The 54,868-nt window shown below is 74.9% G+C and carries 58 protein-coding genes and 1 riboswitch (1 of these 59 cut by a window edge); of the genes, 31 read left to right on the top strand and 27 right to left on the bottom strand.

Translation table 11 applies throughout. The annotated features are described in order from the left end of the window. Both IF99_RS0108310 and IF99_RS0108305 read right to left on the bottom strand, forming a co-directional pair. On the bottom strand, nucleotides 1–827 hold the 5' portion of the coding sequence (locus tag IF99_RS0108310; protein ID WP_030995719.1) for a hemolysin family protein. The gene continues 508 nt to the left of window position 1, outside the view; 827 of the gene's 1,335 nt are visible here — the first part of the coding sequence; the start codon lies at nucleotides 825–827; its stop codon lies beyond the left edge, outside the window. A 397-nt stretch (nucleotides 828–1,224) separates the two neighbouring features. Then, nucleotides 1,225–1,653, bottom strand: coding sequence for a GNAT family N-acetyltransferase (locus IF99_RS0108305; RefSeq protein WP_030995718.1), 429 nt, complete (start codon nucleotides 1,651–1,653; stop codon nucleotides 1,225–1,227). Nucleotides 1,654–1,872: 219 nt separating this feature from the next. Between IF99_RS0108305 and IF99_RS0108300 the strand changes: the two genes are divergently transcribed. Beyond that, complete coding sequence (locus IF99_RS0108300) at nucleotides 1,873–2,319, top strand: ATP-binding protein (RefSeq protein WP_030995717.1); 447 nt, start codon at nucleotides 1,873–1,875, stop codon at nucleotides 2,317–2,319. Between the two features lie 131 nt (nucleotides 2,320–2,450). Here IF99_RS0108300 and IF99_RS0108295 read toward each other — a convergent pair whose 3' ends face one another. From IF99_RS0108295 to IF99_RS0108285, 3 genes are all read right to left on the bottom strand, one after another. Beyond that, complete coding sequence (locus IF99_RS0108295; protein ID WP_030995716.1) at nucleotides 2,451–2,927, bottom strand: C40 family peptidase; 477 nt, start codon at nucleotides 2,925–2,927, stop codon at nucleotides 2,451–2,453. A 3-nt stretch (nucleotides 2,928–2,930) separates the two neighbouring features. Further along, nucleotides 2,931–3,106: riboswitch (cyclic di-AMP (ydaO/yuaA leader) on the bottom strand. Nucleotides 3,107–3,571: 465 nt separating this feature from the next. Beyond that, on the bottom strand, nucleotides 3,572–3,922 hold the full coding sequence (locus tag IF99_RS0108290) for a hypothetical protein (protein WP_030995715.1): 351 nt from the start codon (nucleotides 3,920–3,922) through the stop codon (nucleotides 3,572–3,574). A gap of 4 nt (nucleotides 3,923–3,926) precedes the next feature. Beyond that, nucleotides 3,927–4,565 carry a ClpP family protease gene (locus IF99_RS0108285; RefSeq protein WP_030995714.1) on the bottom strand — a complete coding sequence of 213 codons (639 nt, stop codon included), beginning with the start codon at nucleotides 4,563–4,565 and terminating at the stop codon, nucleotides 3,927–3,929. Between the two features lie 178 nt (nucleotides 4,566–4,743). Between IF99_RS0108285 and IF99_RS0108280 the strand changes: the two genes are divergently transcribed. From IF99_RS0108280 to IF99_RS0108250, 7 genes are all read left to right on the top strand, one after another. Continuing rightward, nucleotides 4,744–5,043, top strand: a complete 300-nt coding sequence (locus tag IF99_RS0108280; protein ID WP_030995713.1) for a type II toxin-antitoxin system Phd/YefM family antitoxin — start codon at nucleotides 4,744–4,746, stop codon at nucleotides 5,041–5,043. A gap of 207 nt (nucleotides 5,044–5,250) precedes the next feature. After that, a complete protein-coding gene (locus tag IF99_RS0108275) occupies nucleotides 5,251–5,553 on the top strand; it encodes an urease subunit gamma (protein ID WP_030995712.1) in 303 nt (100 codons plus the stop codon). Between the two features lie 74 nt (nucleotides 5,554–5,627). After that, a complete protein-coding gene (locus IF99_RS0108270) occupies nucleotides 5,628–5,999 on the top strand; it encodes an urease subunit beta (RefSeq protein WP_030995711.1) in 372 nt (123 codons plus the stop codon). Beyond that, complete coding sequence (locus IF99_RS0108265; protein WP_030995710.1) at nucleotides 5,986–7,734, top strand: urease subunit alpha; 1,749 nt, start codon at nucleotides 5,986–5,988, stop codon at nucleotides 7,732–7,734. The genes IF99_RS0108270 and IF99_RS0108265 overlap by 14 nt, the downstream gene beginning before the upstream one ends. A gap of 124 nt (nucleotides 7,735–7,858) precedes the next feature. Next, nucleotides 7,859–8,536, top strand: a complete 678-nt coding sequence (locus tag IF99_RS0108260) for an urease accessory protein UreF (RefSeq protein ID WP_030995709.1) — start codon at nucleotides 7,859–7,861, stop codon at nucleotides 8,534–8,536. Nucleotides 8,537–8,554: 18 nt separating this feature from the next. Next, on the top strand, nucleotides 8,555–9,238 hold the full coding sequence (ureG, locus tag IF99_RS0108255; protein WP_030995708.1) for an urease accessory protein UreG: 684 nt from the start codon (nucleotides 8,555–8,557) through the stop codon (nucleotides 9,236–9,238). Beyond that, nucleotides 9,235–10,011 (top strand): urease accessory protein UreD, encoded by a 777-nt coding sequence (locus IF99_RS0108250; protein WP_030995707.1) that lies wholly within the window; start codon nucleotides 9,235–9,237, stop codon nucleotides 10,009–10,011. The genes ureG and IF99_RS0108250 overlap by 4 nt, the downstream gene beginning before the upstream one ends. 16 nt (nucleotides 10,012–10,027) lie before the next feature. Here IF99_RS0108250 and IF99_RS0108245 read toward each other — a convergent pair whose 3' ends face one another. Next, nucleotides 10,028–10,285 (bottom strand): DUF4190 domain-containing protein, encoded by a 258-nt coding sequence (locus IF99_RS0108245; RefSeq protein ID WP_030995706.1) that lies wholly within the window; start codon nucleotides 10,283–10,285, stop codon nucleotides 10,028–10,030. Between the two features lie 264 nt (nucleotides 10,286–10,549). On the opposite strand from IF99_RS0108245, the gene IF99_RS0108240 reads away from it, so the two are divergent. Beyond that, a complete protein-coding gene (locus IF99_RS0108240; protein WP_030995705.1) occupies nucleotides 10,550–12,433 on the top strand; it encodes a hypothetical protein in 1,884 nt (627 codons plus the stop codon). Nucleotides 12,434–12,471: 38 nt separating this feature from the next. Further along, on the top strand, nucleotides 12,472–12,837 hold the full coding sequence (locus tag IF99_RS0108235; RefSeq protein ID WP_030995704.1) for a hypothetical protein: 366 nt from the start codon (nucleotides 12,472–12,474) through the stop codon (nucleotides 12,835–12,837). Between the two features lie 166 nt (nucleotides 12,838–13,003). Here IF99_RS0108235 and IF99_RS0108230 read toward each other — a convergent pair whose 3' ends face one another. Continuing rightward, complete coding sequence (locus IF99_RS0108230; protein ID WP_030995703.1) at nucleotides 13,004–13,447, bottom strand: hypothetical protein; 444 nt, start codon at nucleotides 13,445–13,447, stop codon at nucleotides 13,004–13,006. A gap of 293 nt (nucleotides 13,448–13,740) precedes the next feature. Here IF99_RS0108230 and IF99_RS0108225 point away from each other — a divergent pair, with 293 nt between their 5' ends. Continuing rightward, nucleotides 13,741–14,241, top strand: a complete 501-nt coding sequence (locus tag IF99_RS0108225; RefSeq protein WP_030995702.1) for an SSI family serine proteinase inhibitor — start codon at nucleotides 13,741–13,743, stop codon at nucleotides 14,239–14,241. 121 nt (nucleotides 14,242–14,362) lie between these two features. Here IF99_RS0108225 and IF99_RS33360 read toward each other — a convergent pair whose 3' ends face one another. From IF99_RS33360 to IF99_RS0108200, 5 genes are all read right to left on the bottom strand, one after another. Beyond that, a complete protein-coding gene (locus IF99_RS33360; protein ID WP_037826608.1) occupies nucleotides 14,363–14,518 on the bottom strand; it encodes a hypothetical protein in 156 nt (51 codons plus the stop codon). Nucleotides 14,519–14,642: 124 nt separating this feature from the next. Continuing rightward, nucleotides 14,643–15,590: a cytochrome c oxidase assembly protein gene (locus IF99_RS0108215; RefSeq protein WP_030995701.1), complete on the bottom strand. Its 948-nt coding sequence runs from the start codon at nucleotides 15,588–15,590 to the stop codon at nucleotides 14,643–14,645. Nucleotides 15,591–15,707: 117 nt separating this feature from the next. Further along, nucleotides 15,708–16,730 carry a 6-phosphofructokinase gene (locus tag IF99_RS0108210; RefSeq protein WP_030995700.1) on the bottom strand — a complete coding sequence of 341 codons (1,023 nt, stop codon included), beginning with the start codon at nucleotides 16,728–16,730 and terminating at the stop codon, nucleotides 15,708–15,710. A gap of 201 nt (nucleotides 16,731–16,931) precedes the next feature. After that, nucleotides 16,932–17,660, bottom strand: a complete 729-nt coding sequence (locus IF99_RS0108205) for a type 1 glutamine amidotransferase (protein WP_030995699.1) — start codon at nucleotides 17,658–17,660, stop codon at nucleotides 16,932–16,934. A 26-nt stretch (nucleotides 17,661–17,686) separates the two neighbouring features. After that, entirely contained in the window at nucleotides 17,687–18,925 is a 1,239-nt protein-coding gene (locus IF99_RS0108200; RefSeq protein WP_030995698.1) for a MurT ligase domain-containing protein, read from the bottom strand. 213 nt (nucleotides 18,926–19,138) lie between these two features. On the opposite strand from IF99_RS0108200, the gene def reads away from it, so the two are divergent. Beyond that, nucleotides 19,139–19,690 carry a peptide deformylase gene (gene def, locus IF99_RS0108195; protein WP_030995697.1) on the top strand — a complete coding sequence of 184 codons (552 nt, stop codon included), beginning with the start codon at nucleotides 19,139–19,141 and terminating at the stop codon, nucleotides 19,688–19,690. Nucleotides 19,691–19,921: 231 nt separating this feature from the next. Here def and IF99_RS0108190 read toward each other — a convergent pair whose 3' ends face one another. After that, a complete protein-coding gene (locus IF99_RS0108190; RefSeq protein ID WP_030995696.1) occupies nucleotides 19,922–20,599 on the bottom strand; it encodes a TetR family transcriptional regulator in 678 nt (225 codons plus the stop codon). 198 nt (nucleotides 20,600–20,797) lie between these two features. On the opposite strand from IF99_RS0108190, the gene IF99_RS0108185 reads away from it, so the two are divergent. From IF99_RS0108185 to IF99_RS0108140, 10 genes are all read left to right on the top strand, one after another. Next, complete coding sequence (locus IF99_RS0108185) at nucleotides 20,798–22,027, top strand: acyl-CoA dehydrogenase family protein (RefSeq protein WP_030995695.1); 1,230 nt, start codon at nucleotides 20,798–20,800, stop codon at nucleotides 22,025–22,027. A gap of 1,224 nt (nucleotides 22,028–23,251) precedes the next feature. After that, nucleotides 23,252–23,761 carry a DUF5709 domain-containing protein gene (locus tag IF99_RS0108180; RefSeq protein ID WP_030995694.1) on the top strand — a complete coding sequence of 170 codons (510 nt, stop codon included), beginning with the start codon at nucleotides 23,252–23,254 and terminating at the stop codon, nucleotides 23,759–23,761. 108 nt (nucleotides 23,762–23,869) lie between these two features. Then, nucleotides 23,870–24,130, top strand: a complete 261-nt coding sequence (locus IF99_RS0108175; RefSeq protein ID WP_030995693.1) for a type B 50S ribosomal protein L31 — start codon at nucleotides 23,870–23,872, stop codon at nucleotides 24,128–24,130. A 266-nt stretch (nucleotides 24,131–24,396) separates the two neighbouring features. Beyond that, complete coding sequence (locus tag IF99_RS0108170) at nucleotides 24,397–25,410, top strand: zinc-dependent alcohol dehydrogenase (protein WP_030995692.1); 1,014 nt, start codon at nucleotides 24,397–24,399, stop codon at nucleotides 25,408–25,410. 187 nt (nucleotides 25,411–25,597) lie between these two features. Continuing rightward, nucleotides 25,598–26,455, top strand: a complete 858-nt coding sequence (locus tag IF99_RS0108165) for a hypothetical protein (protein WP_030995691.1) — start codon at nucleotides 25,598–25,600, stop codon at nucleotides 26,453–26,455. Nucleotides 26,456–26,669: 214 nt separating this feature from the next. Then, entirely contained in the window at nucleotides 26,670–27,755 is a 1,086-nt protein-coding gene (locus IF99_RS0108160) for an NAD-dependent epimerase/dehydratase family protein (protein ID WP_030995690.1), read from the top strand. Between the two features lie 179 nt (nucleotides 27,756–27,934). Next, nucleotides 27,935–28,657: a glycosyltransferase family 2 protein gene (locus IF99_RS0108155; RefSeq protein ID WP_030995689.1), complete on the top strand. Its 723-nt coding sequence runs from the start codon at nucleotides 27,935–27,937 to the stop codon at nucleotides 28,655–28,657. After that, complete coding sequence (locus IF99_RS33900) at nucleotides 28,654–29,370, top strand: TIGR04282 family arsenosugar biosynthesis glycosyltransferase (protein ID WP_030995688.1); 717 nt, start codon at nucleotides 28,654–28,656, stop codon at nucleotides 29,368–29,370. The genes IF99_RS0108155 and IF99_RS33900 overlap by 4 nt, the downstream gene beginning before the upstream one ends. Continuing rightward, nucleotides 29,367–30,095 carry a class I SAM-dependent methyltransferase gene (locus tag IF99_RS33895; RefSeq protein WP_030995687.1) on the top strand — a complete coding sequence of 243 codons (729 nt, stop codon included), beginning with the start codon at nucleotides 29,367–29,369 and terminating at the stop codon, nucleotides 30,093–30,095. The genes IF99_RS33900 and IF99_RS33895 overlap by 4 nt, the downstream gene beginning before the upstream one ends. 289 nt (nucleotides 30,096–30,384) lie before the next feature. After that, complete coding sequence (locus tag IF99_RS0108140) at nucleotides 30,385–30,687, top strand: YciI family protein (protein ID WP_030995686.1); 303 nt, start codon at nucleotides 30,385–30,387, stop codon at nucleotides 30,685–30,687. 142 nt (nucleotides 30,688–30,829) lie between these two features. On the opposite strand, the gene IF99_RS0108135 is transcribed toward IF99_RS0108140, so the two are convergent. From IF99_RS0108135 to IF99_RS0108125, 3 genes are all read right to left on the bottom strand, one after another. Beyond that, nucleotides 30,830–32,398 carry an MFS transporter gene (locus IF99_RS0108135; RefSeq protein WP_030995685.1) on the bottom strand — a complete coding sequence of 523 codons (1,569 nt, stop codon included), beginning with the start codon at nucleotides 32,396–32,398 and terminating at the stop codon, nucleotides 30,830–30,832. Between the two features lie 302 nt (nucleotides 32,399–32,700). After that, the gene (locus IF99_RS0108130) at nucleotides 32,701–33,270 is read right to left on the bottom strand and encodes a DNA-3-methyladenine glycosylase I (protein ID WP_037826617.1); all 570 of its coding nucleotides are present in this window, start codon (nucleotides 33,268–33,270) and stop codon (nucleotides 32,701–32,703) included. 5 nt (nucleotides 33,271–33,275) lie between these two features. Beyond that, on the bottom strand, nucleotides 33,276–33,497 hold the full coding sequence (locus IF99_RS0108125; protein ID WP_030995683.1) for a hypothetical protein: 222 nt from the start codon (nucleotides 33,495–33,497) through the stop codon (nucleotides 33,276–33,278). A 277-nt stretch (nucleotides 33,498–33,774) separates the two neighbouring features. Between IF99_RS0108125 and IF99_RS0108120 the strand changes: the two genes are divergently transcribed. Then, nucleotides 33,775–34,653, top strand: coding sequence for an NAD(P)-dependent oxidoreductase (locus IF99_RS0108120; RefSeq protein ID WP_030995682.1), 879 nt, complete (start codon nucleotides 33,775–33,777; stop codon nucleotides 34,651–34,653). Between the two features lie 80 nt (nucleotides 34,654–34,733). Here IF99_RS0108120 and IF99_RS0108115 read toward each other — a convergent pair whose 3' ends face one another. Both IF99_RS0108115 and IF99_RS0108110 read right to left on the bottom strand, forming a co-directional pair. Then, nucleotides 34,734–34,925 (bottom strand): hypothetical protein, encoded by a 192-nt coding sequence (locus IF99_RS0108115; RefSeq protein WP_030995681.1) that lies wholly within the window; start codon nucleotides 34,923–34,925, stop codon nucleotides 34,734–34,736. 214 nt (nucleotides 34,926–35,139) lie between these two features. Beyond that, nucleotides 35,140–36,195, bottom strand: coding sequence for a hypothetical protein (locus IF99_RS0108110; protein WP_030995680.1), 1,056 nt, complete (start codon nucleotides 36,193–36,195; stop codon nucleotides 35,140–35,142). 178 nt (nucleotides 36,196–36,373) lie between these two features. On the opposite strand from IF99_RS0108110, the gene IF99_RS0108105 reads away from it, so the two are divergent. Both IF99_RS0108105 and IF99_RS0108100 read left to right on the top strand, forming a co-directional pair. Then, nucleotides 36,374–37,459 carry an S-(hydroxymethyl)mycothiol dehydrogenase gene (locus IF99_RS0108105; protein WP_030995679.1) on the top strand — a complete coding sequence of 362 codons (1,086 nt, stop codon included), beginning with the start codon at nucleotides 36,374–36,376 and terminating at the stop codon, nucleotides 37,457–37,459. Next, complete coding sequence (locus tag IF99_RS0108100; RefSeq protein ID WP_030995678.1) at nucleotides 37,459–38,088, top strand: MBL fold metallo-hydrolase; 630 nt, start codon at nucleotides 37,459–37,461, stop codon at nucleotides 38,086–38,088. The genes IF99_RS0108105 and IF99_RS0108100 overlap by 1 nt, the downstream gene beginning before the upstream one ends. A gap of 12 nt (nucleotides 38,089–38,100) precedes the next feature. On the opposite strand, the gene tatA is transcribed toward IF99_RS0108100, so the two are convergent. Further along, nucleotides 38,101–38,307 carry a Sec-independent protein translocase subunit TatA gene (gene tatA, locus IF99_RS0108095; protein ID WP_030995677.1) on the bottom strand — a complete coding sequence of 69 codons (207 nt, stop codon included), beginning with the start codon at nucleotides 38,305–38,307 and terminating at the stop codon, nucleotides 38,101–38,103. A gap of 145 nt (nucleotides 38,308–38,452) precedes the next feature. On the opposite strand from tatA, the gene IF99_RS0108090 reads away from it, so the two are divergent. Further along, nucleotides 38,453–39,982 carry an LCP family protein gene (locus IF99_RS0108090; protein WP_030995676.1) on the top strand — a complete coding sequence of 510 codons (1,530 nt, stop codon included), beginning with the start codon at nucleotides 38,453–38,455 and terminating at the stop codon, nucleotides 39,980–39,982. Nucleotides 39,983–40,113: 131 nt separating this feature from the next. Here IF99_RS0108090 and IF99_RS0108085 read toward each other — a convergent pair whose 3' ends face one another. The 8 genes from IF99_RS0108085 to IF99_RS0108050 form a co-directional block, all read right to left on the bottom strand. Then, nucleotides 40,114–42,606, bottom strand: a complete 2,493-nt coding sequence (locus IF99_RS0108085; protein ID WP_030995675.1) for an HAD-IC family P-type ATPase — start codon at nucleotides 42,604–42,606, stop codon at nucleotides 40,114–40,116. Next, on the bottom strand, nucleotides 42,599–42,946 hold the full coding sequence (locus IF99_RS0108080) for an ArsR/SmtB family transcription factor (RefSeq protein ID WP_030995674.1): 348 nt from the start codon (nucleotides 42,944–42,946) through the stop codon (nucleotides 42,599–42,601). The genes IF99_RS0108085 and IF99_RS0108080 overlap by 8 nt, the downstream gene beginning before the upstream one ends. A 76-nt stretch (nucleotides 42,947–43,022) precedes the next feature. Further along, nucleotides 43,023–43,247, bottom strand: a complete 225-nt coding sequence (locus IF99_RS0108075; protein ID WP_030995673.1) for a twin-arginine translocase TatA/TatE family subunit — start codon at nucleotides 43,245–43,247, stop codon at nucleotides 43,023–43,025. 155 nt (nucleotides 43,248–43,402) lie between these two features. After that, the gene (locus tag IF99_RS0108070; protein WP_030995672.1) at nucleotides 43,403–44,431 is read right to left on the bottom strand and encodes a sporulation protein; all 1,029 of its coding nucleotides are present in this window, start codon (nucleotides 44,429–44,431) and stop codon (nucleotides 43,403–43,405) included. Between the two features lie 186 nt (nucleotides 44,432–44,617). Next, entirely contained in the window at nucleotides 44,618–45,697 is a 1,080-nt protein-coding gene (locus tag IF99_RS0108065) for a PucR family transcriptional regulator (RefSeq protein ID WP_030995671.1), read from the bottom strand. 14 nt (nucleotides 45,698–45,711) lie between these two features. Then, nucleotides 45,712–46,953: a cation:proton antiporter gene (locus IF99_RS0108060; protein WP_030995670.1), complete on the bottom strand. Its 1,242-nt coding sequence runs from the start codon at nucleotides 46,951–46,953 to the stop codon at nucleotides 45,712–45,714. A gap of 6 nt (nucleotides 46,954–46,959) precedes the next feature. Next, a complete protein-coding gene (locus IF99_RS0108055) occupies nucleotides 46,960–47,445 on the bottom strand; it encodes a cation:proton antiporter regulatory subunit (RefSeq protein ID WP_030995669.1) in 486 nt (161 codons plus the stop codon). A gap of 910 nt (nucleotides 47,446–48,355) precedes the next feature. After that, on the bottom strand, nucleotides 48,356–48,676 hold the full coding sequence (locus tag IF99_RS0108050) for a DUF3040 domain-containing protein (RefSeq protein WP_030995668.1): 321 nt from the start codon (nucleotides 48,674–48,676) through the stop codon (nucleotides 48,356–48,358). Between the two features lie 381 nt (nucleotides 48,677–49,057). Between IF99_RS0108050 and IF99_RS0108045 the strand changes: the two genes are divergently transcribed. The 5 genes from IF99_RS0108045 to IF99_RS0108025 all read left to right on the top strand — a co-directional run bounded on the left by IF99_RS0108045 (nucleotide 49,058) and on the right by IF99_RS0108025 (nucleotide 54,806). Continuing rightward, the gene (locus IF99_RS0108045; protein ID WP_037826604.1) at nucleotides 49,058–50,050 is read left to right on the top strand and encodes a HAMP domain-containing sensor histidine kinase; all 993 of its coding nucleotides are present in this window, start codon (nucleotides 49,058–49,060) and stop codon (nucleotides 50,048–50,050) included. Nucleotides 50,051–50,323: 273 nt separating this feature from the next. Continuing rightward, nucleotides 50,324–50,968, top strand: coding sequence for a response regulator (locus IF99_RS0108040; RefSeq protein ID WP_199806472.1), 645 nt, complete (start codon nucleotides 50,324–50,326; stop codon nucleotides 50,966–50,968). Between the two features lie 90 nt (nucleotides 50,969–51,058). Then, on the top strand, nucleotides 51,059–52,042 hold the full coding sequence (locus IF99_RS0108035; protein WP_030995665.1) for an MDR family oxidoreductase: 984 nt from the start codon (nucleotides 51,059–51,061) through the stop codon (nucleotides 52,040–52,042). 259 nt (nucleotides 52,043–52,301) lie between these two features. Then, complete coding sequence (locus tag IF99_RS0108030; RefSeq protein ID WP_030995664.1) at nucleotides 52,302–54,206, top strand: potassium channel family protein; 1,905 nt, start codon at nucleotides 52,302–52,304, stop codon at nucleotides 54,204–54,206. A gap of 99 nt (nucleotides 54,207–54,305) precedes the next feature. Further along, the gene (locus tag IF99_RS0108025) at nucleotides 54,306–54,806 is read left to right on the top strand and encodes a MarR family transcriptional regulator (RefSeq protein WP_030995663.1); all 501 of its coding nucleotides are present in this window, start codon (nucleotides 54,306–54,308) and stop codon (nucleotides 54,804–54,806) included. Nucleotides 54,807–54,868: the final 62 nt, after the last annotated feature.

Genomic DNA, 54,868 nt, shown 5'->3' with positions numbered 1-54,868 from the left:
GCCGGGAGGGCCAGGACGTCCTTGACGTGCACCGTGCCGCACACCTCGTCGAGCCCGTCGCCCCGGTGCACGGGGAAGCGGGAGAGGCCGGTGCGGCGGGCGGTGGTGAGCACCCGCTCGGCGGGCTCGGCCGCCGCGACGGCGACGACGTCTACGCGCGGCGTCATGACGGCGCCCGCGCTGAGCGCGCCGAGTCCGAGCGTGCGCACGAACAGCTCGGCGGTCTCCGCGGGCAGCGTACCCGCGCGGGCCGAGTGCCGGGCGAGCGCCGCGAGTTCCCTCGGCCCGCGCGCCGAGGCGATCTCCTCGGCCGGTTCCAGCCCGAGGCGGCGCACGGCGCGGTTCGCGGTCGTGTCGAGGTGCTTGATGAGGGGGCGGAGCAGGAAGGAGAAGAGGCGCAGCGGACCGGCGACGACACGCGCGACGCGTTCCGGGGCGGAGATCGCCCAGTTCTTCGGCACGAGTTCGCCGACGACCATGAGGAAGGCGGTCGACAGCGCCGTGCCGAGCACGAGCGAGAGGACCGTGACGGCCCCGGCGGACAGCCCGAGCGCGCCGAGCGGTCCGGAGAGCAGCGCGGCGACGGAGGGCTCGGCGAGCATCCCGATGACCAGGTTGGTCACGGTGATCCCGAGCTGGGCCCCGGAGAGCTGGAAGGTGAGCCGTTGCACGGCCGCGAGCGCGTGCCGGGCACCGCGCTCACCGCGCTGCGCGGCGGCCTCCAGGGCCCCGCGCTCGACGGTCGTGAGGGAGAACTCGGCCGCCACGAAGACACCGCAGACGAGGGCGAGGAGGACGGCGAGGCCGAGAAGGAGGAGCTCCGTCATCGGACCCCTCCCGGGACGGAGAGGGGGATCACGCCGGAGACGGAGGAGGAGTCCCCTCCGGAGGCGGAGGAGAGGGCCGCGACGGAGCGCGGACTGGGAGGCTCGCCCATGGGCGGACGCTCACACCTTTCGCTGGGAACCCCGCGAGAGGGCTCGCGGAGGGTCACGATTCGCGGATCGAAAAGGACCGGTCATGCAAGAGTAAAGTATGAGCAAAGCGCAAGGGAAGGGCTGCCGTCGGGGAAACGCGCGGGCCCGCCTTTTCCGGAGATCGCCTGGTCAGGGCCGCCGGGGCGGTGGGGAGGCCCGGAAGTGCGGCCCTGCCGTCCCGGGCGCCCCGCCGTGCCCGGCGCCCTGCCGTCCCCGCCGCCCCGGCGCGCAGCCGTCCACGGCCGTGTCACACCGGCTTCACCCAGCGCCGCCACCGGTCCTCCCGGATGTACCCCGCCGCGCCCCACGTCCCGTGCGCGCGCGTGTTCGCCTCCAGGACCATCGCGTCGACGCGGCGGCCGCCGAGGGCGGTGAAGCGGTCCTCCATCGCCGCGAGGAGGGCTGTCGCGATGCCCTGGCGGCGGTGCGCGGGGTGGACGGCGAGGCGGTAGGCGGAGCACCGCCAGCCGTCGAAGCCGGCGATCACCGTGCCGACGAGCGTGCCGCCGCGTTCGGCGAGGAGCAGCGCCTCGGGATCGCGGGCGAGGAGGCGGCCGACCCCGGCCGGGTCGTCGCTGATGCTCGTCCCCTCGGCGGCCTCGCGCCAGAAGGCGAGTACGGGTGCCACGTCGGCGGGCACGGCGTGGCGTATGCGCAGGTCGTCAGGTGTGCTCATGGCAGGAGCCAAGCAGGCGCCGGGGGCTCGGGGCATCCGGTTTTCGGGGCGGGCGGTGTTCCGTCCCGCCGCCCGGAATCCGCTCGGCCGTAGCAGGCTTCACCGCTTCGGGCGACAGTGGCGCACAGCCCTCGGAGCGCGCCCCCCGCTGGTGGCAGGCTGTCGCGCACCACCGACCCGGTGCGCCGTGCGGGCGCCCGGTGGAAAGGGCAGGTCGTCATGGCCGATCACCAGGAAGCCTCCGTCACGCTGCCGAGCGATGCCGCCTCGGTCCCCGAAGCACGCGCGTTCGTCGGCGCGCTCCTCGCGGAGTGGGGACTGCCCGCGCGGGACGACATGGCCGAGGCGGTGCGCCTGATCGTCTCCGAACTCGTCACCAATGCCGTCGTGCACACCGACGGGCGGTCCCCCTCCTTCACCGTCACCGTCTCGCTCGACCGCGAGGAACTCCTCCGGGTCGGGGTCACCGACTCCCACCCGCGCCCGCCGCGCCGCCTCCCCGCCGCCGTACAGCAGGACAACGGGCGCGGGCTCGCCATCATCCGCTTCCTCACGGCGGAGAACGGCGGGCGGCTCTCGGTGGTGCCGACACCGCAGGGCGGCAAGACCGTCCTGGTCGCCCTGCCCTGGCGACCGGCGCGCGCGGTCGCCGTGCCGGAGGACTGAGCCCCTGCCGCGGGCCCCGCGCCCTCGGTCCCGGACCCGCGCCCACGACTCCGCGCGCCCGACACCTGCCGGACGCGTCCGTGGGCGCCTACAGCCCGCCCCCGGCGCCTACGGCCCGCGCCCGTGGGCTCCTATCGCACGCGCCCGTACGAGACCCGCTTCGTCCAGATCCTTTCGAGCTTGACCACGTCTCCCGTCTTCGGGGCGTGCCAGATCTTGTTGCCTCCCGCGTAGATGCCCACGTGGTAGACGCCGCGGCCGGAGCGGAAGAACACCAGGTCGCCCTTGGTGCGCTTGCCGGCCGATACGTGCCGGGTCCGGTTGTACTGCGCCTGGGCGGTGCGGGGCAGGGACTTGCCCGCCTTCTTGAACGAATAGAGCGTCAGGCCTGAGCAGTCGAAGCGGCGCGGGCCCGTCGCGCCCCAGCGGTAGGGGGAGCCCTTCTTGGAGGCCGCGACCTTGAGCGCCTTCGCGGAGATCCGGACCGCGGCCGAGGCGTCCGCGGAGGCGCCGGGGACGAGGACGGTGCCGCCCACGGCGGCGAGGGTGAGGACCGATACCGCGCCGGTCCGGGAGAGCAGGACGGGAACTCGATTGCGCACCAACATGCGTAACCCTTCGTCAACCGCCTGTGAAGGGTGACCTGTCGGGTTCGGACTGGCGAAGATGCCCGGCCGCTCACGCGGCTTCACCCCAAGGGCCGACGCCCGTTACCGGGCCCGACCCGCCGTGCTCGGGTCCTCCACTCCCGCCGATCCACTCCGTGTCGACCTGGCGTCCGGGCGGCGGCGGGACTCGGCGTCCGCCCGGACCGCCCCGCCGCTGCGGCGGGGGCTTGTCGTCGGGAGCGATCTTGACGCACGACAGCGGCGTATTTCGAATGAAAACCGGCTTATGTGAGCTTAGTCACCCGTATGGCGATCGAGTGGCGAAAGAGCGTCAGATGCGGGCCGGCGTACGCGGGGCGAGCCCTCGACCAGTGCGAACGCCGTGCGGGAGAAGCGGATCGCGGACCGCCGGAGGGCAACTGGGGGCCACGGGAGGCCGACTCGGGCGTACGTCATTGGGGGGTCCTCCGTTCGGCCGCGCCGCGCGTCGCACTCCGGACACGCAAGGTCGCGGAGCGCACGCACGTGAAGGGTGACGCGCCGTCCGGCGCGGATGTCGCGCCCCGCGCGCCCACCGCGAACCGCCCACGCGGGCGTGGCTCCCGGCGCACCGGCCGCCCCTCCCGGCGCCCCCGCACGCCTGGTCAGCGTCCCCGCCCGCCGTCCTCCCCGCTCTCGCCGCCCGCTTCGGCCTCCCCGGGCGGCGGCACCGCGACCCGCCCCGCCCGGCGTTCCCCGTCCAGGACGCGCAAGGCCCGTTCCAGCGTGGCCCGGTGCAGTGCGGTCTCGCCGCGCGCGTGCATGAGTGCCAAGGAGTCCCGCAGTCGCGCCACCTCGGCGACGAGAGCCTGGGCCGCGCGCAGCGCCGCGTACGTGTCGTCGCCACGCGCGGGGTTGACCCGGCCGAGCAGCTCGGCGGCGGCGAGGTAGTGATCGACGAGTTCCCCTTCGGCGCGGGTCAGCGCGGGCAGCGGCGGGAGTTCGGGTGGCAGCACGCGCTCACCTGGCCCCGGAGCTGGGGGAGCGGCGGTCCGCGAGGGCGTCGACGATCCCGTACGTCACCGCTTCCGCCGCCGTCAGCACGAGGTCGCGTTCCATGTCGCCGTGCACCTCGTCCTCCGTCCGTCCCGTGCCGGCGGCCAGCAGCCGCTCCGTCGTCCGCCGCTCGCGCGCCAACTCCTCGGCCCAGACGGCCAGGTCGCTCGGCTGCCCACGCATCCCCTCCGGCAACTCCGGCTGCCGCAGCACGATCCGCGCTCCGGGCAGCGCCGCGCGCTTGCCGGGGGCCCCGGCGGCGAGCAGGACCGCGCCGACCGAGACGGCTTGCCCGAGGCAGTACGTCGCGACGTCGCACGACAGGTGCCGCATCGTGTCGTACACGGCGGTCAGCGCGCTGAACTCGCCGCCCGGGCAGTTGAGGTAGAGGGAGATGTCCTGGTCGGGGGCCGCGTATTCGAGGTGCATGAGCTGTACCACCAGGTCCGCCGCCGCCGTGTCGTCGAGCGGGGTGCCGAGGAACACGATCCGACCTTCCAGGAGTCGTGAGTACGGGTCAAGAGTGCGTGTGCCGTAGTTGGTGCGCTCGGTGAACTCGGGGAGCACGTGACGGGCGAGAAGGGACCGGTCGGTGGACCGCATGGCAGGACCTCCTGGGACGCGGGGCGACGTACGGACCGAACAGGGCAGTACGTTTTGTACGTCCTGTAAATTATGTACAGAACGAAGGTGAGTCTGAGTCAGATGGCGGGGTCCGCGCAACAACGACGCCCGCATTACGCCGACAGCGAGAGTGGTCGCGCGACTTAAGGTGGACGGCATGGCTTACGAGATCCCGGTGACGCGAGCGCGCGCCGAGCTGGCCGACCTGATCAACCGGGTCGTCTACGGCGAGGAGCGCGTCGTCGTCACCCGTCACGGCAAACCGCTCGCGGCACTCGTCTCGGCGGCCGACCTCGAACGCCTCGCGGCCCTCGACGCCGCCGAGGCGGCGGAGGCCGCCGAACCGACCCCCTCGCTCGGCAGTGTCACCGCCCTGCCCGAGTCCGCCCCGCCGGCCGAACCGTTCCGCCCCCGCTTCGGTATCGCGGCGGAACACCGCCCCCCGGGGCAGCATTGACAGCCCGCCACGGCCGGCTCCGGAGGGCGGGCGCGACCGCCCGTACGTATACGGGTGCGGCTCCCCGCGCCGCGACCGCGCACCTCGCGCCCCCTGTGCCCGCCCGGCCGCTTAACGCGCCTGAAACCGTTCGGGACTAGCCTCGGCTTCGCCTCGCCGTGACATCCGGGCCGACGGGGTGTGGGACGAGTGGAAGGTGGTACGCGCGTGCACCTCACCCCGCACGAGCAGGAACGGCTGCTGATCCATGTGGCGGCCGACGTGGCGCGCAGGCGACGGGAACGGGGGCTCAGGCTCAACCATCCCGAGGCGGTCGCCCTCATCACCGCGCACCTGCTGGAAGGGGCGCGCGACGGCCGGTCGGTCGCCGAACTCATGGCCTCGGGGCGGGAAGTGCTCACCCGCGCCGACGTCATGGACGGCATCCCCGAGCTGATCTACGAGGTGCAGGTCGAGGCCACCTTTCCCGACGGCACCAAGCTCGTCACCGTCCACGAGCCCATCGTCTGACGCCACCGTCCGCGTCCCGCGCCGGTGCCCGCCCGGGCCCGTCGCCGGAACCCGTCGACCGGGGGGGAGATCGCGTGATTCCCGGGGAGATCCTGTACGCCGAGGAGCCCGTCGCCTATAACGAGGGCCGCGAGGTCACCGTGGTGACCGTCCTCAACCGCGCCGACCGGCCGGTCCAGGTCGGCTCGCACTACCACTTCGCCGAGGCCAACCCGGGCCTCGACTTCGACCGCGAGGCCGCGCACGGCAAGCGGCTCCACATCCCGGCGGGGACGGCCGTCCGCTTCGAGCCCGGCATCCCCGCCGAGGTCGCGCTCGTCCCCCTCGCCGGCGCCCGCGTCGTCGCGGGCCTGCGCGGCGAGACGGCGGGCCCGCTCGACCCGCCGCCCCCCGCCCGCACCGCCCCCACCGCACCGGACGAGGGAGCCCCCCGTGACCACGCCTGAGCAGGCACCCCCCCGCCACACCCTCGCGCGCCCCGCGTACGCCGATCTCTACGGGCCCACCACCGGGGACCGCATCCGGCTCGCCGACACCGATCTGCTCCTCGAGATCGAGGAGGACCGCTGCGGCGGCCCCGGGCGCGCGGGCGAGGAAGCGGTCTTCGGCGGCGGCAAGGTCATCCGCGAGTCGATGGGCCAGTCCCGCGCGAGCCGCGCCGAGGGCACCCCGGACACCGTCGTCACCGGCGCCGTGATCCTCGACCACTGGGGCGTCGTCAAGGCCGACGTCGGCATCCGCGACGGGCGCGTCGTCGCCCTCGGCAAGGCCGGCAACCCCGACACGATGGACGGCGTGCACCCGGACCTCGTCATCGGCCCCGAGACGGAGATCATCGCGGGCAACGGGAAGATCCTCACCGCCGGCGGCATCGACACGCACGTGCACTTCATCTCGCCCGGCCTCGTGGACGAGGCGATCGGTTCGGGCATCACGACGATGGTCGGCGGGGGTACGGGACCGGCCGAGGGCACGAAGGCCACCACCATCACCCCGGGTTCCTGGCACCTGGCTCGCATGTTCGAGGCCCTGGAGAACAGCCCCGTCAACCTCGGCTTCCTCGGCAAGGGGAACACCACCTCGTACGCCTCGATGCGCGCGCAACTGCGCGCGGGCGCCGTCGGCTTCAAGATCCACGAGGACTGGGGAGCCACCCCCGCGGTCATCGACGCCTGCCTCGACGTGTGCGAGGAATCCGGCGCGCAACTCGCCATCCACACCGACACGCTGAACGAGGCCGGTTTCGTCGGCGACACCTTCGCCGCCGTCCGCGGGCGCACCCTGCACGCCTTCCACGTCGAGGGCGCGGGCGGCGGTCACGCGCCCGACATGATCACGGCCGTCTCGCTCCCGCACATCCTGCCCAGCTCCACCAATCCGACCCGCCCGCACACCGTCAACACCGTCGAGGAACACCTCGACATGCTGATGGTGTGCCATCACCTCAACCCGGCCGTCCCCGAGGACCTCGCCTTCGCCGAGTCCCGCATCAGGCCGTCGACGATCGCCGCCGAGGACATCCTCCACGACCTCGGCGCCATCTCGATCATGTCCTCGGACTCCCAGGCGATGGGCCGCGTCGGCGAGGTCGTCCTGCGCACCTGGCAGACCGCGCACGTCATGAAGCGGCGGCGCGGCAGCCTGCCCGGCGACGGGCGCGCCGACAACCTGCGCGCACGGCGGTACGTGGCGAAGTACACGATCAACGCGGCGCTCGCGCAGGGCCTCGACGCCGAGATCGGCTCCGTGGAACCGGGCAAGCTCGCCGACCTCGTGCTGTGGGACCCGGCGTTCTTCGGCGTGAAGCCCCAACTCGTCCTCAAGGGCGGGCAGATCGCCTGGGCGCAGACGGGCGACGCCAACGCGTCCATCCCCACGCCCCAACCCGTCCTGCCCCGGCCGATGTTCGGCGCCATGGGCGCCGCGCCCGCCGGGCTCTCGCTCAACTTCGTCACCCAGGCGGCACTCGACGACGGGCTGCCCGAACGCCTCGGTCTGCGCCGCACGTTCACCGCGATCCGCTCGACCCGCGGGCTCGGCAAGGCGGACATGCGGCTCAACGACGCGCTGCCCCGCGTCGAGGTCGCCCCCGACAGCTTCGCGGTGACGATCGACGGGGAGCTCGTCGAACCCGAACCGGTGACGGAACTGCCCATGGCGCAGCGGTACTTCCTTTTCTGACCGCCTCCGCGCCCCCTCTCCTCTCCGGACCCCCGTACTCCTCGCCCCGCCCTCCGACCCGTCCGCGACCGTCTTCCGCGCCGACCCCCCGCGCTCGGTGCGCCCGAAGGAAAGGAGCCCCACCGTGCCTGTGCCCTCCGCCCTGCTCGTCCTCGCCGACGGCAGGTTCCCGGCCGGGGGCCACGCGCACTCCGGAGGCGCCGAGGAGGCCGTCGCCGACGGGCGGATCAGCGGTCCCGCCGAGCTGTACGCCTACTGCCTCGGCCGCGCGCACACCACCGGCCTCGTCGCCGCCTCGCTCGCCGCCGCCGCTGCCGAAGGGCTCGACCCGCTCGCGCTCGACCGCGCCGCCGACGCCCGCACCCCGTCCCCGGCCCTGCGCGCGGCGGCCCGCAGGCTCGGCCGCCAGCTCCTGCGCGCGGCGCGCGCCGCCTGGCCGGACCCCGCGCTCGACGCGGTGGCCGCCCGGTACCCGCGCGGCCTCCACCAGCCCGTCGTCCTCGGCCTCGCCGCGCGCGCCGCCGGGCTCGGCCCCGCCGACGCGGCCGCCGCGAGCCTCTACGAGAGCGTCGGAGGGCCCGCGAGCGCGACCGTCCGGCTGCTCAGCCTCGACCCGCTCGACGCGACCCGGGTACTCGCCCGCCTCGCCCCCGTGCTCGACACACTGGCCGCCGAGGCCCTCGCCCACGCGGCCCGCGCCCGCGCCGAGGGCCCCGACGCCCTCCCCGCCCGCGCGGCACCCCTGCTCGACCTCGCCGCCGAGCACCACGCCCGCCGCCCGCACAAGCTGTTCACCACTTAGCACCGCTGGAGCCGCCCCGTGCACCTCGACCACTCCCACGACGCACCGCCCGCGCTCGGCGCCGACGCGCACCTGCCCGACGGCCGCCGCCGCGCGCTGCGGCTCGGCCTCGGCGGCCCGGTCGGCTCGGGCAAGACCGCGACCGTCGCCGCGCTGTGCCGCACCCTGCGCGCCGAACTGTCCCTCGCGGTCGTCACCAATGACATCTACACCCGCGAGGACGCCGAATTCCTTCTCAAGGAAGGCGTGTTGCCGCCCGAGCGGATCACCGCCGTCGAGACGGGCGCCTGCCCGCACACCGCGATCAGGGACGACATCTCGGCGAACCTGGAGGCGGTCGAGGAACTGGAGGCGGCGACGGGACCGCTCGACGTGATCCTCGTCGAGTCCGGCGGCGACAACCTCACGGCGACCTTCTCGCGCGGTCTCGTGGACGCGCAGATCTTCGTCATCGACGTCGCGGGCGGTGACGACATCCCGCGCAAGGGCGGTCCTGGCGTCACCACGGCGGACCTCCTCATCGTCAACAAGACGGACCTGGCCCCCTACGTCGGCTCCGACCTCGACCGGATGGCGCGGGACGCGGCCCAGGCCCGCGGCGAACTCCCCGTCCTCCTCCAGTCCTTGCGCGGGCCCGAGGGCGTCGGCCCGGTCGCCGAGTGGGTGCGGGCGCGGCACCGCGCGTGGCGGGCGCGCGGATGACGACGGCCGCCGCCGGGGCCCGCGCGCGGGTACGGATCGAGGCGCGCGCCGACGGGCGCGGCGGTACCGCGCTCCCGGTGCTGAGCGGGGAGGGTCCGCTCGCGGTGCGCCGCACGCGGGGCGTCCCGGGGGCCGCGCACGTCGTGCTCGTCGGCGCGATGGGCGGCCCGCTCGGCGGGGACGCGTACGCGGTACGGGCCCACGCGGGCCCGGGGGCGCGGCTGCGCGTCGGCTCCGTCGCCGCGACGCTCGCCCTGCCGGGTCAGTCCACGCCCCGCTCCACGTACACCGTGGACCTGGAGGCGGAAGGGGACGGGCACCTGGAGTGGCTGCCCGAACCCGTGGTCGCGGTCGCGGGCGGAGATCTCGCGCAGCACACGCGCGTCGCGCTCGCCGACGGCGCGCGGCTCGCGCTGCGCGAGGAGCAAGTGCTCGGCCGCAGCGGCGAGGCACCCGGACGCATCACCTCGCGCCTCACGGTCCGCCTCGCCGGGCGCCCGCTCCTGGACCAGGAGACCTGCCTCGGCACGGGCGCCCGGCCGGGCTGGGACGGCCCCGCCGGCACGGCGGGACTCACAGCGGTCGGCCAGTTGCTCCTCGTGGCACCGGAGTTGAGGGGGTACGAGGCCGACGCCCTCTCCCTCGCGCCCGGCGTCGCGCTGCTGCCGCTCGACGGTCCTGCCGTTCTCGTGAGCGCGCTCGCCCCCGACGCACTGCGCCTGCGCCGCCTCCTGGACGAGGCGGCGCAGGCGCTGGGCCGAACCGGCGTGTGAGGGCACACGCCCCGGGTCAGGCCCCCACGTAGAGCCCGAAACCGTTGGTCGCCACGAGGACGATGCCGAGGATCAGGTCGATCGCCCCGAGGACGAGACCGGCCTTGGCCATCGCGGGCCGCCCCGTGCCGCGCAGCGCGATGTACCCGAAGACGAGGGCCAGCAGACCCAGGAGGATGGACAAGAAGAAGAGTCCCACGATGCCGAGGACGAGCGACGCTATCGCCAGGCCGCCCGTCGTCCCGCGCGTCCGTCCCGCTCCGTACCCGCTCATGCGTACCCCTTCTCGTAGGAGGCCCCGCCGGGTGCGGGCCGCCGTCAGCGCACGGGTTGCCCGGAACGGGCCGGTCATGCCTGGCCGTTCGCGCGGGTCGCGAAGGCGCCGTCGCGAAGGGGCCCAGGCGGTGCGAAAGCGCACAAGCGGTACCAGGCCCGGGTGTTCACGGCCGGGCGCACGGTGGTAAACCTTGCGTAGGCGTCCGGCGTCGCCCCGGGGGGTCGGGACACGGGTGCCGCGTACGCACCACAGGGGGAGTACATGACTGGTCCTCAGCAGGGCGCGCCCGAGGAGCCGGAGGACGCCAGAGCCGAGGGGGGCGGTGGCCAGGGGCCCGCGTCCGGTGGCGGATTCGGCCCGCCGCCCGAAGGCTTCGGTCCGCCGGGAGACGCGGGGAGTCCGCCGCAGGACACTCCACCGCCCGCCCCGACCGGCGCACCGCGGGCCGGTGGCCTCGGGCCCGCACCGGCGTACCGGCCCACCGGCGCCCCGCCCGCCGGGCCGGGGGTCCCCGCCCAGGCCGCCGCCCCCGCGCACGTCCCCCCGCCGCCCGCCTACCCGCCCGGCCCGCCCACCGCGGTGGTCCCGCCCCCCGGCCCGCCTTCCGCCCCGGAGGGGCCGCGCGATGTCCCGCGCGCCCTCGCCCTCGCCCTGCTCGACCTGAGCGGGCTCGGCATCGGGCACGCCCTGCTGCGCTCCTGGGGCGGCTTCGCCGTGGCCCTTGTGAGCACCGGCGTCCTCGCTCTCGTGGCCCTGCCCGCCGATCCTGACGGCGTGCCGCTCGTCCTCGTCGTCGGCTGGCTCGTGATCCTCGTCCTCCTCGCCGCCCACGCGGCGGCGCGCGGACTGCGCACCACGCGCCCCGTGCCGACCGTGCCCGTGCTCGGCCTCGCCCTCGTCCTGCTCGCCGCGCCCGTCTTCGCGGGCTTCCAGTACGACGCGGCGCGCGCTCGCGCCCAGCACGCGCGCCTGGAGAAGCAGTTGCTCGACCGGCTCGGCACGGCCGACCGCACCGTCGCCCGCTACAGGGCCTCCGGGTACGCGGGCCACGAGTCGGCCTTCTCCACGGCGCTCACGGCGTACCGCGACCTGAGCCGCGAGCACCCCGACTCGGCGGCGGCGCACAAGGTCCCGGCCCGGCTGCACACGTACTACCGCACGGTTGGCGCGCCCTTCGGCAAGGGCGACTACTGCGAGGCCGTCGACCCCCTGCGCCACCTGCTCACCGTGCCGCAGACGATGGGCACGGGCCGCGTCCCGAAGGATCTCCTCACCTGGCCCGGCCCCCGCCTGGCCACCTCGCTCTACGGCTGCGGCATCGGCGGTCTCGGCACCGCGGACTCCACGACCGCCGCGTACCACCTCACCGCCCTCCTGGAGGATTACCCCGACAGCCCGGAGGCGGGCCAGGTCGTCCCCGAGGTCGAGAAGCACGTGAGCTTCTCCCTGAAGGACAAGGGCGGCGAGTCGCCGTGCGACGCGGCCGCGTCCCTCAAGGCCCTCGCGGACCAGGCCACCTCCGTCGCCAAGGCGGACGGCGCGCCCACGGCGACGGTGACGGCCCTCGGCCGCCAGGCGGACCGGGCGAAGCGCGGGCTGCCCACCAAGACGTGGAACTGCGCGCTCGCCGCCTACCGCGCCAAGGACTACGCGGCGACGCAGACGCGGATGCGGGACTTCACGGCCCACTACGCCAAGGACGGCCGCGTGCCGCTCGCACGCAAGTACGTCATCGCCGCGCAGGTCGCCGACAGGCTCCCCGCCGCGGGCAAGGTCAAGCCGACGACCTCCTCCGGGGGCTCGATCACGGTGACGGTCCGCAACGACAGCCCCCAGGTCGTGGAGGTGCTCTACACCGGCCCGGTCACCGGCAGCTTCACGCTCGACGGCTGCAAGAGCTGCAAGCGCTACGACTGGGCCGACACCCTCAACCCCTCCTTCAAGCCCTGCCCGGCCGGAAAGAAGTACCCGAGCAGGACCCTGCGGCTGCCCGCGGGCACCACGTACTTCCTGCACAAGCCGAAGAGCGACAGCACGCTCAGCGGTTCCCCCGCCACCGACACCGTGAAGGTGCGCGGCGGGTACACGTACACGGAGTGCGCCTACACGGCGAAGGGATTCGGACTGGGCGGCGCCGACGGCTGACCGTTTGCGCCTGCGGGTGGGCGTAATACGGTACGAGAATGAGCGAAACGCCACAGGGGGGACGCGGTTCCTCCGATGCCGACCTCGCCCGCGAGGCCGTCGACGTCCACCTCTCGCGCCGGCTCTCGGAGTGGGAGGGACAGCTGAGCGCCGCCACCGAGGGCACGCACGAGTACGAGGAGACGCTCGGCTACCGCAACGCCGAGGACACGCGGCTGCGTGCCTGGCGGGAGACGGGCCACCTCGACGCCGACCTTGCCCTCGCCGTCGACCAGCGCGCCCGCGCGGACCTCAAGATGGACGCCATCGACGAAGCCCGCAGGGAAGCCATCCACCGCGGCCTCATCGCCCTCGGCTGGGACCCGGAAGGCGGCGGGGGAGAGGCCCGGGTGACCGGGCTCTGAGGTACGCGGGCCCGAGAGGGGCGGGGGTCTGAGACAGGCGCGAGGTCCGTGGCAGCGAGGGTTCGGGACGGCGGCGAGGGTCCCGGGCGGGCCGGGGCTGAGGCACCCGCCGTTCACCCCGTTCACCCCCCGGCCCGCTCGCGCCACCGCTCACCCCCCCTCCCGCTCAGCCCGCGAGGAGCGCTCGCCCCACGAGCAGTGCGCCCACCCCCGTGCACAGCCCGCACAGCACCAGGCCGAGCACGACGGGCACCGGGTCCGCGCTCTCGCCCGGCGGTGGGCACACCGCGCGCTCCGGCTCGCCCGGCGGGTGCCGCACCACCACCAGATCCCCCGTGAGCCGCAGCTCTCCCGAGGTGTCCCGCAGCCGCACGAGCCGCCCCTCCGGCGTACGGAACTCCAGGAGCGCCTGCCGCTCGGGGCCCGTCTGCCAGGACCCCGCCGGAGGCCCGACGAGCAGCGTGTCCACCACCCGCGCCAGTGCCCGGCCCCCGGGCAGCCGCCGCTGCCGCACCGCGGCGCGCACGGCCGCCGCGGTGCCGAGCAGCCCCCCGCTCAGCAACAGCACCCCCGTCACCGCGCGCAGCGGCCAGAACCCGCCGTCGTCCATGCCTTGCCTTCCTCGCCGCTCCCGTGCTCCGGCGGCCCTCGGACCCGCCCGCGCACGCTCCGCCACCTTCCACCCACAGAGAGGGGCAACCGGGCCACGGGGTTGCCCGGCGGACGGAGCGCGCCGAGGTCGCCCGCCGCGCCGCCGCACGCTCCGCCGTACGGCCGCGCGCCCTCACCCGTGCGCGTGCCGGACCCGGGAGCCGCGCCGCCCGTGCCCGGCGACCGGGGAGGGGTGAGCCGGGCGCCCGCCCGCGCGGGCGCGGAACCCCAGTCCCGCACGAGGAGTCCTCCATGCGTCTCGTCACCAGCTTCGCGGTGGCGCTCCTGGCCGGTACGGCACTGCTGCCGACCGCCCAGGCCGCGCCGCCACCGCCCCCGGCCGACCGTCCCACGCTGCAACGCCCCGCCCCGGGCAGCGCCGCGTCCGCCGAGCGCGACACCCCGGCGCCCGGCGACCCCGGGGCCCGCCTCACCGAGGACGGGCCCGCGCGCGGCCTCTTCCTGACCGTCGCCGCCGACGACGCCACCCGGCTCAAGGGCGCCACGCTCGACTGCGCCACGCACCCCGCGAGCGGCACCCACCCGCACGCCGCCGGGGCCTGCGCCGCCCTCGCCTCCGTCGGCGGCCGCCTCGACCAGCTCCGCGGCACGCCCCGCAACTGCGTCAAGCGGTACGAGCCGGTCACGGTGAGCGTCACGGGCAGCTATCTCGGCCGCCCCACGGCCTGGCACCGCACCTACCCGAACCCCTGCGTGCTGGGCGAGGAGACGGGGGACGTCTTCCGCTTCTGAGCGGAACACGATGCCACGGCGCCCGGCCCGTGCCGGTGGACGGGCGCGGACACGAGCGGAGGGGCGGTCCCGGACCGGGAACCGCCCCTCACCTCTCCTGAAGCGCCGTACGCGTCGGGTCTCAGTCCTGGGTCAGCGTCATCGCGAGCGTGAGGAGACCGAGGACGACCCAGCCGAACCACAGCCAGCCGTTGCTGCCGAGGGCCACGGTGTACGCGGTGACCACCACCAGCCCGCCGATGGTGAACACGCCCATGGTCTTCGTGGTGCCAGGCATACCGAGTCCGCCTCTCCGGCCACCGGGCCCCGGGACGAGACCCGTCCCCCCCATCCTCACCCGAACAGCCGCACCGGCGCCAGCGAAGAACGGCCCCCGTCCGAAAGGAACGCGGCCCGTGCCGTCAGCTCCGGCCCTGCAACGACGCCAGGTAGTCGTTGTACGCGTTCAGCTCCGCGTCGCCGTCGCGGTCCGCCGCGCGGTCCTTGCGGCGGGCCTGGCGCTGTTCGGAGCGGTACCACTGCACGAGGAGGACGAGCAGGACGACGACCGAGGGGACCTCGCTGAACGCCCAGGCGATGCCGCCCGCCGCGGTCTGGTCGGAGAGCGCGTCGACGCCGAGCGAGGCGGGCGGGTCCTCGAAGGTGCCGACCATCGTCGTGGACGCCATCATGAGCGCGATCCCGAAGAAGGCGTGGAAGGGCATCCCCGCGAAGAGCTCCAGCATCCGCATCAGGTAGCCCGGCCGGTGCGGGCCCGGGTCCACGCCCATGATCGGCCAGAAGAAGACGACGCCGACCGCGAGGAAGTGCACCATCATCGCGATGTGCCCGGCGCTCGACTCCATGAGGAAGTCGAAGAGCGGCGTGAAGTAGAGCGCGTAGAGGCTCGCGATGAAGAGCGGGATGGTGAAGACGGGGTGCGTGATGACCCGCATGTACCGGCTGTGCAGGAGCCACAGCAGCCACTCGCGCGGCCCTGTGCGGCCCCGCCCCGCGACGGGCAGCGCGCGCAGCGCGAGCGTCGTGGGCGCGCCCAGCAGGACCAGGATCGGCGACAGCATGCTGATCACCATGTGCTGCACCATGTGCACGCTGAACATGACCATGCCGTAGTCGTTCAGCTTCGTGCACATCACGAGCATGATGCTCAGCACCCCGAGCACGAACGGGATCGTCCGCCCCCAGGACCAGGAGTCGCCGCGCCGCCGCAGCCGCACCACGCCCCAGCCGTAGAGGCCGAGCCCCAGCAGGCAGGCGACGAGGAAGAACACGTCGGGGGAGGGTTCGAGCCCCCGCCCCAGCGTGAACGGCGGCAGATCGGACATCATGCCGTGCCCGCTGTGATCCATCCGCAGACTCCTGATTTCGTACCGGTTGTCCGCACAAGACTAGGACGGGCGGCCCAGGCCCCCGCGCGCGGGTCGTCCACCCCGGCCGGGGACTCGCCGGTACGGCTCAGGGCGGGCTCAGACCACGGTCTCGCACTCCTCGTACCGCGCCGCGGGCACCGTCTTGAGCGTCGCGACCGCGTCGGCGAGCGGCACCATCACGATCTCCGTGCCGCGCAGCGCCGTCATCCGCCCGAACTCGCCCCGGTGCACGGCCTCGACCGCCTCGCGCCCGAAGCGCGTGGCGAGGACCCTGTCATACGCGGTCGGGGTCCCGCCGCGCTGCACGTGCCCGAGTATCACCGGACGGGCCTCCTTGCCGAGCCGGTCCTCCAGCTCCAGGGAGAGCTGGCGGGCGACGCCTGAGAAGCGCTCGTGCCCGTAGACGTCGCGCTCGCCCTCCTCGTACTTCATCGTGCCCGGCAGTGGCTTGGCGCCCTCGGCGACGACGACGATCGCGAAGCGCTTGCCCGCGTCGAAGCGCGCCCCGACCCGCTCGGCCACCTCGGCGACGTCGAAGGGCCGCTCGGGCACGAGCACGGCGTGCGCGCCCGCCGCCATCCCGGAGTGCAGGGCTATCCAGCCGGTGTGCCGGCCCATCACCTCGACGATGAGGACCCGCTGGTGCGACTCGGCGGTCGTCTTGAGCCGGTCGAGGGCGTCGGTCGCGACCCCGACCGCCGTGTCGAAGCCGAAGGTGACGTCGGTCGCCGCGATGTCGTTGTCGATCGTCTTGGGCACGCCGACGAGGGGGAGTCCCGCGTCGGAGAGCAGCTTCGCGGCCTGGAGCGTGCCCTCGCCGCCGATCGGCACGACCGCGTCGAGACCGAGGTCCGCGAGGTGCGTCCGCGCCCGCTCCACACCGTCGCGCAGGTGCGCGGGCCGCACCCGCGAGGAACCGAGCACGGTCCCGCCCTGCGCGAGGATGCCGACGACGGCGTCGTGGTCGAGGGGCCGCCAGTCGCACTCCAGGAGCCCGCGCCAGCCGTCGTGGAATCCGATCACCTCGTCCCCGAGGGCTTCCGCCCGGTGAACGACGGAGCGGATGACCGCGTTGAGTCCCGGGCAGTCCCCACCGGACGTCAGCACGCCAATGCGCATGGGCCTGAAACACCTTCGCAAGCTGGTAACGACACCGGACCACGCCGTCCGGTCGGTGGCAGCACCCTAATCCCGCCGCTCCACCTCGCCTCTTCCGGTCCGTGTGGTGGACAACGGCGGCGCGCGGGGAAAGAAAAGCGGTTCCGGCGGGGAGGAGCGGGGGCCCCGGGCGCGGCCCCGGACCCCCGCCCGCACGAGGAACTACTCGGGCCGGGTGGCCGCCGCGATCCGCTCCTCCCGGAGCGCCTCGTACCACTGGTCGTTGACCGGCGGCAGCGCGTTGACGTCCAGCGCCAGCTTGAGCAGCAGGTCCGCGATCTGCGGGTTCCGCGCCATCACCGGCCCGTGCATGTACGTCCCGAACACCGTGTCGTTGAACGCGCCCTCGGTCCCGTCCCCGGTCCCGTTGCCCTTGCCGAGCCGGGTCCGCGCGAAGGGACGCGCGGTCGGGCCGAGGTGGGTCACGCCCTGGTGGTTCTCGAAGCCGGTCAGCGGCGGCAGGCCCAGCCGGGGGTCGATGTCGGCGAGCACGTCGCCGACGCACCGCTCGCCCTCGCCCCGTACCGACACCACGTCGAGCAGCCCGAGACCCGGCTCCCGCTGCCCGAGGTCGTTGACGAACTCGTGCCCGAGGATCTGGTAGCCGGCGCACACCGAGAAGACGATCGCCCCGTTGCCCACCGCGCGCTGGAGCCCGCCGTCGCGGCGCAGCCGCTCGGCCGCGAGCCGCTGCGGACGGTCCTCACCGCCGCCGATGAGATAGATGTCGCCCGAGGTCGGCACCGGCTGGTCACTGCGCACGTCGACGCGCGTGACGCCGAGACCGCGCTGCCGCGCCCGCCGCTCGACGACGAGGGCGTTGCCCTGGTCCCCGTACGTGCTCAGCAGGTCCGGGTAGATCCAGACCAGACGAAGACTGTTGTCGCTCATATCCCTGTCCCTTCTCACTGGTCCGGTCAATTCCCCACGCGTCGGCGCAAGTCCTGGAACGCCGTGTAGTTGGCGATCGCCTCGATACGGCCCGGCGGGGCCATGCCCACCGCCTCGTCCACGGTCTCGCAGACCCGGAAGTCGAGATTGGCCACTTCGAGACGGACCGCGAGGTCGAGCTTGCGGTCCCCGATGACGAAGAGGGGATGCCCGGCGAGCCGCGTGTAGTCCACGTCCCAGAGCCAGGAGGTGTCGGTGCCGTCCGCGCCGCGCGCGTTGACCGACAGCAGCACAGGGGTGGGGGGCGGGTCGATGAGCGAGAAGGTCTCCAGCCACCCGGCCGGGTTCTTCGCGAGCAGCAGTCGCAGGTCACGACCCTGGAACTGCACCGTGTCGTAGCGCCCGGCGACCGCCTGCACCTGCCACATGCGCTCCAGGGCGACCTGCGGCGGCACCCCGAAGACGGCGGCGACGGCCGCGGAGGTCGCGGCGTTGGCGCGGTTGGCGCGCCCCGGGAGCTGGAGGTGGATCGGCCAGGCCGAGCCGTGCGGGTCGAGGACGTGCTCGCCGGAGAGCGCCCAGCTCGCGGCGGGGCGCCGGAAGCCGCACTCGCCGCAGAACCAGTCGTCGCCCGGGCGCTGCATGACGCCGCCGCAGGAGGGGCACGACCAGGCGTCGTCCTTCCACTCCTGCCCGGCCGCCACCCAGATGACGTGCGGTGAGGAGGAGGCCGCCCACACGACGAGCGGGTCGTCCGCGTTGGCGACGATGACGGCCTTGCTGCCCGCGAGGCCCTCGCGCCAGCGCTCGGCGAGCATCCGCGTCTCGGCGGCGCGGTCGAGCTGGTCGCGCGAGAGGTTGAGCAGCGCGATCGCCTTGGGCCCGACGTCCCGCGCGACACCCGCGAGGTACTTCTCGTCGACCTCGATCACGCCGTAGCGGGCGTCGGAGCCCCCGGCGAGCGCGGAGGTGATCCCCGCGGGCATGTTGGCGCCGAGCGCGTTGGAGACCACGGGTCCCGCCGCGCGCAGGGCCTCGGCGATGAGCCGGGTCGTGGTGGTCTTGCCGTTGGTCGCGGAGACCAGTACGACGTCGAGGTGCGTCGCGAGCCGGGCGAGCAGGTCCGGCTCAAGCCGGAGAGCCACCTTGCCGCCGATCACCGACCCGCTTCCGCGCCCCGCCGCTCGGGACACCGCCGCGGCGGCCTTGCCCGCCGTCACGGCCAGTTTGGCCCGTGCCGACAGCGGCTCCGAGTTGGCTGTCATCGTCCTCGCTCCTCCTTCACTTCCGCCGCGTCCGGCGCCCGCGACCGTCCCCGGGCCACTCCGGCCCGCGCCGTGGTGCGGTGCTCCTCCCGCGCGCCGCACACTGGCGGGGAGGCTGTTCGTCAGGTGCAGCCTACCGAGATCCCTCGCGCGCCCTGAACCGCACACCGTGCCGTGCCTGGGGAAAAGCGCGGGACCGTAGGCTGTCCGGTCATGCGACGACGTCCCATCCCGGGCAGTTCCGGACAGGTCCGGCCCCTCAGCCTCTACGGCGCCCCCGTGCTCACCACCCCCGCGCGCGAGACCGGGGAGTTCGGCCCGTGGCTGGACCGGCTCGTCGAGGACCTCTTCGCGACGATGTACGCCGCGCGGGGAGTGGGCCTGGCGGCCCCGCAGATCGGCCGGGACGTACGGGTCTTCGTGTACGACTGCCCCGACGACGAGGACCGCCGCCACCTCGGACACCTCGTCAACCCCCGCCTCGTCGAGGTCGATGGACCGGTGGTGCGCGGCCCCGAGGGCTGCCTGTCCCTGCCCGGTCTCGAAGCGGGGACGCCGCGCTTCGACCGCGCGGTCGTCGAGGGCCGTACGGCCGACGGAGCCCGCCGCCGCGTCGAGGGCACGGGCTTCTTCGCCCGCTGCCTCCAGCACGAGTACGACCACCTGGAAGGCGGCCTCTACGTGGACCGCCTCGACCGGCGTCGCCACCGCAAGGTCCTCCGCGAGGCGGGCCGCACGGCGTGGGGGAAGGCGGCGGGCCTGTAGGGCCGAAGGACGGAGAGCCCACCGACCGGAGGTCGTGACGGCGTGTCGCCCAGGCGAGCGGTCCCCCGTACGGGCGCGCCGCCCTGTGGCCCGGAGGCGGCACGGGGTGGGTGCGAGACGGCCGTACGGGGGCTCGGAGGCGTGCGCTGCCGGGTGGCGGGAGCGGGAGCGATGCCGCCGTGAGAGGGGCGAGGCACCCGCCGGGAGCCGCCTCAGAAGCGCGGGCCGTCCTCAGAAGCGCGGGCCGTCCTCGCCCCGGTCGGGGACCTCGCCGAGCATCCCCCACAGCAGTTCTGTCAGATCCTCCACCAACTCCTCGCGCGCGCACGGGCGTTCGGCGAGCCACCAGTCGCCCGCCGCGTGCATCATGCCGACGATGCCGTGGCCCCAGACGCGGGCCCTGCGGGTGCCGCCGGGGCCCGGGTCGACGCGCTCGGCGATGACCGCGGCCAGTTCCTCGCCGAGGCGGCGCAGGAGCGGGGCGGAGTGGCGGCCGATGTCGAAGCCGGTGCCCTCGGGCGTGGGGGCGTCCTCGGCGGGGTGCATGAGGAAGCGGTAGACCTGCGGTCGGGCCTCGATCGCCGCGAGGTAGGTGTCCAGCGTGCGGCGCACACGCTCCCGGCGCGTCGCGGCCGGCGCGTCGAGCGCCTGGCGCAGCGCGGCGAGCAGGGCGTCGGTGTGCCGGGTCGCGAGCGCCCGGTACAGGCCGCCCTTGTCGCCGAAGTGCCGGTAGAGGATCGGCTTGGTGATCCCCGCCTCGGCGGCGATCGCGTTCATCGAGGCGCCGGGCCCGTCGCGCAGCACCACGCGGTCGGCCGCTTCCAGGAGTTCACGCCGGCGCAGCGCCGCCGTCCGCTGCTGTGCCGTACGCTGCCGCGCGGCACGGCCCTTCGTGCCCGTGCTCTCCACAACGAATCTCCCCGCCTGTGCCGTCTCCGTGCCGTCTTCGCCCGCCGGACCAGGCGTGACGGCCCCGCGCACCGCGCAACGTAACACCCGCGTGCGGGGCCCGTCGGGGGCGAGGCGGGCGGTTGACATGCTCTACCAGCCGGTAACAGACTCGGGTTACTTGAGGTAACAGCATTCGTCACGCGGGAGGGGCCGGTCATGGCCGAGTTCACGATGGATCTCAACGAGGAGCAGCGGGAGATCCGCGACTGGCTGCACGGCTTCGCCGCCGACGTCATCCGGCCCGCGGCGGCCGAGTGGGACGAGCGCGAGGAGACGCCCTGGCCGGTGATCCAGGAGGCGGCCAAACTCGGCATCTACTCGCTGGACTTCTACGCCCAGCAGTTCTTCGACCCGACCGGGCTCGGCATCCCGATGACGATGGAGGAACTGTTCTGGGGGGACGCGGGCATCGCTCTGTCGATCGTCGGCACGGGCCTCGCGGCGGTCGGCGTGCTCGCCAACGGCACCGAGGAGCAGATCGGCACCTGGGTGCCGCAGATGTACGGGACCCCCGACGACGTCAAGGTCGCGGCCTTCTGCTCCTCGGAGCCGGACGCGGGCTCGGACGTCGCGGGGATGCGCACCCGCGCGGTCTACGACGAGGCGAAGGACGAGTGGGTGCTCAACGGCACCAAGACGTGGGCGACGAACGGCGGGATCGCCAACGTCCACGTCGTGGTCGCGGTCGTGGACCCCGAGCTGGGCTCCAAGGGGCACGCCTCCTTCATCGTCCCGCCCGGCACGAAGGGCCTCTCCCAGGGCCAGAAGTTCAAGAAGCACGGCATCCGCGCCTCGCACACCGCCGAGGTCGTCCTCGAAGACGTCCGGGTGCCGGGGCACTGCCTGCTCGGCGGCAAGGAGAAGCTCGACCAGCGCCTCGCGCGGGCCCGCGAGCGGGCGAAGGCGCAGGGCGGCGAGCGGATCAAGAACGCGGCGATGGCGACCTTCGAGGCGTCCCGCCCGGCGGTCGGCGCGATGGCGGTCGGCACCGCCCGCGCCGCCTACGAGGAGGCCCTGGAGTACGCGAAGACCCGCACCCAGTTCGGCCGCCCCATCATCGACAACCAGGGCATCGCCTTCCAGCTCGCCGACATGCGCACCCGCATCGACGCCGCGCGCCTCCTCGTGTGGCGCGCCTCCTGGATGGCCACGACGGGCAAGCCCTTCACTTCGGCCGAGGGCTCGATGTCCAAGCTCTACGCGAGCGAGACGGCGAAGCAGGTCACCGCGCAGGCGATCCAGATCTTCGGCGGCAACGGCTACACGCGCGAGTACCCGGTGGAGCGGATGCACAGGGACAGTGCGATCTACACCATTTTCGAGGGCACGAGCGAGATCCAGCGGCTCGTCATCGCGCGCACGCTCGCGGGGGTGCCGATCCGCTGAGACGCCGGTCGCGGGCAGGTTCGCCGAGGTGAAGCCCGGGCCGGAAATCCGGGGGGACCGCTGACGGCAGCGCCCCGGCACGGGACGACCCGTGCCGGGGCGCTGCCGTGTCCCCGTGCGTACCGGCCGGGGTCCTCGCGCACCAGATCCCGGCCCTTCGTCCGCGATCCGGAGCGCCGCGAGCGGGGGAGTGGTGGGCCCGCCGGGGGTGCGAACCGGGCGGACCACGTCTGCCCGGCCACCTGGCGATCAGTACCTGTTCCGGCACGGGCAAGGTGAGCGGCGGGGGCCGGGAAGGCGCCGGATCGGCCGAGATCACGCGGGTGTCGTTCGCCACACCCTGCTGCGGCACCCTCGGGCGGCGCGGGAGGCGGCCGCCGACTTCGGGAGGGCGCCCCCCGACGTCGCCGCTCTGCGGGCGTGGGTCACTGCGCCCGTGCCGCGTGCTCCGGGCAAAGGGCGGCCCCTGCCGGACGGGGGGACCGGCAGGGGCCGCGGTGGGAGGGGCAGCGAGGGGGGATTCGCGCCTCGCCTCCCACAGAGGTGAACGCTAGAGCATCGCCCTGTGTTCCCGTGTTCTTTCCGGCCTCGCACGCCGCGCGCCGTCCGCGATTCGCGGAGGACCGCTCCCCTGGCCGAGCGGCCTGATCAGTGGCGTACGCGACCGCCCGGCCTCGTACGTGTGACCCGCTCGCTGTGTCCTGTTTCCGCCGTGAATTCGTCAGAACCGTTGACCAATTGGGCCTGGAAGCCGGCACCATGTCACTCCGCGTGAGCCGTCCCCGCCGGATCGCCGCGCCCCGAGGCAGTGCGGGGGGAGCCGACGCGCGACGTCCGCGGCGCTGTCGCGCTTGTGCGTGCCCGTGCCGCCAAGAACCTCTCGGTGTGATCGAGGACACGCTCCCGACCGGGGAGAAGGGGTCATGAAGCGTCCCGGGCCGTGCTCGTCCCGCCCCCACCCCGTCGAGGTGTGCGGCGCACAAGGCCACCGGGTGCCACCTCCTCCGCCGGGTGGCGGACGCGCTGGCCGCCTCACGCTCCGTATCCGCGCGCGTGCACCACGTCCGGGGTGCGTGCGCGGCCTCGCGCGGGGTACGGGGGCTCCCGTACGAGCCGTGCGGGCTCACTCGTTCGGCCCACGCGCGGTGGCCCGCGTCCACGCGGCCCCCCACGCTGGCCGGGAGGCGCCGCTCGGCGTGCACCGATGACCGGGAGGAATCACTCGTGGACAGCGATGACACGGGCCGTGGCGACGACGTCTACCAGCCCGAGGCGACCGAGGAACCGGGCGAGGACGAGGCGGTCCAGCTCGACTACGAGGACACGCTGCTCGATCCCGACGTGGAGGACCCCCTCGACGAGGGGTACTCCCCGCCGGAGCGTCCGCTCGCGGTGGACAAGGACGGCACCACGCTCGCCGAGAGCGAGGAGCGCGAATCGCTGGACCAGCGGCTCGCCGAGGAGGTGCCCGACATCGGCGACCCGCAGGGCGACGGCCTCGGCGACGCGCTCGACACGGACGGGGAGCTGCGCGACGACGAGGTGGGCGAGGACCGTTCCGGGCGGCTCGTCGCGCCGGACGAGGGCCTCGGGCCCGACACCGAGAAGGACCTGGTCGCCTCGGACGTCGGCATCGACGGCGCCGCGGCCTCCGCCGAGGAGGCCGCCGTGCACGTCGTCGAGGACGACGAGAACGCCCTCCCCGTGGACGAGGACGTCAACGACCTTCCCTGAGACGGCCGCAGCGGACAGGCCGCCCGCACCCCGGGCGGCCTTTCGCGACCCCGACGGCCTTCCCGAAACGGCCTTCTCCACCGGCCTTCCCCGATAGGAGCCGCAGCGATGCAGAAGGACAAGCAGCCCGACTACCACCCCGTCGTCTTCCGCGACCGGGCCGCGGGGTACGCCTTCCTGACCCGCTCGACCGCGACCAGCGACGAGACGGTCGAGTGGGACGACGGCGAGACCTATCCCGTCGTCGACGTCGAGATCTCCTCCGAGAGCCACCCCTTCTACACCGGCAAGGCGCGGGTCGTCGACAGCGAGGGACAGGTCGCCAAGTTCGAGAAGCGGTACGGCGGCGAGGGCGGCGGCGCCCGCTGAGCACCGGCCGGGCGGCACCGCGCGCGGGCCCCGGCGAGCGCCGCGCGGCCCGCCGCGTGGTCCCGCACGCCGCCCGCGCGCTCGCCCTGGTCCTGCGCGCCCTCGCGCTCGCCCGGCTCGCCGTACGGCAGGCGCGGCACACGCCCCACGTGCCGCACCCTCCGTACCCCCCGCACCTGCCGCGCCTGCCGCACGCGCCCGCAGACGCCGCGTCCGCCCCGTCCCCCGGCGGCGACCCGCTCCCCCCGCAGCCCCCGGAGGCCCGCATGAAGGCAGCCGTCGTCACCGGCTTCACCGAGCCCCTCGCCATCGAGGACCGCGAGGTCCCCGAGCCCACCGGGCGCCAGGTACTCGTGCGCATGGAGACCTCCGGGCTCTGCCGCACCGACATCCACGCGGCGCACGGCGACTGGCCGGTCACGCCCTCGCCGCCCTTCGTGCCCGGCCACGAGGGCATCGGCATCGTCGAGGCCACCGGCCCCGAGGCCCGGCACCTCGCGGTCGGCGACCGCGTCGCCGTGCCCTGGCTCGCCACCGCCTGCGGGCACTGCGACCACTGCGTCTCGGGCGGGGAGACGCTCTGCTCCCGGCAGCGGAACACCGGCTACTCGACCGACGGCACGCACAGCGAGTACGCGCTCGCCGACGCCGATTACGTGGTGGCCGTCCCCGAGGGCATCGACCCCCTCGACGCCGCGCCCCTGACCTGCGCCGGAGTTACCGCGTACCGGGCGGTCACCGCCGGAGGGACGCGGCCCGGACAGCGCGTCCTCGTCTCGGGGATCGGCGGGCTGGGGCACCTCGCGCTCCAGTACGCGCGCATCTTCGGCGGCGAGACCATCGCCGTCGACCTCACCGACGAGAAGCTCGCCCTCGCCCGCGAACTCGGCGCCGACCACGTCATCGACGCCCGTGACCAGGACGTGGCCGAGGAGGTCGCGCGGCTCGGCGGCGCCGACGTCGCGCTCTCCACCGCCGTCGACCGCGACTCCTTCCGCGCCGCGTACAGCGCCCTGCGGCGCGGTGGCACCCTCGTCCTCGTCGCGCTCCCCGCCGAGGGGAGTCTCGAACTGCCCGTGTTCGAGACGGTGCTGAGCGGCAAGAGCGTGGTCGGCTCCCTCGTCGGCACCCGGCAGGACCTCGCCGAAGTCTTCCGCCTGCACCGGCTCGGCCGCACCCGTGTCCTCCGCGAGACGCGCCGCCTGGAGGACATCAACCTCGCGATCGACGAGGTGCTCTCGGGCAAGGTCACCGCGCGACTGGTCTTCGACCTGCGGTGAGGGCGGTCCCCGACGATTGTGTCAACTGCCACTGGCAACAGACGAGTTCCGGACAATCGTCCTGTCCCGGTTTACTTTCCCCGGAGCCGGTGCGCCCTTGTCCGGCGCCTCTTCCAGGGCTCAGTCTGGGACCCGGGGCCGACGGACGGCCCCAGGGCCCCGGGCGGGCCGTGGAGGGGTGGAGCGGATGTCATCGACCACTTGGGAGTTCACGGACGACCGCGGGAGCGTGGTCCGCGCGGCGCGCCGGCCCGCACGCGTCGTCGCCTACATACGCGCCGGAGCCGCGCTCCACGAGTACGGGCTCACCCCGGCCGGGATCTTCGGCTCGGGCCATGACGGCGAGCAGGCCGACCCGGTCAAAGCGGGCGGCCTCCCCGCGGACGTGCCCTACCTCGGCGCGGGCAAGACGCTCGACGAGGAGGCGCTCGGTGGCGTGGCGCCCGAACTCGTCGTCGACGTCACCTACGACGACCACTTCGCCTACGCCGTCGACGAGGGCGTCGCCGGGGCCCTCGGTGTGCCCGTCGTCGCCCTCTCGGTCGCGGGCGGCACCCCGCTGACACGCCTCGTCGCCCGCTTCGCGGAGCTGGCCGAGGCACTCGGCGCCCCGGCGGACCCGGCGGCGGGGGACGTCCTCGCGGAAGCCCGCGCGGCGGTGCGCGACGCCGCCGCCCGCTCCGGAGCCCCGCGCGTCCTCGTCCTCTCGGCGGCGGGCACCGAACAGGTGCACCTCGCGCGCCCCGGCACCTGGCCAGAACTGCGCCACCTCGCCGAGCTGGGCGTCGACCTCGTCGACCCCGGCCCCGGGCCCGGCCTCAACTGGCTCACCACCGACTGGGAGCACGCGGCCGGTCTCGGCGCCGACCTCGTCCTCGCCGACGCGCGCGGCAACGCCGTCCCCCCGGCGGCGCTCGCCGGCGTCCCCGGCTGGGCCCGCCTGACGAGCGGTCACCCGGTCATCCCCTGGAACCCGGAACTGGCCCCCGCCCCGCGAGCCACGGCCCGGTTCCTGCGCGAGGTCGCGGCGGCCCTGACGGCCTGAACGGCCGGGCCCGCGAGGCCGCTCGGGGCGGGGGGTGCAGGTGGCGGGCACCGCGCGCCGCCCGGCGCGTACGGGCCGGGGCGGGGGAGGGCGGCACCCGCGTGCCCGTCGCGCCGCGGCCCGTCACCCGGGACTCCCGCGCCCGAGTGCCGCGCCGCCCGCCCCCGGCGCGTCCCGCCCTGGCCCCGCCGGGCGGCCCCTAGGGTCCCCGCACATGCGCGTACTCGTCACCGGCGGTGCCGGATTCATCGGCCGTCACCTCGTCGCCGCTCTCGCGGACCGAGGCCACGAGGCCCTCGTCCTCGACGCCCTGCTCCCCGCCGTGCACCCCCACGGGCGTACCGTGCCGCCACCCCGCGCCGCCGGGCTCGTCCACGCCGACGTGCGCGATACCGCCGCCGTCGACGAGGCCCTGCGCGGCATCGACGCGATCAGCCACCAGGCCGCCATGGTCGGCCTCGGCAACGGCGTCGCCGACGCCGCCGACTACGTGGGCTGCAACGACCTCGGCACCGCCGTCCTCCTCGCCGCGGCGGCCCGCGCGGGCGTCCGCGCGCTCGTGCTCGCGGGCTCGATGGTCGTCTACGGCGAGGGGCGCTACACCTGCGCGGCACACGGACTCGTGCGCCCCGGCCCCCGCGCCGAGGCCGACCTGCGCGCCGGTCTCTTCGAGCCCCGCTGCCCCACGTGCGGCGCGGCCCTCGCGCCCGGCCTCGTCCCCGAGGACGCGCCCGCCGACCCCCGCAACGTCTACGCGGCGACGAAGCTCGCGCAGGAACACCTCACCGCCGCCTGGGCCCGCGCCACCGGCGGCAGCGCCCTCGCCCTGCGCTACCACAACGTCTACGGGCCCGGGATGCCTCGCGACACCCCCTACGCGGGCGTCGCCTCCTTCTTCCGCTCCGCGCTCGCGCGCGGCGAGGCACCCCGCGTCTTCGAGGACGGGGCGCAGCGGCGGGACTTCGTGCACGTACGGGACATCGCGGCGGCCAACGTCCGCGCGCTCGAAGCGCTCACCGAGTCCGCCACGCCCCCGGGCACCCTCACCGCCTACAACACGGGCAGCGGCACCCCGCGCACCCTGCTCGCCATGGCCCGTACCCTCGCCACCGCCTGCGGCGGACCCGCGCCGCGCGTCACCGGCGAGTACCGCCTCGGCGACGTACGGCACATCACGGCCGACTCCGCCCGCCTGACGCGCGAGCTGGGCTGGCGCGCCGAAGTCCCCTTCGCCGAAGGCATCGCGGAGTTCGCCAGGGAGCCGATGCGCGAGCCGACGAGCGCGGGGGCCGGGGGCTGAGGGGCGAGGGGGGCGGGGCTGGCGCTCGAGCACGGCGGAGGCTGACACGCCAGGCGGCCGAGGCGGACGAGCCGGAGACGCGCGGCGGGGGCCCCGGACAGCGCCTCACCTTCCCCCGCCCCGCGTTTCGCGAGGCCGCGCTGCCCGATTCGCGGCATTCGTCTTCGTACGGTGTGCCCATGAACCACCCCACCCCCACACCCGCGCCGCTCACCGCCCCCGAGGCCACCCCGCCCGCCCCCGTCGACCTCGTGCTCCCCTGCCTCAACGAGGCCGCCGCCCTGCCCTGGGTGCTCGGCCGCGTCCCCGAGGGCTGGCGGGCCGTCGTCGTCGACAACGGCTCCGACGACGGTTCCGCCGAGATCGCCGCCGCCCACGGGGCGCACGTCGTCACCGAGTCGTTGCGGGGCTTCGGTGCCGCGTGCCACGCCGGGCTCGAAGCGGCGACCGCGGACCTGGTCGCCTTCTGCGACTGCGACGCCTCGCTCGACCCCGCCCTCCTGCCCGCCTTCGCCGACCGCGTCTCCTCAGGCGCCGCCGATCTCGTCCTGGGCCGCCGCAGGCCCGCGCCCGGAAGCTGGCCCCTGCACGCCAGGCTCGGCAACGCCGCACTCGCCCGCAGCCTGCGCCGCCGCACCGGGCTCGGGCTCCGCGATCTCGGCCCCCTGCGCCTCGCCCGCCGCACCGCGCTGCGCGAACTCGCCCTCAGCGACCGGCGCAGCGGCTACCCGCTCCAGATGGTCGTGCGCGCCGCCGAGGCCGGCTGGCGCGTCGAGGAACGCGACGTCCCGTACCTGCCCCGCACCGGTACGTCGAAGGTCACGGGGACGTGGCGCGGAACCTGGCAGGCCGTGCACGACATGCGCCGTGTGCTCGCCGCCGCCGGAACGGAGGCCCGGTGAACGCCCCGGTACCCGCCGCCCGCCCCGTCCCCGCGGGCCTCACGCTCGCCGTCATCGCGAAGGAGCCGCTGGCGGGACGTGTCAAGACCCGGCTGTGCCCGCCCTGCACGCCGTCCCAGGCCGCCGGTCTCGCGCGCGCCGCGCTGCACGACACCCTCGCGACGCTCGCCGCGCTGCCGGCGCGCCGCCGCGTCCTCGCCCTCGACGGCCGGCCGGGGCCGTGGCTCCCGCCCGGCTTCGAGGTGATCCCGCAGGTGCCCGGCGCGCTCGACGTCCGCCTCGCCGCCGTCTTCGACGCGTGCGAGGGGCCCGTGCTCCTGCTCGGCATGGACACCCCCCAGATCGACGCCGCCGTGCTCGCCCCGGTCCTCGCCCCGCACGCCTTCGCGCACCACGAGGCGTGGCTCGGTCCCGCGAGCGACGGCGGCTTCTGGGCGCTCGGGCTCGCCGCCGCCACCGCGCTCCCCGTCCCGCGCGCCGCCCTCCTGCGCGGCGTCCCCATGTCACGCCCCGACACCGGCGCCCTCCAGCACGAGCGCCTGCGCGCCGCCGGACTGCGCACCGGCACCCTCCCCACCCTCACCGACGTCGACACCGCCCCCGACGCCCTGCGCGTCGCCGCCCTCGCCCCGCACTCCCGCTTCGCCGCGGCCGTCGCCGCCCTGCCCCACGGCCTGCTGACCTCCTGTACGACCACGGGGAGCCACCCATGAGCGCCCCGCCCCGCGTCCCGCACTCCCGCCCCGGGCCCGCCGCTGCGGAACCCGCCGCGCCGGAGGGGCACGACACGCACGAGGAGCACGCCTGGAGCCGCTGCGACCCCTGGAGCGCGGCGCTGCGCACCGGGCGCGGCCCGCTCTACCTGCACCGCGAGGACGGCACCCGGCACCCGCTCGACATCGAGCGCTGGTGCGCCGCCCCCGACGCGGCCGACCGCACCGTCATCGACCGCTGCCGCGGCACCGTCCTCGACATCGGCTGCGGCCCCGGGCGCTTCCTCGCCGCGCTCGCCGAGCGCCGCCTCACCGCGCTCGGCATCGACTCGAACCCGCACGCCGTCGCCCGCGCCGTGCGCACGGGCGGCGGGGCGCTGTGCCGCTCCGTCTTCGCGCCGCTGCCCGACACCGGCACCTGGCACACGGCGCTCCTCCTGGACGGCAACATCGGCATCGGGGGCGACCCGCCCCGGCTCCTGCGCCGCACCGCCGAACTCGTCCGCCCGGGCGGCGTCCTGCTCGCCGAGACGGCGGCCCACGCACTCGACGAACGCCTCAGCGTCCGCGTCGGCGACGGCCGCCGCGCCCACGGCAGCCCCTTCCCCTGGGCCCGCCTCGGCAGCGGCGCGCTCCTGCGCCACGCGGAGGACACGGGCGCGTGGACGGGCGCGGGGGAGTGGGAGGCCGGAGGCCGCCGCTTCGTGGCACTGCGCCGGGTCTGAGCGGTACCCCCGTTCGGGTGAGACGGGCACGGGTCCGTCCCCGGAGGGCCCGGGGCCCGACGGCGGTAAGCCGGGCGCGAGGTGGCGGGAGCGCGAGGAGGACCAGCGCTTCCTCGGCCGGGACCGCCCGCGTGCCCGGCCCGCCCCCGCCGGGTGCCCCGCGCCGCCCCGTCCCGGTGGTCGCCCCGCGCGTCCGGCGTGCGCGCGGGGCTGAAATCATGACGCGGCATCACCGCCGCGAGGCGCCGGCCGCCGCCCGGCGCACCCGAACCCGAAAGGACGTGCCCGGATGGCACTCTTCGCCGTCGTCTACGCCTACCCCGCGGGCAGCGAGGCCCCCCGCGACACCCACCGCCCCGCCCACCGCGCCTTCCTGAGCGAGCTGGCCGACCGCGGCCTCATCCTCGTCTCGGGCCCGCTCAGCAACCCGGCGGGCGAGGGCGGACTGCTCATCTTCCGCGCCGGCTCCGCCGAGGAGGCCCTCGCCCACACCGAGCAGGACCCCTTCCGGCTCCAGGGCCTCGTCGAGAACGTCACCGTGCACGAGTGGAAGGCGGCCGTCGGGCCGCTCGCGGAGAGCTTCGGGGCCTGAGCGGCATCTCCCCGCCGGTAGCGCGGAACGGGGCCGCGCGGCGCGTCTCGCCGGTGGCCCCGTACCCGCCAGGTGCGTGTTGCCGACGGCCCCGCGCCCGCCCGGCCCGTGTCGCCGACGGCCCCGCACCCCGTACGACGCCTCAGGTGGCGATCGACTGGTCACCCGTCGCCGGGCGGCCCCAGCGGTAGATCAGCCCCGTCAGGACCACGCCGAGCGCGAAGATCGCCGACGACCACCAGAAGGCGACCGTGAAGCTGTGCAACTGCGCCTGCGCGAGCACGAGCTTCGTGGGCCGTTTGCCCACCACGTAGTTCGTCGCCGCCGTCGTCGCGAGCGTGTTGAGCAGCGAGGTCCCCACCGAGCCGCCCACCTGCTGGCACGTGTTGACCATCGCGGAGGCGACCCCGGCGTCCTGCGGGCGCACGCCCGCCGTCGCCATGTTGAACGAGGGGGCGAAGATGAGGCCCACGCCGAAACCGGTGAGCAGCAGCGGGGCCAGGATGTGCGCCGCGTAGGAACTGTGCAGGTCCAGCCCCGTGAGCCACGCCATGCCCCCGGCGGCGAAGAGCATCCCCGGCGGCACGAGCGGCTTCGGCCCCGTGCGCGGCAGCACCGCGTTCGTCACCACGACGGACATCACGATCATCACGCCGACCATCGGGAGGAAGGCGAGCCCCGTCTTGATGGGCGAGTAGCCGAGGATCTGCTGCAAGTAGTACGTCAGGAAGAGGAACACCCCGAAGAGGCCCGCGCCCGCCAGGAAGATCGCCAGGTACGAGGCGCCGCGCTGACGGTGCAGCACCACGCGCAGCGGCAGCAGCGGGTGCGCGGTGCGCCGCTCCCGCAGGACGAACAGCAGGAGCAGGACGACGCCGCCCACGAGGAAACCCCACGTCTGGGGCGAGCCCCAGTGGTGCCGCTCCGCGTTCGAGAAGCCGTACACGATGCAGAAGAGGCCGCCGGTCGCGAGCACGGCGCCCGGCAGGTCGAGCCCGGGCTGCTCCGCGGGGCGCCCGCCCGAGATCAGCCGTGCCGCGCCCACGATCGCGAGCACCGCGAAGAGGAGGTTCACGTACAGGCACCAGCGCCAGTCCAGGTACTCGGTGAGGACGCCCCCGAGGAGCAACCCCACCGCGCCGCCCGCGCCCGCGACGGCGCCGTAGATCCCGAACGCCTTCGCGCGTTCCTTCGCGTCGGTGAACGTCGTGGTCAGCAGCGAGAGCGCGGCGGGCGCGAGCATCGCCCCGAAAACGCCCTGCGCGGCACGGGCGACCACCAGCATCTCGAAGCTCTGCGCGGCCCCGCCCACGCCCGAGGCCGCGGCGAAGCCGATGAGCCCCGTCAGGAAGACGATCTTGCGCCCGATGAGGTCCGCGAACCGCCCGCCGAGCAGGAGCAGGGAGCCGAAGGCGAGGGCGTAGGCCGTGATGATCCACTGCCGGTTGGCGTTGCTGAACCCGAGGTCCTTCTGCGCGGACGGCAGCGCGATGTTCACGATGGTCGCGTCCAGGACCACCATGAGCTGAGCGGTCGCGATGACCGCGAGCACCCACCAGCGGTGCGCCTGCGCCCTGTTCCTGACGGTCTCGTGCCGCGCCTCGCGCTGCGCCCGCCGCCCGCCGGGCCGCGGCCCGCCGGGCCTCGCGCCCTGCCCTCCGCCCGCGCCCCCGCCACCCTGGTCGGCCGGGCCCTCGGATCGGTGCTTCATGGTCTTCAGCCCTTCGACGCTCCGAAATGTCACGTTAAGCGCGCCTTTCGGTGGCGGCGAGCGGAGTGGGGCCGTACGGGGAGGGGACGCCTCGACGGAGGTGCCGACGACGCTCCCTCTTCAGGAATCGAGGTGACAACTGCCTTGCCGGGCTGCCGAGTTGGTGGTGTGTCGAGGGGGAGCCCGGACGGCTCCCCCCGGACCGCCGTGCCCGGCGCGGACCGCCGGACTGCCCTGCCCGGCGCGAACCGCCGGCCCCGGTACGGCGGCCCGGGGGAAGCCGTCCGGGACCGGCCCGCCTCTCAGCCCCCGCTCGGCTCCCTGACGACGAAGCAGTCGCCCGCATGGTCGTCCACGACGCCGGTCGCCTGGAGGAACGCGTACGTGATCGTCGTCCCGACGAAGGAGAAGCCCCGCTTCTTGAGGTCCTTCGCGAGCCGGTCCGACAGCTCCGTACGGGCCGGTGGCCGCGCACCGCGCGCCCGGTGCCGCACCACGGGCCGCCCGTCCACCCACGACCACAGATACGCGTCGAAGGAACCGAACTCCTCGGCCACGGCGAGGAACGCCAGCGCGTTGCGTGGCAGCGAGGCCACTTTGAGCCGGTGCCGCACGATCCCGGCGTCCCCGAGCAGCGCCTCCAGCTTCCCGGGCCCGTACTCCGCGACCGCCTTGACGTCGAAGCCGTCGAGCAGCCGCCGGTAGTTCTCCCGCTTGGCCAGCACCGTCGACCAGGAGAGCCCGGCCTGCGCGCCCTCCAGGACCAGCATCTCGAAGAGATAGCCGTCGTCGTGCGCCGGGCGGCCCCACTCGCGGTCGTGGTACTCCGTCATCGCCTCCGACGTGCCCTCCGCCCAGGCACAGCGCCGCACCGCGCTCACACCCGCACCCCGAGCAGCGCGCACAGCTCCGCCTCGTTCCCCGCGAGCCCGGCGGCCCGCAGCGCCGCGTCCGCCTCCGCCATGGGGCCCGCGAGCAGCACCGCCGCCGCGGGCGCCGTGCGCGGATCGGCGAGGACCGCCCGCGTCGCCTGCCGCAGCCGCAGGCAGGCCCGCGCCGCCCGCGCCCGGCGCTCGTCCGTCCTGTCCCGTACCGTCACCGCACGCTCCCCGTCCTCACGGCGCCGGCCCCGTGCCGCACGCCTGCCCCCAGCGTGCACCACCCCACTGACAACGCCGTCTGATGAGGTGTCGCACGGGCCGGTGCCGCCACTCCCGGCACCCGTCCGGCGGGGCGGAACGGGCGGCGTGGTGCCAGGGTGGGGGCTGCGGGGACGGCAGCCACCGGACGGACCGGCCCGCACCGCGCACCCGCACCACCGTCCACCGCCACGCGCCCGCCCCACGGGCCGTACTCCGAGTCAGGGAGGAACCCTCATGTCCGATTCACCCCTCATCGCCGTCCTCGGCACCGGCATCATGGGCGCGGGAATGGCGCGCAGCCTGCTCCGCGCGGGCCTCTCCGTGCGCGTGTGGAACCGCAGCGCGGACAAGGCGCGCCCGCTCGTCGCCGACGGGGCGGAACTCGCCTCCGATCCGGCCGCCGCCGTACGCGGCGCCGACGTCGTCCTGACGGTCCTCAACGACGGCACGGCGGTCGCCTCCGTCATGGAGCAGGCCGCGGAAGGGCTGCGCGAGGGGCAGCCCTGGCTCCAGGCGTCCACGGTGGGCCTCGCGGCCACGGCGACGCTCGCCGAGAAGGCCGCGGCGCACGGCGTCGTCTACCTCGACAGCCCCGTCTCGGGTACGAAGGAACCCGCCGAGCAGGGCAAGCTGATCGTCCTCGTCTCGGGTGACGAGGCGGCACGTCCCGCCGTCACGCCCGTACTCGACGCGATCGGGCAGCGCACGGTGTGGGCGGGGAGCGAGCCGGGCGAGGCGACCCGCCTCAAGCTGGTCGTGAACTCCTGGCTCCTCAACCTCGTCGGCTCCGTCGCCGAGTCCCTCAACGTGGCCGACGCGCTCGGCGTGGACCCGCGGCTCTTCCTCGACACGGTCACGGGCGGGGCGCTCGACAGCGCGTACCTCCAGATGAAGGCGGACGCGCTCCTGAAGGGCGAACTCGCCCCCAGCTTCGCGCTCTCGACCGCCTTGAAGGACACCCGTCTCATCCTGGAGGCCACCCGGCCGAGCGGCGCCCGCCTCGACCTCCTCGACGCCACGGCGGCCCGCTTCGCCCGCGCGCGCGACGAGGGCCACGGCGGCGAGGACATGATCGCGACGTACTTCGCCGGGCAGCCCGGAGGCCGTTCCTGAAGCGGATGCCCGAGGGGACCGGGCGTCCGCGAGGTGAGCGGTCCGGCCTCCCGCGCTCGCCCGTCACCTCGCGGGCCCCCTCACTCCGGCTCCCGCCGTCCCTCCCCGGGCCGCAGGCCCAGGGCGTCCAGCAGCCGGGCCAGGTCGTCGGCGTCCCTGGCCCGCGCCGCGAGCGCCCTGCGCGCCCTGTGCCGCTCCGCCGCGAGGGCGGCCCCGAGCGTCTCCGCCTCGCGCCGCTCCAGACGGTCCCTGTCCCGTTCGTCGTGGCTCATCGCCACAGTGTCCTCGCCCCGTTCCCTCCCCGCCCCCCGAAACGCGCCGAGCGGGGCGGCGACCCGGAAGAACCAGCGAAGAGTCCCGGAGGGGAGTGAGGGCGGCTTCGCGTGGGGGGAGGTCCGCTCCCCGGCGCTGAGGGCGGACTACGGACGTATCGGCAGCGGGCGTGGCACGCTCCGTCCGACGAGTGAGGGGGTGGGCAGCCGCACCTCACGTGCCGGTACGGGGCAGCAGGGCCCGCTCGCGCACGAGCCGGGCAGCCGCTTCCTCGACGCGCGGCAGCAGGACGGCGGCCGTCCGCTCCCCGCGTGCCCGCAGGTCCGTGTACGTGCGCAGGCCGAGGTCGGCGAGGACGCCACGGAAGCCGGGCTCCAGGCGGCGGTGGGTCGCCGGGGCGTCGGCGGCGAGGACGGTGTGGCAGCGCGCGAGCGTCGCGACGATCCAGAACACCGCCTCGCGGTGCAGCCCCCGTGCCACGAGATCCGCGCTGCCCTCCACCGCGACGGGCCGCGCCTCGGGCCGCAGGTCGGCCGCGTAGGGGAACGGTGTGCGCACGGGAACGTCCGATGTCGCGTCGAACGTCTCCGTGAGCACGGCGAGGTGACCGGTGACGTGGTCCCGGTTGAGGTGGGCGCAGCCGAGCGCGCCGAGCAGATCCTCGTACAGCCCCTCGTCGGATCCGGGGACGAGGATGTCGCGGACGGCCGGGTACCGCAGCCGGATCGTCGGGTTGCGCAGCGCGGCGACGAGCAGGACGTGCGTGGTGACCCCGGTGGGGAAGAGCCAGGCCGTGACCTGCTGGTGCCAGGGCGCGTCCGCGGGGATCGCCGCGAGTCCGTTCCGTACCCGGCCCGCCGCGTGCCCGCAGCGGCGCAGGACGTGCTCCGGGCGGGCGAAGCCGCGCGCGACGTCGGCGGCCACCGCCGCGAGGCGCCCCTCGGGGTCGGCGATCAGGGTGTCCGTACGGGCCAGGGGCGGCGCCAGGTGGTAGTCGCCGAGCACCGTGTGTGCCGAGGCGAGCGCCGCCCACGGCTCGTACGTGACCTCCAGGAGGGCCCCCGCGTGCCGGAACTTGCCCGGCTTCGGCGGCGGCCGGGGCGTGTCGAGCACGACGACGAGGTCGACGTCCGCGTACGGCGAGAGCTCGGCCGCCGCGTCGAGTCCCACCGTCGAGCCGCTGAAGTACGCCCCGGTGAAGCCCGGGAGCGCGCGCCCGTGCCGTGTCACCCAGTCGTGGGCCGCTTCCCTTGCCGTACCGACGCGCACAGCGCCCCCCTCCGGTGGAAATCCACAGGGTAGTGGGCGCGGCGCGGACCCGCCGGGAGTCTCCCCCTCGGCGGTGGGCAGGCGGTGCTGGGGGAGAATCGCCCGTGTCGGCGGACCTTCCGCATTCCATGCGGGCACCGAGCGGGTCGGACAGGTCAGAACGAGAGAGGCGGCATTCATGCCACAGCAGGTACAGGGCGTCATCGCGCGGGCGAAGGGGGCCGCGGTCGAGATCGCCACGATCACCGTCCCCGATCCCGGGCCCGGCGAGGCGGTCGTACGCGTCCAGGCGTGCGGGGTCTGTCACACCGACCTCCACTACCGGGAGGGCGGGGTCAACGACGAGTTCCCCTTCCTGCTCGGCCACGAGGCGTCCGGGATCGTCGAATCGGTCGGCGAGGGCGTCACGGAGGTCGCCCCCGGTGACTTCGTGATCCTCAACTGGCGTGCGGTGTGCGGCGAGTGCCGTGCCTGCGAGCGCGGCAGGCCGCAGTACTGCTTCAACACGCACAACGCGAAGCAGCGCATGACGCTGGAGGACGGCACGGAGCTGACCCCGGCGCTCGGCATCGGCGCCTTCGCGGAGAAGACCCTCGTCGCGGCCGGGCAGTGCACCAAGGTCGATCCCGAGGCGTCCCCGGCCGCCGCCGGGCTCCTCGGCTGCGGCGTCATGGCGGGCATCGGCGCGGCCATCAACACGGGCGAGGTCACGCGCGGCGACGCGGTCGCCGTCATCGGCTGCGGCGGCGTGGGCGACGCGGCGGTCATGGGCGCGCGCCTCGCCGGGGCGTCGAAGATCATCGCCGTCGACATCGAGGACCGCAAGCTGGAGACGGCCCGCCGGCTCGGCGCGACCCACACCGTCAACTCCCGCACGACCGACCCGGTCGAGGCGATCCGCGAGCTGACCGGTGGCTTCGGCGCCGACGTCGTCATCGAGGCGGTCGGCCGTCCCGAGACGTACGAGCAGGCGTTCTACGCCCGCGACCTCGCGGGGACCGTCGTCCTCGTCGGCGTCCCGACCCCCGATATGCGCGTCGACCTGCCGCTCATCGACGTCTTCGGGCGCGGCGGCGCGCTCAAGTCCTCGTGGTACGGGGACTGCCTGCCCTCGCGCGACTTCCCGATGCTCATCGACCTCTACCGCCAGGGCCGCCTCGACCTCGACGCCTTCGTCACGGAGACGATCGCGCTCGACCAGGTCGAGCAGGCGTTCACGAAGATGCACGACGGCGACGTGCTCCGCTCGGTGGTGATCCTCTGATGGCCGTACGCATCGAACACGTCGTCACCTCGGGCACGTTCTCGCTCGACGGTGGCACCTGGGACGTCGACAACAACGTCTGGCTCGTCGGCGACGAGAACGAGGTCCTCGTCATCGACGCGGCGCACGACGCCGAGGCGATCGCCCGCGCGGTCGGGGACCGGCACGTCGTCGCGATCGTGTGCACCCACGCGCACGACGACCACATCGACGCGGCCCCGGCACTCGCCGAGGTCACCGACGCCTCCGTGCTGCTGCACCCGGAGGACGTGCCGCTCTGGAAGCTCACGCACCCGGGGATACTGCCGGACGGCGAGCTGGCGGACGGTCAGGTCCTCGGTGTCGCCGGTACGGAGCTGACGGTGCTGCACACGCCGGGCCACTCGCCCGGCGCGGTGTGCCTGTACGCCCCCGCGCTCGGCACGGTCTTCACCGGGGACACGCTCTTCGCGGGCGGGCCCGGGGCAACGGGGCGCTCCTTCAGCGACTTCCCGACCATCATCGAGTCGATCCGCTGGAAGCTCCTCGGTCTGCCGCCCGAGACCGAGGTGCGCACCGGGCACGGCGACAGCACGACGATCGGCGCCGAGGCCCCCCACCTGGACGAGTGGGTCGCCCGGGGCCATTGAGGAGCGGCGGCCTCAGCCGGTCTTCTGCGCGGAGCGCGGGTCCCCTCCCGCCTCGGGGGTCTCGTGCTCCGCGCGCAGTGCCCTCGTCTCGCTCTTCAGGATGCGCAGAGACTTGCCCAGCGCCCGCGCGGCGTCGGGCAGTTTGCGGGAACCGAAGAGGACGACGACCACGACCAGAACAATGAGGAGGTGCCAGGGTTCGAGTCCGTTGCGGATCATGATCGCCTCGTTCCGAGTCGGAGGGCCGGGGGCGGGCAGCGCGCCCGTCCCGGGAAGCTTGCTACATTGCGCAACTGTACAGCCGTGGGGGGAGTCGGTCAGGGGCCGGCCGACCGTGGGGAACGAGCCACCGAGGGGTACGTGCATGACTCGCAAGGAAGCGGCGCAGGGCGGAGCGTCCTCCCGGCCGCAGGGGCGGCGGTCCGGGGCCCGGCGGTCCCGCGCGAAGGGCCGCTCCCGGCTCCTCAAGGGACTCGGTGTGCTCGCCGCCTTCGCCGTCCTCGCCTGCGGCGGCTTCGGCTGGGTGTGGCTCAAGCTCAGCGGTGACATCGGCACGTTCAGCCAGGACGGGGTCTCGAAGGAACGGCCCGACGACACCGGGCCAGGCGAGAACATCCTCGTGATCGGCTCGGACACGCGCGCCGGCAAGAACAAGGAACTCGGCGGCGGCGAGGGCGACATCGGCCGCTCCGACACCGCCTTCCTGCTCCACGTCTACGCCGACCACCGGCACGCCGTCGCCGTCTCCATCCCCCGCGACACCCTCGTCGAGATCCCTCGCTGCCGCCTGCCCGACGGAAGCTGGAGCGAGCCCCAGCCGAACACGATGTTCAACGCGGCGTTCACCGTGGGCCAGACGGAGGAGGGCAACCCGGCCTGCACCCAGAACACCGTGGAGAAGCTCACCGGGCTGCGCGTCGACCACACCGTCGTCGTCGACTTCAACGGATTCTCGGAGCTGACCTCGGTCGTCGGCGGCGTCCCCGTCTGCCTGCCCCACGACATCTACCAGCGCGACCTGAGCCCGAAGCGGCCCACCCGCGGCGACCTCGTCTTCCACAAGGGGATCCAGAAGGTCTCCGGACAGCGCGCGCTCGACTACGTGCGCCTGCGGCACGGGGTCGGCGACGGCTCCGACATCGGCCGCATCAAGCGCCAGCAGGCCTTCGTGTCGGCGCTCCTGAAGAAGGTGAAGGAGAAGGGCCTCACGCCCACCAAGCTCCTGCCCCTGGCCGAGGCGGCGACCGGCTCGATGACCGTCGACGCCGGACTCGGCTCCGCCGACAAGATGCTCTCCTTCGCGCTCTCGCTCAAGAACGTCGACCTGCACAACACCAAGTTCGTCACCGTCCCCTGGCGGTACGAGGGCGAGCGCGTCGCGGTCGTCCAGCCGGACGCCGACCGGCTCTGGGCCGCGCTCAAGGCCGACAAGCCGCTCGGCGGCGCGGAGAAGGGCAAGTCGAAGTCCGCCGACACGAAGAACGGCGAGGAGGCGGACAAGAGCGCCGAGGCCGTCACGGGCGCCGGGATCACCGTCGCGATCCGCAACGGCACCACCGTGCCCGGCCTCGCCGCGAAGGCCGCCGGAATCCTCGGCACGAGCGGCTTCACTGTCGCCTCGACGGGCAACGCCGACGACCTCACCGCGGCCGCGACGACCATCGGCTACGGGCCGGGCGAGAAGAAGGCCGCCACGACCACGGCCCGCTGGTTCCCCGGCGCGAGCCTCACCGAGAGCGACACACCCGGCATCACCGTCACCCTCGGGCGCACCTACGCCGACGACCCCGCCGCCGCCCCCACGACGCCCCAGCCCTCCGCTCCCGCGAAACCGGTCGGCTCCGACGCCCGCTCGGCCGACGAGAACCCCTGCGAGGACCTGTCCTACGGCTGATCCCGGGCCCGCCCCGCGCGGGGCTCGGCCGCTGCGGCGGCGCGGGGCCGTCGCGGACGACGGCGGGGCTCCGCTCCTGCGGCGGCGCGTACGGCGGGGGCTCGGCCCGTGCGGCGGCGCGGGGCCGGCTCCTACCCGGGCCCGCCCCGCGCCCGTATCCACCGCAGCGCGCCCCCGTACGCGAGCAGCAGCACCGCCACCGCCGCCCACACCCGCCACGGCAAGGCCACCATCCCCAGCGCGGCCCCCATCGGGCTCGGCGGCAGCGCCACCCCCACCACGACCAGGCCCACCGCCGCCGCCCCCAGGACCTTCGGCACCCGCCCCGCCCCGGGCCGCAGCATCACGAGCACGAGTGCCTGCGTGAGCAGGTTCTCCGTGAACCACCCCGAGTGGAAGAGCGCCTCCCACCGCGCCCCCGCCACACTCCCCGCCCCCCACGCGAGCGCCGCGAAGGTCAGCACATCGACCCCCGCGTTGAGCAGCCCGTACCCGAGGATCTGCCGTACCAGGGCGCGCGTCCGCAGCGACACGGGCCGCGCCGAGGGCCGCGCGGCGGCCCCGCGCCGTACGTAGGCGGTCTGCGCCACGTCGAAGCAGAGGTTCTGCACCAGGACCTGCGCGGGCAGCATCGGCAGGAACGGCAGGAGCAGCCCCGCGACGAGCATCGCCACGACGTTGCCGAGGTTCGACGAGAGGGCGGCGCGCAGGTACGCGAGGACCGTCGCCGTACCGCTCCGCCCGGCGCGCACGGCGTGCGCCGCCGCGCCCAGGTCCTTGCCGCCGAGCACGAGGTCGGCGTGCTCGCGGGCGAGCGCCACCGCGCCCGGCGGGCACAGCCCCACGTCCGCCGCGCGCAGCGCGGGCACGTCGTTCCAGCCGTCGCCGAGGAAGCCCGTGACCCGGCCCGCCGCGCGCGCCCGGCCCACGAGCCACGCCTTGTCCTCCGGTGTGCACCGCGCGAAGACCCGCCCCCGCGCCGCGCGCGCGGCCCGCTCCGCCTCCGGCAGCGCGGCGAGCGCCCGCATGTCGACGACCTCGCCCGGACCGAGCCCCAGGTCACGGCAGGCCCGCGCCGCCGTGCCCGGCTGGTCGCCCGTGAGGACCCGTACCTCGACCCCCAGCGCGGTCAGCTCGCGCAGCGCCCGTTCCGCCCCGGGCACCGGCGGGTCCCTGAACGTCACGAAACCCGCCAGCGCGAGGCCGCGCTCCTCGGCGTGCGTGTACCCCCGCCCGGGCCGCGCGGCCCGCCGCGCCGTCGCCACCGCGAGCACCCGCAGCCCGTCCGCCGCGAGTCGCGCCGCCAGCGCCTCGGCCCGCGCCCGCTCCCCTGGCCCCCACACGCACCGTTCGAGGACGGCGTCCACGGCGCCCTTCACGACGAGCACGCTCGCACCGGGCACGCCGGACTCGGCGAGGAGCACGCTCGCGCGGCGCCGCTCGGCGTCGAAGGGCAGCGCGGCGAACCCCTCGGGCCCGAGGGGGTCGATCCCCGCCGCGTCCGCCGCCGCGAGCAGCGCCTCGTCGAGGGGCGCGGGACGCGGCACCTCGCCCAGCTCCAGCGTCCACGCCGCCGCGACCGCGGCGAGCCGCAAGGGTTCGGTGTCGGGCACCCCGCGCGCGTCGAGACTGGTGTGCACGCACGGCTCGTCCGTCGTGAGCGTCCCGGTCTTGTCGACGCACAAGACCTCCACCGCGCCCAGGTCGTGCAGCGCCGAGGGCCGGTTGACGATCACGCCGTGCTCCGATGCGAGCCGCAGCGCGGCCCGCGCGGGCGCGAGCGTCGCCACCACCGGCAGCATCTCCGGCGTGAGGCCCACGGCGACCGCGACGGCGAACGGGAGCGTCTGCGCCCCCTGCCCCTGCGCCACGGCGTCCGCGCAGAGCACGAGCGGCGGGACGAGGAGCATGAACCGCACGAGCGTCCACGCGACGCCGCGCACCGAGGCGGCGAAGGCGCTCGCGGGGCGCGCCGGTCCGTCCCAGGCACCGAGCAGCCGCGTCCGCGTCCCGGTCGCCGTCACGAGCCCGGTCGCCGTGCCGCTCGCGACCGTCGAGCCGAGCAGCGCGCCCCCGGGATCGCCCGCCCGCCGCGCGACCGCGTCGGACTCGCCGCTCAGCACCGCCTGGCGCAACCGCAGCCCGCGTGTCCGCAGCAGCCACAGGTCCGCGGGCACGCGGTCGCCCGGACCCAGCAGCACGACGTCCCCCGGCACCAGCTCGGCCACCGGCACGTCCCGCACCCGCGGTTCCGCGTCCGCGCGGGCCCTGCGCCGTACCGCGGCGGTGTCCCCGAGGAGCGCGCCGAGAGCCGCGGAGGCGCGCTCGGCCCTGCGCAGCCCGAGGGCGCGCAGCGCGAGGCTGAGCGCGACGAGCAGCGCGGTGACGGCGGCCGTGCCCCACGCGCCGACGAGCGCCGAGACGGGGGAGAGCGCAAGGAGCACGGCCGTGAACGGATCGGTCAGACCGTCCCGCGCGAGCCGCCACCACGGCGTGAGGACGGGCGCGGGCGGCAGGTTGGGTCCGTAGCGCGCCGCGCGCAGCGCCGCCTGCTCCTCGGTGAGACCGCGCGGCGAGGCCGCCAGGCGGCGCAGGACGTGCAGGGGCGCGGCGGTCTCAGGCACCGAGGGACCGCTCGGGCAGGGCGGGGGCCACGCTCCCCGGGGCGAGCAGCGCGCCGACCAGCTCGACGATCCGGGGGTCGCGCAGGTAGTAGACCTGGCGGCGGCCCTCGCGGCGCGAGCCGACGACACCGCCGAGTTTGAGCTTCGTCAAATGCTGGCTGACGGCGGGCAGGGCCCCGCCGAGCCGCTGCGCGAGCCGCGTCACATCGCTCTCGCCGCCCGCGAGGGCCCAGACGAGGTGCAGCCGGGCCGGGGAGGCGAGGAGGCCGAAGACCGTCGCCGCCGCGTCGAGCGCCTCCGCCGGGGGATCACCCGCGAAGCCGCTCCCGTCCCCGCTCACACCGCTCTCCGTTCCGCCGGTCCCGCGCCGGGTCCCACCCCGGCCGCACAAGTGTAGGCAGCGCGGGGCGGGTCTCTCAGGCGGCGGGCTCGTCCCGCCGGCGGGTCCAGTCCTCGGGCCTGGCCTTGATGAGCTTGGGGTCCGAGGGGTCGGTGAGCGGCGCGTCCGGGGTCGCGCGCGCCTCGCTCCTGAGGATGCGGCTCGCCCGGCCCGCGGAGCGCACGAGCCCCGGCAGCCGCTTCACGCCGAGGACGACGATCACGACGAGGAGCAGGATCGCCAGCTCACTGAGTCCGAACACCGGGTGCGCTCCTGAGGGGAGGGGACGGGGGCGGCACACCGGCCCTGGGCGGAGCGGCGTCCGCGCCAGAATCTACAGGAGTGTGGAAGTAAAGGAAGAGGGCCGTGCGCCCGCGCCGCGGAGTGCCGTTCACTCTCCGCGCCGCCGGGGCGCGCTCACTCCTCGTCCCCGTCCTCGCTCCCCTCGTCGCCCTCGAACCAGTCGCCGGCCTCGTCGATCACCTCGGCCGCGACGAGACCGCCCGCCGCGCCCACGGCGAGCCCGGCGGCCCCCGCGAGCACCGCGCGCCCGGCCCCGCGGCTCTCGTGGTGGTCCGTGTGGCCGTGGTGGTCCGTGTGGCCGTGGTGGTCCGTGTGCCCGCCGCCGTACGGGTCCGCGTGGCTGTAGTACGAGCCGTGGTCGCCGTACGCCGAGCTGTGCTCCAGCAGGTGCGTGATCCAGCCGTCGACCTCGCTCGCCCAGTCCAGGGCCGGGACGTCCGCGTGGGCGACGGTGAACCGGGTCAGCGCGTCGTGGCCGCCGCCGAGCAGGCCGCCCCGCTTGTCCGCCTCCAGGACGACCTCGGCGCCCGTGGCGGAGGCGAGGAAGGTGACCTCGACCTCGTTGACGGCGTGCGCGAGCGCGGGCGGCGGTGTCAGCTCGATCTCCTGGTAGAAGGGCAGCCGCTGCCCCGTACCGCCGATCCGGCCCAGCTCCAGGTCCGCCGAGCGGAACCCCCAGCCGAGCCGCCCGAAGGCGTCGAGCACCGCTTCCTGCACCGGGAGCGCGCTCACCACGAGGGGGTCGAGGTCGCCCTTGTCGCGCGCCCCGCCGAGCGCCACCTCCGTGCGCACCCCGAGGACGATGCCGAGCGACTGCCCGTACAGCTCCGTCGTCGGTGTCTCCCACGGCACCGCGAGGGCGAAGGGCAGGACCCGCTCCTCGCCCGCTTCGAGCGTGAAGTCCCCGCCGACGTGGTGCCGCTCGAAGACGACCACGCCCTCGTGCTCGTCCTCCTCGCTCTCCGCCTCGACGCGCGCGAGGAGCTCCAGGGTGATGTCCTCGACCCGCGCCCGCGCCTCGCCGCCGCCGAGCCGCACCTCTCCCGTGAGCGTGCCGCCCGGCAGGACGGGCCCTTCGGCGAGCACCGTGTCGACCGAGGGCCCGCCCGCGCCGAGCGCACCGAGCAGCCGCTTGAACACCATCGCGCACATCCTCCAGGGACTTCCGGGACGCGGCGCGCACTCCGAGAGGCGCCGCTGCGGTCCCGTAGAGCATAAAGGCGCAGGCAGACCCCCTTCGACCGCCACGAGGGCCGGGTTTGAGAGCCCGTCAGGAGGTGGCGCCGGCCGCGAGACGCCCGTCCGCCCGCCCCCTGCCGTCCCGCGTCCTCAGCCCGCCGCGGGTTCCGCCGGTACGCCGCGCGGCCAGCCGAAGAGCCGCGCGCCGATGACCGCCGTGTGCAGCGAGTAGCGGTCCAGGGAGTCGGAGAGGTCGAGCCCGGTGAGGGTGCGGATGCGCTCCAGGCGGTACGTGAGGGCCCGGACGCTCAGGTTGAGCCGCCGTGCCGCCTCCGCCGAGACGCATCCGGCCTCGAAGTACTCGCGCAGCGTCGCGAGGAGCGGCGCGGCACCGCCGCGCGCCTCCTCCAGCGGCCCGAGCACGGTGTCCATGAGGTCGTACATCGCCTGCCTGTCACGGGTGAGCACGGGGAAGACGAGCAGGTCCTCGGCGTGCAGCACCGGCTCCGCCAGCTCCATCCGCTCGCCGACCCGCAGGACTTCGAGCGCCTCCTCGTAGCTGCGCACGACCCCGCCGGGACCGGTGTGCGGGCGGCCGACCGCCGCGCGGCACTCCTTGCCCCGCGCGTACGCCTGCTTCGCGAAGTACCGCGCGATCTCCTCCTGCCCGCTCGGCGCGACGCAGATCAGCACCTCGTCCTTCGTCGTGAGGAGCGTCCTGCGGTCCCCGAAGCGCGCGAAGACCGCGTCCTGCACCGCGCGTGTGACGGGGTGCCCGTCGTCGTACGCCTCCGCGCCGCGCGCCACGGCGACGACGTGCGCGTGCGCGAGCCGCAGCCCGAAGCGCTCTGCGCGCTCGGCCATGCGGCCCTGGTTGCCGCGCCCGTGCAGCAGGTCGTCGATGAACTCCCGGCGCGCCGCCTCCTCCTGGCGCACTGCGAGCCGCTGCGCCCGCTCGTAGCCCTCGGCGCTCGCGTCCACCGCCTGCTCCACGGCCGCGAGCACCTCGGGCGCCGAGGCCCCCGGCGGGGCCGGCCAGTTGCTGCGGGCGGCGGCGAGGAGCCCGTTGACGAGCGAACGCAGCCCGTACCCGGCCTCCGCCGCCTGCTCGCCGAGCCTGCGCCGCGCCTCGATCTCCTCGCGCCGCAGCCGTCGCCCGGTGCTCGCGACCTCGGTGAGGGTCTCGCGGAAGCCCTCCGTGTACAGCTCCGGGATCTCTCTGGGCTGCATGTCCCTTCGCTCCCTCAGTTCGCCGCCGCGGTACTGCCCGGGGTGTCGACAGCCCGCGCCCCGGGGGGCTCGGCCGGTACGGGGCGGTCCTTGGCGGCGTCGCCGCGGTACAGGAAGCGGCGCGCGAGCGGCTCGGTCCAGCGCGCGGTGAGCGGCCCGAGGATCACGAGGATGAGGACGTACGCGGTCGCCAGCGGCCCGATCTCCGGCGCGGTGCCGACCGCGAGGCCCGCGATGACGATGGAGAACTCCCCGCGTGCCACGAGGGTGCCGCCCGCCCTCCAGCGCCCGGCCCGCTGCACCCCGGCCCGCCGGGCCGCGTACCAGCCCGTGGCGATCTTGGTGAGGACGGAGACGACGGCGAGGATCAGCGCGGTGAGGAAGACCGGCGGGATGTCCGCCGGGTTGGTGGAGAGGCCGAAGAAGACGAAGAAGACGGCGGCGAAGAGGTCCCGCAGCGGTGCCAGCAGGTTGTGCGCGCCCTCGGCGACCTCGCCCGAGAGCGCGATGCCGACGAGGAAGGCGCCGACGGCGGCGGAGACCTGGAGTTCGGCGGCGACCCCGGCGACGAGGACGGTGAGACCGAGCACCACGAGGAGCAGCATCTCGGGATTGTCGGAGGAGACGGCCCGGCTGATGAGACGGCCGTGGCGCAGCGCGAGGTAGAGCACGAGGCCCACGGTGCCCAGCGAGATGACGAGCGTCAGGCTCGCGCCGCCGAGGCTCAGCCCGGCGAGCAGTGCCGTGAGGATCGGCAGGTACACCGCCATCGCGAGGTCCTCGATGACGAGCACCCCGAGGATCACGGGCGTCTCGCGGTTGCCGAGCCGCCCCAGGTCGCCGAGGACTTTCGCGATGACCCCGGAGGAGGAGATCCAGGTGACCCCGGCCAGGACCACCGCGGCCACGAAGCCCCAGCCGAGGATCAGCGCGCACACGAACCCCGGCAGGGCGTTCAGGACGAAGTCCACGATCCCCGAGGGGTACTGCTTCTTGAGGTTGGTGACGAGTTCGGAGGCGCTGTACTCCAGGCCGAGCAGGAGGAGCAGCAGGATCACCCCGATCTCGGCACCGGTGGCGACGAACTCCTCACTGGCGTCGAGCGGCAGGAAACCTCCCTTGCCGAAGGCCAGGCCCGCCAGGAGATAGAGCGGGATGGGGGAGAAGCCGATCCGCCCGGCCAGGCGGCCGAGTATGCCGAGGCCGAGAATGATCGCGCCCAGCTCTATCAGCAGTTCAGTCGTCGTGTCGTGCACGAGGGGTCATCCTCCAGCGATCAGTTCGGCCACGGCGTCCACTCCCTCGCGGGTCCCGACGACGACCAGTACGTCGCCGATCGCGAAGCGGAAATCCGGGGTCGGGGAAGGAACCGCGTCGGTGCGCCGCAGGACGGCGACGATCGAGGCCCCGGTCTTCGTACGTGCCTGCGTCGCGCCGAGCGTCCGGCCCGCGAAGGGGGAGCGCTTCGTCACCGGGATGTGCTCGGTGACGAGGTCGATCTCCACGTGCTGGCGCAGGTAGCCCACGGGGTCGGGCTTGAGCAGTCCGGCGAGCGCGAGCGACTCGCCGGGGTCGAGCTGGGCGGCGTCGCGGCAACTGTCCTCGTCCTCCGGGTCGTGGAGGCCGAGGACACGGCGGCCGTCCTGGTGCACGACGACCGACAGGTGCCGGCCGGACTGCGTGTCCAGGTCGTAGCGCGCCCCGATCCCGGGGAGAGCGGTCTTGGTGAAGTGAGCGGTGGGCTCCATCGAGAACTCCGTACGGCGTGTCGCGTGCGCGCGGCCGCGCGCAGGGTGTGCGGGGGACGGGTGCCACGGGGGACCGTGACAGTCCATACCGTGTCATCCCTGCTGCGCGCACAGAACACCCGTGCGTGGGTAGGGGACGGAATCGGGCCCCGTCAGGTGTGCGGAGGTGCGCCGGAGCGACCGGCCGCGCGGGAGGGGAGCCCGGAAAGGACGGTGGGGATGCGGGGGAGCGGTCTCCCCCGGTCGGTTGCGGGACGTGCGAGGGGAAGGTCCAGCGGTGCGGGGCTCCGGGGGCGGACCGGACGGCGGTGCGCCCGGGGCTTCGCGGGGCGGGACGGGGACTCGCGGGTGGTGCGTCTCGTGGGTGCGGGATGGGTCCCGGCGCGCGGGAAGGCGTGCCGGGGGCCCGCGGGGCGGGGTACGGGGCGCGTGCGGGCCGGGGCCCGCGGGGTGCGCCGCGCGGGGGAACGCCGGGTCAGGCGTTATGCGGAACGGCTTCGCGGGGGCGCACTCCGATGGCCCTGCCGCGAGAGGGAGGGCGGAGGGCCGCGCCGGGGCCGGGTTGAAGCGGCAGTGCGCGAGGGCGGATGTGCCGGTCGTGCTCCACGGGACCACCCCCTCCCCTGCCTGCGAGGGCGGCCCGTGACCGGACCGCCCGACGCGCCGGGATGCCCGGGAGGGCATGACCGGCTTGCTGATTTGACCAGTACTTTAACGTACGACAAAGAGGGTGAAGCGTGGGATTACACGGCAAAGCGCACGTATCAACTGGTGGGAATTTTCCCGCTCGTGGGGGACTCGCGCGAGGCGGGTGCCGGATCCGTGCGCGCCGGTTCCCGCGCGCCCCGGTACCGAAGGCCGGTCGGCGCGGCGCCGGGAGCTGTCCGCGTGGTGCCCGGAGCCCGTGCGCTCAGTGCCGGGAGTGCGAGGGCCGGTCCGGCGCGAGGCGGGGGCGGGTGAAGGCCCCTCCGGTCGCGCGGCCGCGTGCGCCCGGGTGCGGGTCGAGCAGTTGCGCGGCGACGCCCGCGGCGACGAGCCCCGAGGCGAGCACCACCCCGTGCCCGGCGATCAGACCGCCGCCCAGGGTGGCGAGGGCGAGGACGAGCAGCAATATCGCCCAGGGGCGCGAGGCCCGGGGCAGCCGTCCGGTACGCAGTGCCCGCTCCAGACGCGGGTCCTCCGCGCGCAGCCCGCGCTCCAGTGTCCGCAGTGTCTCGTCCTGACGCTCCATCGCCCGTCTCTCCCTCCGTGCCGCCCCGGTCCCCGCTTCGGCGGGCCCTGCGGCCCGCGTCCCTCGGCGGCACGTACCCAAGGGATTCCGTCCCCGGGCCCCGCCCACACCTGACGCGCCGCTTCCGCTCCGGCCGCCCGCCGGGTCCTTCCCCGGAAGCCTCTCCCACCGCGGGGGCCTGGCGCCATCCGGAATCACCCCCACTCTCCCTGGGGGAGAACCCTGAGGAACGGGGCGCGGGCCCCGAGGGGGGCGGGGGAGCGTGCCGGGCGGAAATGGGGGTTGCCACGGATGGACCCGCACGGGGGCGATCGGGGAGGGTGGGGGGCGGGCCCGTCGTGCGTCATGGCGGGACATGTCCGACCACCGGGAGGCACCGAGGTGTCGTTGTTCCAGCGCATCTTCCTGCTCAACGCCGCCGTGCTCCTCGCGGCGACGGGGTTGCTGCTGCTCGGCCCCGTGACCGTCTCGGCTCCCGTGGTGCTCACGGAGGTGCTGATCCTCTCGGCGGGGCTCGTCGCGATGCTCACCGCCAACGCGGCGCTCCTGCGGATCGGCCTCGCCCCGCTCCAGCGGCTGCACCGAGCCATGAGCACGACCGACCTGCTCCGGCCGGGCCGCCGCCCCGACGTCTCGGGACACGGCGAGATCGCCGGTCTCATCACCGCCTTCAACACCATGCTCGACCGGCTGGAGGCCGAACGGGCCACGAGCACCGCCCGCGCGCTCTCCGCGCAGGAGGCCGAGCGCCGCAGGATCGCCCAGGAACTGCACGACGAGGTCGGGCAGACCCTCACCGCCGTGCTCCTCGAACTCCAGAGCGCCGCCAAGAACGCGCCTCCGGCGCTCGCCGAGCGGCTCCACCAGGTGCAGGAGACGACGCGCGGTGGTCTCGACGAGATCCGCAGGATCGCCCGCAGGCTGCGGCCCGGCGTGCTCGACGAACTGGGGCTGCGCGCGGCGCTCGCCTCGCTCGTCACCGAGCTGCCCGCGGACAGCGGCCTGCGGGTGCGACGCGCGGTCGACCGCGACCTGCCGGAACTGGACAAGGAGGTGGAGCTGGTCCTCTACCGGGTCGCCCAGGAGGCGCTGACCAACGTCGTACGGCACGCGGGGGCCCGCGAGGTACGGCTCACGCTGCGGGCGCTGCCGCACGGGGCGGAGCTGACCGTGGCGGACGACGGTCGCGGACTGGGGGACGCCCCCGAGGGCGCGGGCCTGCGCGGTATGCGGGAGCGCGCTCTCCTGATCGGCGCCGACCTGTCCATCGCCCCCGGGCGCACGGGCGGCACGGAAATCCGCCTGACCGCTCCGCTCACGACCCGCCCCTCCCCATCGCCCACGGAGCCCCGCGAGGGGGTGGGCGTCATGTGAGGGGCGCGGGTGTGCGCTCGGGCCTGTGGCCCCCGCCCCGCGTCGCCTGACGCACGCCTCGCGCGGGGGAGAGGCGGACCGTCGCCCGCCCCGGCCGCTTGTCCCGCGAAGCCCGTCCCCCGACCGCCGACCCCGCCGTCCCCGTTTCCGCCGCACCGCCCCCTCCCCACGGAGTCACCCGTGTCCACCGTCCCGGCCGCGCCGCCCGCCCCCGCTCTTGCGCCCGCCTCCACCCCCGCCACCTCTCCCCGCGCCGAGGACACCGCCGCTCCCATCCGGGTGCTGCTCGCCGACGACCACGCCCTCGTGCGGCGGGGGCTGCGGCTCATCCTCGACGCCGAACCGGATCTCACCGTGGTGGCGGAGGCGGGGGACGGGGCCGAGGCGGTGGAGCAGGCGCGCCTGCACCGGCCCGACCTCGCCGTGCTCGACATCGCGATGCCCCGCATGACCGGGCTCCAGGCAGCGCGGGAGCTCTCCCGCGCCCTGCCGGGGCTGCGCATGATCGTGCTCACGATGTACGACAACGAGCAGTTCTTCTTCGAGGCGCTCAAGGCGGGCGCCGGAGGGTACGTGCTCAAGTCGCTCGCGGACCGCGACCTCATCGAGGCGTGCAGGGCCGCGATGCGCGACGAGCCCTTCCTCTACCCGGGCGCGACCGGCGCGCTCATCCGCAACTACCTCGACCAGGCCCGCAGGGGGGAGGAACCCGGCGGGGGCAGCACGCTCACCCCGCGCGAGGAGGAGATCCTCAAGCTCGTCGCCGAGGGGCACTCCTCGAAGGACATCGCCGCGCTCCTCGTCATCAGCGTCAAGACCGTCGAGCGGCACCGCGCCAACACCCTCCACAAGCTCGGCCTCAAGGACCGGCTCGAACTGACCAGGTACGCGATTCGGGCGGGACTCGTCGAGCCCTGAGCGACGCCCCGGGCGGAACCGGACGACCGCGGGGAGCAGACTGGCCCGTACAGGCACCATCCGTACCGCCACCAGCAGGGAGCAGCGCACATGTCCTTCCGCGCCATCCGTGTCACCGAGGACGAGCAGGGCCGCCACGCCGCCGTGGAAACCCTTGAGGACGAACAGTTGCCGCCGGGCGAGGTGACCGTCGACGTCGAGTACTCGACCGTCAACTACAAGGACGGCCTCGCGCTCGCGGGCAAGGGCATCGTGCGCACGTTCCCGCTCACGCCGGGCATCGACCTGGCGGGGACGGTCACGGACTCGGCGGACCCGCGTTTCGCACCGGGCGACCGGGTCGTCCTCAACGGTTTCGGCCGGGGCGAGAGCAAGGACGGCGGCTTCGCCGAGCGGGCCCGCGTCGGGGCGGACGAACTCGTCCCCCTGCCGGAGGCGCTCAGCACACGCCAGGCCGCGGCGATCGGCACGGCCGGGTACACCGCGATGCTCAGCGTCCTCGCGCTGGCGGACGCGGGCGTCGCGCCCGGCGACGGCGACGTGCTCGTCACAGGCGCCGCCGGTGGTGTCGGCTCCGTCGCGATCGCCCTGCTCGCCGCGCGCGGCTACCGGGTCGTCGCCTCGACGGGCCGCTCCGAGCACGGGGACTACCTGCGCGCGCTCGGCGCCGCCGAGCTCATCGACCGCGCCACGCTCTCAGCCCCGGGCAAGCCGCTCGCCTCCCAGCGCTGGGCCGCCGCCGTCGACAGCGTCGGCAGCCACACCCTCGCCAACGTGCTCGCCGCGACCCGCTACGGCGGCACGGTCACCGCCTGCGGTCTCGCCCAGGGGCTCGACCTGCCCGGCTCGGTGGCCCCCTTCATCCTGCGCGGCGTCCGTCTCCAGGGCATCGACTCGGTGTACGCCCCGATGGAGTCCCGCCGCCGCGCCTGGACGGCACTCGCCACCGAACTCGACCCGGCCCGCCTCGACACCCTCACCGAGACGGTCCCCCTCGCCGACGTGATCGCCGTCGCGCCCCGCATCCTCGCGGGCCGCGTCAGGGGCCGCACCCTGGTGGACGTCAGGGCCTGAGCCGCCGGGGTTCGGCCCTCCGAGGACGGCACCGGCGTGCCCGCCGCCCCCGGAGGCCGTCCGCCCGGCGCCCCCGGCCCCGGGTCCCGGCCCCGCTCCCGTCCGGCCGGAGCCCCCCTGCGCCTCTGCTCCCTTCCGGGCAAAGGGACCTGACCGCCCCTCACCTCTTGGGCCGCTCGCGTGCATACGGCAGGCTGTGCCCGTGCCCGCACTCGCCTTCCCCTCCCCGTCCTCCTCCGCGCCACCGCCCGAGCCCGGCATGGTGGTGGCCGGGGACGACGCGCTCGCGCCCCGGATCGCCGCCGAACTCGCCGAGGTGTACCAGGAGCGGGTCACGCTCATCGAGCCACCCGCGCCCGAGGGGCTCACGACGGGGGCGGCGTTCTCGGGGCGGGCGCTGGGGCGCGCCTCGGCGTTCTTCGACCGCTTCGGCTTCGCCCGGGGGCGCGCGGCCGACACCGCGCAGGAGGCCGCGCCCGGCCGCGGCGGGGGAGTGGAGGTCGTCGAGGCGGCGCGGCTCGACGACGCGGCGCTCACGGCCGCGGGGATCGCGACGGCGACGGCGCTCGCGCTCGTCCACGAGGAGGACGAGGTCAACATCCACGCCGCGCTGCGCGCCCGGCGGCTCAACCCGCGCCTGCGCCTCGTCATCCGGCTCTACAACCGGCGCCTGGGCCAGCAACTGGAGCACCTGCTCGACCAGGCGGCGGTACTCGCCGGGCTCGACGAGGGCGTCGCCAGCGTCACCGTGCTGTCGGACGCGGCCACGGCGGCGCCCGCGCTCGCGGCCTCCGCCGTGGCCGGGACCAGCAAGGTCATCGAGGCCGACGGCATCCTGCTGCGCGCCGTCGAACGCCGCCCGCCCGGCAGGGGCGAGGTCGCGGCACCGGGCCTCGCCACCCTCGCGCTGCTCTCCGCGACGGTCGGCGACCCGGGCGGCGCCGAGGGCTCGGACAGCAGCGCCGACGCGCCCCGCCTGCTCCCCGACGCCGAGGAGGTGGCCGCGGCGGCCGGGCGCGAGACGGTCGTCCTGGAGCAGATCGGCCGCCCCGGCACCACCCCGGCGGCGGGGCGCTTCACGGGCTGGCGGGTACCGCTCGGCTCGCTGTTCTCGGCGCGGCTGCGCTGGTCGATCGCGGGGCTCGGGCTCGCCGTGCTCGTCCTGGCCGGCGCCTCGATGGTGGTCACGGGCGAACACCCGCTCCACGCCGCCTACGTGACGCTCCTCGACCTCTTCGCGATCAACGACCCCATCGACCAGGGCAAGGCCCGCCAGATCCTGCAACTCCTCAACGGGCTCATCGGCCTGCTCATCCTGCCCGTGCTCGTCGCCGCGACCCTCGAAGCCTTCGGCACCTTCCGCTCCGCCTCCACGCTGCGCCGCCCGCCGCGCGGTCTCGCGGGGCACGTCGTGCTCCTCGGGCTCGGCAAGATCGGCACCCGGGTGCTCGCCAGGCTCCACGAGATGAACGTGCCCGTGGTGTGCGTGGAGGAGGACCCCGAGGCGCGCGGCATCCCGCTCGCCCGCAGGCTCAGGGTGCCGTGCGTCATCGGCGACGTCACCGACGAGGGCGTGCTCGAAGCGGCGAAGATCGGCCGCGCCTCGGCACTGCTCGCGGTGACGAGCGTGGACGCCACCAACCTGGAGGCGGCGCTGTACGCGCGTTCCCTCCACCCGCTCCTGCGCGTCTCGCTGCGGCTCTTCGACGACGACTTCGCGACCGCCGTCTACCGCACCCTGCGCGCCGCGCACCCCGGCGCCCTCACCCGCAGCCGCAGCGTCTCCTCGCTCGCCGCGCCCGCCTTCGCCGGGGCGATGATGGGCCGCCAGGTGCTCGGGGCGATCCCCGTCGAGCGCCGTGTCCTGCTCTTCGCCGCGCTCGACGTGGCGGGGCGGCCCGAACTGGAGGGCCGTACGGTCGCCGAGGCGTTCCGGCCGGGCTCCTGGCGCGTCATCGCGCTCGACACGAGCGGCCCCGCCGAACGCGCCGCCGACCCCGCCTCGCCCGGCGGCCAGGGCGGCGGCGGCCTCGTGTGGGACCTGCACCCCGGCTACGTCCTGCGCCCCGAGGACCGCGTGGTCCTCGCCGCCACCCGCCACGGCCTCGGTTCCCTCCTCGGCCGCAGGAGCCGCGAAGAGGGCACGCGCGCGAGCGGTACGTAACGCCCGCATTCCCCGTCCCGCTGTGAAGTGGCTCACTCTTGTCCGGATGCGTGTATCGCTCATGGACCGCCTATATAGGTGCGTGATACATATGGCTCCGTGGATGAGATCCCCCTCGGCCAGGACGATGTCACCGCCCTCCTGGAAGGGCTCACGGCGCTGTCCGTACGGCACCTGACGGTGCATGACATCAGCTTCACCGCCGCGATGACGCTGGGCCGGCTCTCCCGTACGGGGCCGACGCGGCTCACCGTGCTCGCGAGCGACGGCGGCGTCTCCCAGCCCTCCATGACCCAGCTCGTCCAGCGCCTGGAGAAGCAGGGGCTCGTCCGCCGGGTGCGCTGCCCCGACGACGGCCGCGCCGTCCTCGTCTCCATCACCGACGCGGGCCGCGACGTCGTACGCGAACGGCGGGAAGCCCGCGCCGCACGCCTCCATCAACTCCTCGCCATCCTCCCCGCCGAGGCGCGCCTCACGCTCCTGCGGGCCGCCAGGGACGCCAGACCCGCACTGGAGACCCTGCTCGACACCGCCGTGCGCACCCAGTGGCCCACCCCGCCCGGACGCGGCGGGGGACGCCCCGCCCCCCGTACCGACTGACCCGCCCCACCCCCGGACCCCGCACGGCCCCCGCGCCGCGCGGGGGCCGTGCGGGGTCCGGG

Origin of the sequence: Streptomyces sp. NRRL F-5630 (assembly GCF_000719475.1) — a bacterium.
GTDB lineage: Bacteria > Actinomycetota > Actinomycetes > Streptomycetales > Streptomycetaceae > Streptomyces.
The sequence above is the reverse complement of the archived record's forward strand: the minus strand, read 5'-3'. Positions and strand labels throughout refer to the sequence as shown.

Coding starts and splice junctions, on each gene's coding strand:
- IF99_RS0108300 (WP_030995717.1), top strand. CDS start 1,873: ATGGCCGATCACCAGGAAGCCTCCGTCACGCTGCCGAGCGATGCCGCC.
- IF99_RS0108050 (WP_030995668.1), bottom strand. CDS start 48,676: ATGGAGCGTCAGGACGAGACACTGCGGACACTGGAGCGCGGGCTGCGC.
- IF99_RS0108170 (WP_030995692.1), top strand. CDS start 24,397: ATGAAGGCAGCCGTCGTCACCGGCTTCACCGAGCCCCTCGCCATCGAG.
- IF99_RS0108100 (WP_030995678.1), top strand. CDS start 37,459: ATGGCCGTACGCATCGAACACGTCGTCACCTCGGGCACGTTCTCGCTC.
- IF99_RS0108240 (WP_030995705.1), top strand. CDS start 10,550: ATGACTGGTCCTCAGCAGGGCGCGCCCGAGGAGCCGGAGGACGCCAGA.
- IF99_RS0108280 (WP_030995713.1), top strand. CDS start 4,744: ATGGCTTACGAGATCCCGGTGACGCGAGCGCGCGCCGAGCTGGCCGAC.
- IF99_RS0108120 (WP_030995682.1), top strand. CDS start 33,775: ATGTCCGATTCACCCCTCATCGCCGTCCTCGGCACCGGCATCATGGGC.
- IF99_RS0108205 (WP_030995699.1), bottom strand. CDS start 17,660: ATGAGCGACAACAGTCTTCGTCTGGTCTGGATCTACCCGGACCTGCTG.
- IF99_RS0108200 (WP_030995698.1), bottom strand. CDS start 18,925: ATGACAGCCAACTCGGAGCCGCTGTCGGCACGGGCCAAACTGGCCGTG.
- IF99_RS0108065 (WP_030995671.1), bottom strand. CDS start 45,697: ATGCAGCCCAGAGAGATCCCGGAGCTGTACACGGAGGGCTTCCGCGAG.
- IF99_RS0108235 (WP_030995704.1), top strand. CDS start 12,472: ATGAGCGAAACGCCACAGGGGGGACGCGGTTCCTCCGATGCCGACCTC.
- IF99_RS0108115 (WP_030995681.1), bottom strand. CDS start 34,925: ATGAGCCACGACGAACGGGACAGGGACCGTCTGGAGCGGCGCGAGGCG.
- IF99_RS0108230 (WP_030995703.1), bottom strand. CDS start 13,447: ATGGACGACGGCGGGTTCTGGCCGCTGCGCGCGGTGACGGGGGTGCTG.
- IF99_RS0108245 (WP_030995706.1), bottom strand. CDS start 10,285: ATGAGCGGGTACGGAGCGGGACGGACGCGCGGGACGACGGGCGGCCTG.
- IF99_RS0108250 (WP_030995707.1), top strand. CDS start 9,235: ATGACGACGGCCGCCGCCGGGGCCCGCGCGCGGGTACGGATCGAGGCG.
- IF99_RS33895 (WP_030995687.1), top strand. CDS start 29,367: ATGAGCGCCCCGCCCCGCGTCCCGCACTCCCGCCCCGGGCCCGCCGCT.
- IF99_RS0108035 (WP_030995665.1), top strand. CDS start 51,059: ATGTCCTTCCGCGCCATCCGTGTCACCGAGGACGAGCAGGGCCGCCAC.
- def (WP_030995697.1), top strand. CDS start 19,139: ATGCGACGACGTCCCATCCCGGGCAGTTCCGGACAGGTCCGGCCCCTC.
- IF99_RS0108070 (WP_030995672.1), bottom strand. CDS start 44,431: ATGGTGTTCAAGCGGCTGCTCGGTGCGCTCGGCGCGGGCGGGCCCTCG.
- IF99_RS0108225 (WP_030995702.1), top strand. CDS start 13,741: ATGCGTCTCGTCACCAGCTTCGCGGTGGCGCTCCTGGCCGGTACGGCA.
- IF99_RS0108210 (WP_030995700.1), bottom strand. CDS start 16,730: ATGCGCATTGGCGTGCTGACGTCCGGTGGGGACTGCCCGGGACTCAAC.
- IF99_RS0108135 (WP_030995685.1), bottom strand. CDS start 32,398: ATGAAGCACCGATCCGAGGGCCCGGCCGACCAGGGTGGCGGGGGCGCG.
- IF99_RS0108155 (WP_030995689.1), top strand. CDS start 27,935: ATGAACCACCCCACCCCCACACCCGCGCCGCTCACCGCCCCCGAGGCC.
- IF99_RS0108055 (WP_030995669.1), bottom strand. CDS start 47,445: ATGGAGCCCACCGCTCACTTCACCAAGACCGCTCTCCCCGGGATCGGG.
- IF99_RS0108295 (WP_030995716.1), bottom strand. CDS start 2,927: ATGTTGGTGCGCAATCGAGTTCCCGTCCTGCTCTCCCGGACCGGCGCG.
- IF99_RS0108140 (WP_030995686.1), top strand. CDS start 30,385: ATGGCACTCTTCGCCGTCGTCTACGCCTACCCCGCGGGCAGCGAGGCC.
- IF99_RS0108305 (WP_030995718.1), bottom strand. CDS start 1,653: ATGAGCACACCTGACGACCTGCGCATACGCCACGCCGTGCCCGCCGAC.
- IF99_RS0108030 (WP_030995664.1), top strand. CDS start 52,302: ATGGTGGTGGCCGGGGACGACGCGCTCGCGCCCCGGATCGCCGCCGAA.
- IF99_RS0108090 (WP_030995676.1), top strand. CDS start 38,453: ATGACTCGCAAGGAAGCGGCGCAGGGCGGAGCGTCCTCCCGGCCGCAG.
- IF99_RS0108175 (WP_030995693.1), top strand. CDS start 23,870: ATGCAGAAGGACAAGCAGCCCGACTACCACCCCGTCGTCTTCCGCGAC.
- tatA (WP_030995677.1), bottom strand. CDS start 38,307: ATGATCCGCAACGGACTCGAACCCTGGCACCTCCTCATTGTTCTGGTC.
- IF99_RS0108160 (WP_030995690.1), top strand. CDS start 26,670: ATGCGCGTACTCGTCACCGGCGGTGCCGGATTCATCGGCCGTCACCTC.
- IF99_RS0108215 (WP_030995701.1), bottom strand. CDS start 15,590: ATGGATCACAGCGGGCACGGCATGATGTCCGATCTGCCGCCGTTCACG.
- IF99_RS0108105 (WP_030995679.1), top strand. CDS start 36,374: ATGCCACAGCAGGTACAGGGCGTCATCGCGCGGGCGAAGGGGGCCGCG.
- IF99_RS0108185 (WP_030995695.1), top strand. CDS start 20,798: ATGGCCGAGTTCACGATGGATCTCAACGAGGAGCAGCGGGAGATCCGC.
- IF99_RS0108285 (WP_030995714.1), bottom strand. CDS start 4,565: ATGCGGTCCACCGACCGGTCCCTTCTCGCCCGTCACGTGCTCCCCGAG.
- IF99_RS0108165 (WP_030995691.1), top strand. CDS start 25,598: ATGTCATCGACCACTTGGGAGTTCACGGACGACCGCGGGAGCGTGGTC.
- IF99_RS33360 (WP_037826608.1), bottom strand. CDS start 14,518: ATGCCTGGCACCACGAAGACCATGGGCGTGTTCACCATCGGCGGGCTG.